Raw genomic sequence first — 57,671 nt, 5'->3', positions numbered from 1 at the left:
AGATCGCTCCGCACTTCATGGACCAGACCCTGAGCCAGCTGCCCCAAGGGGTGATTCTGGTCAGCGGCACGAACGGCAAGACGACCACGACGAAGATGATCGTCGGACTGCTGGCCGCTCAGGGGCTCCGTGTCTTCAGCAACAAGACGGGGTCGAACTTCACCCGTGGGGTGGTCGCCAGCCTGATCGACGAGGTCGACTGGCGAGGCGATCTCGCCGCCGACATCGCCGTGCTCGAACTCGACGAGGCGCATGCTCTGCACTTCATCGACAAGGTGAGGCCACGAGTGTCTGTGCTGCTCAACGTGATGCGCGACCAGCTCGACCGCTTCGGCGAGATCGACACCACGGCGCAGCTGCTGACGAAAGTCGCCCAGGCCACGACTGAGACCGTCGTGCTCAACCGTGACGACCCGCGAGTGCGCGCCATCGCCGATCAAGTCGCGCCTGAGACGAAGGTGCGCTACTTCGGCTATGCGCGACGGCTTGCCGAGCTCTTCCCCGACGACGACAGCCTGCACGAGTCACGTGACGCGCGCACCGGCTCGGCTCTGGCCGTTCCAGCGGCCCCTGCCGATGTGCAGCTCACAGAGGTGACCGGGCAACAGGCCGTCTACACCATCGACGATGAGCGGTACACGGTCGACCTGCAGCTCTCGGGCGTGCACAACGCCTTGAACGGCGCTGCGGCACTCGCCGGCGCACGCGCCGCGGCGAACCCCGCGAACCCGCTGCGCACTGCGGGGCTGATCGCGGCTCTTGGCCAGGTGAAAGCCGCATTCGGCCGAGGCGAGACGTTCGATGTCGGCGGCCGACCGGTTCGTTTCTCCCTGGTCAAGAACCCGTCTGGCTTTCGCTCGTCTCTGCGGTCGCTCGGCGGCGTCGATGAGGCGGTCATGATCGCGATCAACGACGACTACGCCGACGGGCGCGACATGAGCTGGCTGTGGGACGTCGACTTCAGCACGCTGCGCGACCGCGGGGTCAGCATGGTCAGTGGCGTGCGCGCTTGGGACATGGCCCTGCGGCTGCAGTACGATCTGGTCGCGGCCGATCGAGTCGAGCCCGCACTGAGTGCCGGCCTCGAGGGCTTTCTGGCCGAATCCAGCGGTCACCCGGCGCGCATCTTCTGCACATACACGGCCATGCTGCAGCTGCGTCGTGAGATGGCGCGGTACACCACGGTCACTCGGATCGGAGAATGACGAGCATGGCAGAGCCGACCAAGACCCAGACGTCGAAGACCACCGAGGCTGCGGGTGCGACCTGCACGACCGAGCTGCTGCTCTATCGCGAAGAGATCGCGCTGCTGTGGTCGCCGAGAACGGCGGCTCCGTCAGAGTCAGACGCCCCGGATTCCGCCTCGTCGACTTCCGGCGCCGCGACCGCTGACGTCCCGACGTCGGGGCCGGCCGCCGCAACGCTCGTGCACCGCCCCTTCCGCGCCTCGTTCATGGACGAGCCGGTGACCTCCGTGACTCCGGGCTCAGACATCGGGCGTCCGGTCGACATCCTGCAGCTCTACCCAGACGAGATGAACATCTACGGAGACTGGGGCAACACGCTGACGCTGGTGCGGCGGCTGGAATGGATGGGATTCGTGCCGCGAGTGCACGACCTGCATGTCGGCGGCCCGCTGCCGCGTCGCGCCGACATCGTGGTCGGCGGCGGCGGGCAGGACTCCGGCCAGGCCAAGGTCTACCGAGACCTGCTCGAGCGCCAGCAGTGGGTGCAGACGATGGTCGAGATCGGCACGCCCATGCTGCTGGTCTGCGGCATGTATCAGCTCTTCGGGCGCAGCTTCGACACCATCGGCGGCCAGCAGCTCCAAGGCATCGGCGTGCTCGACGTGCACACGAAGGGCGAGAGCGAGCGGCTGGTCGGCAACGTCGTGGTCGAGAGCGAGCAGTTCGGCACCATCATCGGCTTCGAGAACCACAGCGGGCAGACCTTCCTCGGCGACGGCGTGCAGCCGCTCGGCACTGTGCGCAGCGGCCACGGCGCCGGCAACAACGGCAGAGACGGCACCGAGGGGGCTCGCGTCGCCAACGTGGTCGGCACCTACCTGCACGGTTCTGTGCTGCCGAAGAACCCCCGTCTGGCCGACTACCTGATCGGTGCTGCGCTCGCCAACCGCTATGGGATGATGCGGGTGCCCGAAGTCGACGACCCCTTCGTCGACCAGGCTCGCGCGGTCGCGCTGACGCGTCCTCGCTGACACCGCGAGGCTCCTTCGAGGGTGCCCGAACCCCGGTGTGATACGGCGTGTCGTGTCGCACGGAACTACGTGTATACGATGCCCGTATACGATTCGCCACCCCTGTTCGCTCTCGGTACATTGAGGGAAAATGACCGCCGAGGCAAGGAGGCCCCGTGGCGAACAAGGAGTTTGTCGACACACGACGAGGTGAGATCGACTACATCGCAGTTCAGGCGTCGTCTGAGTTTACCCATCTGAAGAAGAAGCACCGCCGCTTCGTCCTTCCGGTGCTGCTGGTGGCGCTGATCTGGTACTTCGGATTCGTGATCGTTGCGATCACACAGCCCAAGCTGATGGCTACGCCGGTGTTCGGGCACGTGAACCTGGGCATCGTTCTGGGGCTGGCACAGTTCGTGACCACGTTCGCGATCACCATGTGGTACGTCTCATTCGCCAACCGCAGGCTCGACCCAGACTCGGAGCATCTGCGCGCCGAGCTCACTGAGGCCGAGCAGCAGGCCAAGCAGACCGCCGCAGCGGGCAAGGGGGAGTAGAACATGACCGACGTGCTGATTCAGAGCAATGCGGTGACCGAGAACAACCCGGTTCTCAACATCATCATCTTCCTGCTGTTCGTGGGCGTCACGATGTTCATCGTGATCCGGGTGAGTCGCAGGGGCAACAAGTCTGCAGACGACTTCTACGCCGGAGGGCGCGGCTTCAGCGGCACCCAGAACGGCACGGCCATCGCCGGCGACTATCTGTCTGCGGCGTCGTTCCTGGGCATCACCGGAGCCATCGCCGTCAGCGGCTATGACGGGTTTCTCTATTCGATCGGATTCTTGGTGGCCTGGCTGGTCGCGCTGCTGCTCGTCGCCGAGCTGATGCGCAACACCGGCAAGTTCACCATGGCTGACGTGCTGTCGTTCCGTCTGAAGCAGCGTCCCGTGCGCATGGCGGCGGCGATCAGCACGCTGGCGGTGACCTTCTTCTATCTGCTGGCGCAGATGGCCGGTGCCGGTGGTCTCGTGTCGCTGCTGCTCGGCATCAGCGACAAGCTCGGTCAGTCGATCGTGATCACCATCGTCGGCGTGCTGATGATCGTCTACGTGCTGATCGGCGGCATGAAGGGAACCACCTGGGTGCAGATCATCAAGGCGATCCTGCTGATCGCGGGTGCCGGTGCGATGACCATCTGGGTGCTGGCGCTCAACGGCTTCAGCCTCGACCTGCTGCTGAGCCGAGCGGTTGACGCGGCGAACGGCAACGAGGCCATTCTCGCACCGGGGCTGAAGTACAAGAACCCGGCCGACTTCATCTCGCTGGGCGCCGCTCTGGTGCTCGGCACCGCGGGCCTGCCTCACGTGCTGATGCGCTTCTACACGGTTCCCACCGCGAAAGAGGCCCGCAAATCTGTGGTCTGGGCGATCTGGCTGATCGGTCTGTTCTACGTCTTCACCCTGGTGCTCGGCTACGGTGCCGGCTATCTGATCGGCCCCGACACCATCAAGGCCGCTCCGGGCGGCGTGAACTCCGCAGCTCCGCTGCTCGCCATGCAGCTCGGCGGGCCCCTGCTGATGGGCTTCATCTCGGCGGTCGCGTTCGCGACGATCCTGGCGGTGGTCGCCGGCCTGGCCATCACCGCGGCAGCCTCGTTCGCTCACGACATCTACTCCAACGTGATCAAGAAGGGGCAGCACGTCTCGCCCGAGGCCGAGGTCAAGATCGGTCGCAACACCGTCGTGGTGATCGGCGTACTGGCCATCGTGGGCGGCATCGGCGCGCAAGGGCAGAACGTGGCGTTCCTCGTGGCACTCGCCTTCGCAGTCGCAGCCAGCGCCAACCTGCCGACGATCGTGTTCTCGCTCTTCTGGAAGGGCTTCACCACCCGCGGTGCGGTCTGGAGCATGTACGGCGGTCTGATCATCACGCTGCTGCTGATCATCTTCTCTCCGGTGATGAGCGGAACGGCGACGTCGATGCTGGGCGACGGTGTCAACTTCGCCTGGTTCCCCCTCGAGAACCCGGGCATCATCTCGATTCCCGCAGGCTTCTTCCTCGGCTGGCTCGGCTCGGTGATCCCGGCCAAAGAGAAAGAAGACCCGAAGCTCGAGGCCGAGATGGACGTCCGATCCCTCACCGGCTTCGGTGCCGAGGGTGCGGTCGACCACTGATCGCATTCGAGTGATCGCCTGAAGCAGAAGGGTGCGGAGCCAGACCGTCCAGACGGAGGCTCCGCACCCTTCTGCGTGCTGTGCGAACTTCAGATGAGCGCAGGCGGCGAAGCCTCAGCGAGCCCACGACTGTGCTCACCGGCCCGGGTCGTCAGGTCAACGCCGGGCCGCAAGGGGCGGTCAGCCGACCATGCGGTGGCGTCGATCGACTCGACGCCACACGAAGAAGCCCGTCAGCGTGAACACACCATAGAAGATGTACATCACGGCGGTCGCATAGTAGCCGGCGCTCAGCAGCAGCGGCACGCCCACGACGTCGACCGCCACCCAGATCAGCCAGAACTCGACCCAGCGACGTGCCATCCCGTAGGTCGCCAGCAGCGAGCCGACGAACGTCCAGGCATCGGCCCACACCGGCTCATACGACCCGAGCAGTCGAAACAGCGGTGTCAGCGCAATCGTGCCCAACACCATCACGCCCGCCAAGACGGCGCGTTGACGGCCTGTCGCCCAGACCGGAGAGACCCCGGACTCGCGGTCGACTGCGGTGCGGTGCCCAGGCTCGGCATCAGCCGCGGCGCGGACGCCCAGCTGAGCAGCCGGCACCGCCTGCCCGACCAGACTGGCCGCCTCGGCGGCACTGGTGCCCTGTCTGCGCTGGCGAGAGCTCTGGCGCCACTGCCGCCAGCCCCAGACTGAGACGGCGATGAACATGATCTGGCGGCCGGCCTGCCCCAGCAGAGTCGCCGCCTCGCCATGCGACAGGATCGCGCCCAGAAACACCGAGAACAGCAGGGCGTTGCCGATGATGCCCACCGGCCACGCCCACACCTTGCGACGCATGCCGCCGAGGGCGCTGGCCAGTCCGAACACGTTGCCGACGACCTCGCGGAGCACCAGGGGCTTGAGGTCGCCCAGGGGAATCGTCGCGTTGTAGAGCCACGAGATGCTGTCGATGAGAGACATTGTCGCCTTTCCGAGCCGAATGCCGAGCGCCATGCTACACCGGGTCGCGCGCCGGTGACCGACTGTTACCGTGGGTTCCATGTTCGCTCACTCCGCTGGCTGCGGCCGCTATGCGCCCAGCCCCAGTGGCGATCTGCACATCGGCAACCTGCGCACCGCCGTGCTCGCCTGGCTCTTCGCCCGCTCGACCGCTCGCCGCTTCGTGCTGCGGGTCGAAGACCTCGACCGTCAGCGCGCGCGTGATCCTCAGTCGCAGATCGACGACCTCCGCAGTCTCGGTCTCGACTGGGACGGGCCGATCTCGGTGCAGTCCGAGCACCTCGACCGGTTCGACGACGCGCTCGCCGACCTGCAGCGGCGCGGCCTGGTCTACGAATGCTTCTGCACCCGCCGTGAGATCGCCGAAGCGGTGCGGGCACCGCATGGCATCCCCGGGCAGTATCCGGGAACCTGCCGCCATCTCAGCGACGCAGAACGCGCGCGTCGCCGCCGAGAACGGCCGCCGGCACTGCGACTGCGCACCGGCACAGCCGCCGAGACCGTGCACGATCTGCTGCATGGCCACTTCACCGGCGCGGTCGACGATCTCGTCCTGCGCCGAGCCGATGGCGCCTATGCCTACAACTTCGCTGTGGTCGTCGACGATGCCTGGTCTGGTGTCGACCAAGTGGTGCGTGGCGACGACCTGTTGGCGTCTGCCCCGAGGCAGGCGGTGCTCGCGAGGATGCTGGGGTGGAGGCCGCCCGAATACGCGCATGTGCCGCTGGTGGTTGGTGCAGCCGGACACCGACTGGCCAAGCGTGACGGAGCCGTCACTCTTCGCCAGCTGGAGGCCGCCGGTCACCCGACGACCGCGGTGCTCGGCTGGATCGCACGCTCGCTCGGGTCGGCCGTCGATGTCGACGACGCCGCAGACAGCCCTGAGCATGCGCCCGAGCCTCCTGTGGGCCTGCTGCGACGCATGCTCGAGACCTTCGACCCGACGGCACTGCCGCTGGAGCCCTGGACGTTCGCCACCCTCGCCGCGCAGTGACCGCGTGGCAAGATGGAGGCGCGACCACCGCATCCGTCGGCGAACAGGAGAGCACGTGTCAGAGCAGAATCATGAGCCCATCGACTTGGAGGCAGCCCTCGGCCTGCCGCGGACGACGATCGACGCGCTGATCGGTGCCGTTCGAGCCCAGCAGCCCAGGGCTCTCAGCGAGCTCGCCGAGCTGGTGGCCTTTCCCTCGGTCGCCGACCCCGCGCAGTTCGACTGGCAGCACTCGCGCGACGCGGCGCAGTGGCTGCTCGCTCACCTGCACGCGGCGGGCATCGACGACGCGCACACAGTCGACACCGTCGACGGCAGCCAGACCATCGTCGGGCATGCTGCCGCTCCTGCCGGTGCGCCGACCGTGCTGCTCTACGGGCACTACGACGTGCAGCCGCCGCTGGACGAAGCGCTCTGGCACACCCCGCCGTTCGTGCTCACCGAACGCGACGACGGCCGCCTCTACGGTCGTGGCGCGGCCGACTGCAAAGGCAACCTGGTCGCTCACCTGGCCGTGTTGCGTGCGCTGCGCGACCAATTCGACGGGCTGCCGATCGGCGTGCGAGTGATCTTCGAAGGGTCTGAGGAACAGGGCGGCGGCGGGTTGGCCGCCTATCTGCGCGAGCACCCCGAAGACTTCGCCGCCGACGTGATGATCATCCTCGATTCGGGCAACGCAGCCACCGGCGAACCGACGCTGACGGTGTCGCTGCGCGGAGTCGCCGACCTGACGCTGACCGTCGACACGTTCCCGGTCGCGCTGCACTCCGGTCAGTTCGGCGGCGCCGCGCCGGATGCACTGCAGGCGCTGATCCACATGCTCGACTCGCTGCGCGACGAGCGCGGCGACCTCACCGTCGAGGGCATCGATGCGACGCAGCACTGGAACGGCGTCGAGTATCCCGAATCGCAGTTTCGCGCCGATGCCGGGCTCGATCCTGACGTCCAGGTGATCGGCTCTGGCAGCGTCGCCGACCAGCTGTGGGCCCGCCCGACGGTGACGGTGCTCGGCATCGACGCGCCCTCGGTCGTCGGCTCCACAGCTGCAGTGCAGGGGCATGCGGCTGCCCGTCTGAATCTGCGGGTGCCGGCGGGCATGTCCGCCTCGGCGGCGCAGGATGCCCTGGTCGCGCACCTCTGCAAGGTCGCGCCGTGGGGTGCGCAGGTGAACGTGACTTCGGGCGGTACCGGTGAGGGCTTCGCCGCCGACACGACGACGCCCGCCTACGGCATGCTCGGGGCCGCCCTGAGCCGAGCCTTCGGCCGAGCGGTGGTCTTCGCGGGCAGCGGCGGTGCGATCCCCCTGACGAATGAGCTCAGCGAACGTTTTCCGGATGCCGAGATCGCGCTCTTCGGCGTCGAAGACCCGGCCGCCGCGATTCACGCGCCGAACGAGAGCGTCGCCCCCAGCGAGATCGAAGGCGTCTCGATCGCCGAGGCGCTCTTCCTCGCCGGTCTCGCCTCGCGGCCTGTCGCCGCCGGATGAACAGACGCTGCAATCTGCGAAGGTCTCATACCTGGTCATCGGTCTGCGCGCACTCGTCGAGCCGACCGATAGACTGACCCAGTGCGCGCCTGCAGCAGGCGTGGGGAAGGACCGCTGTGCCAACTCCGGAGGAATCGCTCTGGCTGAACAACACCGTCACCGTCGCCGCCGGGCAGTTCGGGCCCACGGCCGACAAGCAGGAGAACCTGCGGCAGATCACGATGTACGTGCAGGAAGCCGCCGATCGTGACGCCTCGCTCATCGTCTTTCCCGAGTATTCGTCATACTTCAACGGGCGTCTGGGCGCAGACTACGTCGCGAATGCAGAGCCGTTGGGCGGCCCATTCGTCACTGCGCTGGGCCGTCTCGCGCACGAGCACCAGATGCACATCGTGGCGGGGCTCGTCGCCGAGAGCGAGATCGACGACAAGTTCTCGAACACCGTCGTAGCGGTCGGGCCCGACGGAGAGATCGAGTGCACGTACAGCAAAGTGCATCTCTTCGACGCCTTCGGGCACCGAGAGTCGGACTGGGTCGTGCGCGGCTCACTCGAGGGTCCGGCTCCGGCGTTCGAAGTCGACGGCGTCTCGGTGGGGCTGCAGACCTGTTACGACCTGCGGTTTCCAGAACTCACCCGTCGTATCGTGGATGCGGGGGTCGAACTCGTGGCGATTCCCTCCCAGTGGGTGGGCGGTCCGCTGAAAGAGCACCACTGGAACACGCTGGTGCAGGCCCGCGCCATCGAGAACACCGTCTATGTGCTGGCCGCAGGTCAGTCGATTCCACATGGCATCGGCCGATCTCTGATCGTCGACCCCATGGGGGTCGTGCTCTCGGCCACCGGCGCAGAGAGCGCGTTCCTCAGCACTGAGATCAGCTTGGAGCGCATCGCACAGGTGCGGGCGAACAACCCCGCGCTGCAGATGCGCCGCCTCGACGTCATCGTTCCCGACGAGGGATCAGCCACGCAGTCGCTGTAGCCGCTCAGCGGCATCCTGCAGCACGGCATCCTGCTTGCTGAACGCGAACCGCAGATACGGGCGGTACAGCTCGGCGTGCTCGGGTGCGGCGAAGGCGGTGAGCGGAATCGCGACGACTCCGCAGCGCTCGGGCAGCAGGCGAGCCAGCTCTGTCGCATCTTCGAATCCCAGCGGGCGCCCGTCGGCGACGCAGAAGTACGAGGCGGCGGCGGGACTGCTCTCGAACCCGGCCGTGACGAGCCCGTCATGCAGGATGTCTCTGCCGTGCTGCAGCCCAAGCCGTATCTGCTCGTAGTCGCCGGTCGGCAGTCGCAGACCGGCCGCGACGGCCGGCTGGAACGGCGCGCCGGTGGTGAACGTCAGAAACTGCTTCACCGCCTGCACCGCTTGGCGCAGATGCGCAGGTGCGGTCAGCCAGCCGATCTTCCACCCGGTCACCGAGAACGTCTTTCCTGCGGAGGAGATCGTGATCGAACGCTCGGCGGCACCTGGCACCTGCCCGATGCTGGTGTGCTCGGCGTCGTCGAAGACGAGGTGCTCGTAGACCTCGTCGGTCACGATCAGGGCGTCGAAGCGCTTGGCCAGCTCGACGATGCGGGTCAGCCCCGCGCGGCCGATCACGGTGCCGGTCGGGTTGTGCGGGTTGTTCAGCAGCACGATGCGTGTGCGATCCGAGAAGGCCTGCTCGAGCCGGTCGAGGTCGAGGTCGAAGGTCGGCGGGGTCAGCGGCACGCGCACCTGGCGTGCACCGGACAAGGCGATGAGGGCGGTATACGCGTCGTAGCAGGGGTCGAGGGTGATGACCTCGTCACCCGGCCCGGTCAGCGCGAGCAGGGTCGCCGCGAGCGCCTCGGTGGCACCAGTGGTGATCAGCACCTCGCTGTCTGGGTCGATGTCAAGACCGTAGAAGCGTCGCTGGTGCTCGGCGACGGCGAGGCGAAGTTCGGCGAGGCCTTGGCCCGGCGGGTACTGGTTGACGCCGTCGGCGATCGCCTGCCGAGCCACGTCGAGCACGATCTGCGGCCCGGAGGCGTCGGGGAACCCCTGGCCGAGGTTGACGGAGCCGGTCTCTACCGCCAGGTTGGTCATCTCTGCGAAGATTGTGGGGGTGGGCTGGCCAGAGGCGTTCAGCAGACCGACTGCGGCCGCAACGTGTCGCCATGGCTGTGAACGCTCATCGTGCGGGGCGAGATCCTCATGTGAAGTCATGGCCATAACTCTAGACTCGGTCGGAATGAGATTCTGCTCAGCTTTGCCACAGGTGCTTCATAACATGCAGGTGCACGGTGGATACGTACGAGAGGAACGATTCTTATGACTCCGGAAGAGCAGGACGGCCAGCGCGAGGCCGCCGAGCAGACGTCGCCGAGCATTCGGCCGCAGCAGGCCGAGCCAGCGCACCACGACACCGCGGCGGCACAGCCGGTTCCCCCTCGCCAGCCGTTCTCCGAGCAGCCGACCACGCCGCTGCCCCCGGTCTACGCTGCGCCGCCGGCCTCGGCACCCGTCTTCGGGGCGCGCGCAGACTCCCATGACGCGCAGATGCAGCCGGGCTCAGAGGCCTCTCGCGTCGCCCCGCAGCAGACGCAGCAGGTTCCGACCGAGGCATATGCGACTCCACCCCTTGGCGATCTGGGCGCGTCGGCGGGCGTTCCGGGAACGCCTGGCGTCGGATTCGACGGCGCGGACGGCTCGGGGCCCGCCGGCTACGCGGCATTCGGAGATGCCGGATTCGGCGGCGGCTCTGCCGACGGCACCGGTGATCGATCCGGATCGGCCAAGCGTGGCGGCGGGTCGATCGCGAAAGTGGTCGGCATCGCGGCGCTCGTCTCAGCGCTGGTCGGCGGCGGAGCCGGCGCCGCCATCGGCTGGCAGGTCTCGGGGCACGGCGTCTCCTCCGTCAGCACCAGCTCGGGCAGCTCGAATGTCACGATCAACAATCCGCAGAGCGTGACGCAGATCACTGCAGCCGCCGCGAAGGCGAGCCCCTCGGTGGTCACGATCTCGGCGACCAGCGGCAGCGAGTCTGGCACCGGCTCGGGTGTCGTGCTCGACGACGCGGGCCACATCGTGACGAACACTCACGTGGTCACCCTCGACGGTGCGACGTCGAAGGCTCAGCTCAGCGTCACCCTGAGCGACGGCAGCATCTACGAGGCGTCGGTGGTCGGGCTCGACCCGACCACCGACCTCGCCGTGATCCAGATCAAGAACCCGCCGGCGCTCACCCCGATCACCATCGCCGACTCGGCCAAGCTCAACGTCGGCGACACGGCGGTGGCCATCGGTGCGCCCCAGGGCCTGCAGAACACCGTCACCAGCGGCATCGTCTCGGCCCTGAACCGAGCAATCTCGCTCAGCTCGTCGGCCGCGCAGGACGGAAACGACAGCGAGGACGGCAGCACTGATCAGGGCAATGGCTTCGACTTCTGGAACAACTTCGGCTCGGGCGGCGGCAGCAGCCAGCAACAGCCGCGCTCCCAAAGCGGCAGCTCGTCGACTGCGGACAACTCCATCTACCTGTCTGTGATTCAGACGGACGCTGCGATCAACCCCGGAAACTCGGGCGGCCCGCTGGTGAACGACGCCGGCGAGCTGATCGGGCTCAACGTCGCCATCGCCACCGCGACGAGTTCGTCCGGTCAATCGAGTTCATCGGGCAGCATCGGACTGGGATTCGCCATTCCGGCCAACGTCGTCAAACGTGTGACCAGTGAACTCATGTCGACCGGCAAGGCCGAGCACGGTCAGCTGGGGGCCACGGTCAGCAGCGCCACGGCCCAAGACGGTGCGACGGGTGCATTGGTCAAAGACGTCACCAGCGGTGGCCCAGCCGATCAGGCGGGCCTGCGCGCTGGCGACATCATCACCAAGGTCGACGACGTGCGCATCACCAGCTCGTCGCACCTGATCGGCACTGTGCGTCAGAACGGTCCCGGCACTAAGATCACGGTTGAGTACGTGCGCAGCGGCCAGACGCAGAGCACCGAGATCACGCTTGAGACCTCGGCTCAATGACGGAGTCGGGCCGAGACGAGCCCGGCTCAGACGGAAGGGACCGATCATGACGTCGATCACGGATCACTCTGGAGACGACGATCCGCTGCGTGAACTCGAGCGGGAGTTCGACTCAGGCAGCGTCGCCGTGCTCGAGCGCGAGATGCAGGAGCTCGAAGAAGACGGCGACCATGATCGCTTCGCGCACTACGTGCAGAAAGAGAAGATCATGGAGTCCGCCGTCAACGGCACTCCGGTGCGCGCGCTGTGCGGCAAGATCTGGACGCCTGGGCGAGACCCGAGCAAGTTCCCGGTCTGCCCGGAGTGCAAAGAGATCTACGAGCGCATGCGCGACGAGTGACCGTCTGACGTGTGCTGCGTCAGCGGTCACTCGAAGAGACTGGGGATGGCCGGGTCGCCCTTCGAGAGACGACGGCCGTTGGCCGGCAGCTCCTGCAGCACCTCTTGGTGGTGTTCGCGTGCGGCGCGCGTGCCGTTCACCCCGAGGTACGACGGATTGGCCTCGCCCTTGGTGATCAGGGGCACCAGCAGCGAGCGGTCGTTCGCGTCTCGGGCGGCCGTCTTCTCGACCGCGATGATCTCGGCCGTGGCACGTCCCTGAGCGTTCAGCCGACGCGCGGCATCCTTGCGCCCGCCTTGGTGCGCCTTGCCCGCGCTGGTCTTCTGCACCGGAGTCCAGGAGCCGTCGGCGTTCTGTCGGCTGGTCAGCTTGTAGACCATGCCCGCCGTCGGGTGCCCGGAGCCGGTGAGCACCGACGTGCCCACGCCATAGCTGTCGACCGGGCACGACTGCAGTGCGGCCAGCGCGTATTCGTCCAGATCGTTGGTGACCGTGATCTTCGTCTCAGTGGCGCCGAGGTCGTCGAGCTGCTTGCGAACGGCGGCCACGGTGCTGGCGAGGTCGCCGGAGTCGATGCGCACGCCGCCGAGCTTCGGCCCGGCGACTCGCACGGCGGCTTCGACCCCCCGCGTGATGTCATAGGTGTCGACGAGCAGAGTGGTGCCGACGCCCATCGCCTCGATCTGCGCACGGAACGCATCCTCTTCACTGTCGTGCAGCAGGGTCCACGCGTGGGCGGCGGTGCCCATCGTGGGGATGCCCCAACGCCGGCCCGCCTCGAGGTTCGAGCTGGCGGCGAAGCCGGCGATGAAGGCGGCTCGCGTGCCGGCGACGGCTGCGACCTCGTTCATGCGCCGCGAACCCATCTCGGCGAGGGGGCGTCCGTGTGCAGCGGTGAACATGCGACTGGCGGCGCCGGCGATGGCGGAGTCGTAGTTGTAGACGCTCAGGGCCAGCGTCTCAAGCACGACGCCGTGGGCGAAGTCGGTCTCGAAGGTCAGCAGGGGAGAGTGGCTGAAATAGAGCTCACCCTCGCGGTAGCCGAAGGCGTTGCCGTCGAAACGGTAGTCGGCCAGCCAGTCGATGGTCTCGGGGCGCACGACCTTGTGGTCGCGCAGAAAGCGCAGCTGCTCGTCGGTGAAGCGGAAGTCGCGCACCGCCTCGAGCAGTCGGCCGGTGCCCGCGACCACGCCGTACCGGCGCCCTGCGGGCAGTCGGCGGGCGAACAGCTCGAAGAGACTGGGGATGTCTGCAGTGCCGTCGTGCAGGGCGGCGTCGAGCATGGTGAGCTCATACCGGTCGGTGAGCAGGGCAGTTGACGTCGCCGTGGTGATCGGCGACACGTTCGCGTTGCGCATGAGCCAACTCTACACTCTGCCATACCTGTCCAGACCGGTTCATCCATGTCGGCCGGGCCTGGCCCGCCAGGGCTCGTCGGATCGTGCTCGGCAGCACTCGTCCAACTGCGCATCCAGGCTGCGGGCACGCACGTGAGGCTCACCTGCGCGTGCCATAATGGCGAGCATGTCGACTTCTCTCATCCTCGCCAGTCACAATGCGCACAAGCTCGATGAGTTCCGGCGAATCGTCTCCCAGGCGCTCCCTGGGGCGATCGTAGAGTCATATGACGGCCCTGAACCGATCGAATCGGGAGTGACGTTCGAAGAGAACGCCCTGATCAAGGCTCGGGCCGCCGCCCGTCACGACGGGCGACCGACTTTCGCCGACGACAGCGGCATCGCCGTCGAGGTGCTGGGCGGCTCTCCGGGCATCTTCTCGGCGCGCTGGGGAGGCGCCCAGGCCGGCGACGCCTTCAACCGTCGACTTCTGCTGCAGCAGATCGCGGACGTGCCAGACGGGCATCGTGCCGCCGAGTTCGTCTGCGCCATCGCTCTGGTGATCCCGCCTGAGGGCGGGCGGCCAGCGCGCGAGCACACCGTGGTCGGCCGGTGGCCGGGCACCGTGCTGCGCGAGGAGCGCGGCGACGGCGGCTTCGGGTACGATCCCATTTTCCTGCCCGTCGGCGAGCGCCGGTCGTCAGCCGAACTCAGCGCCGACGAGAAGGACTCGCTCTCGCATCGCGCCCGTGCCTTTCGGGCTCTGGTGCCGATTCTGTGTGACGAGTTCGCCTCCTGAATCGAGCGCTCAGCCGACCGCAGGGGCGTTGGTCGCGAAGAGCTGCTCGCGCACGGCACGGCGCAGCACTTTGCCGAGCATCGAGGTCGGCAGCGAGTCGACGACGACGAACGCCCGCGGCACCTTGTACCGGGCCAGCGTTCGTCGGCAGTGCTCCGCAAGCGTGTCGCGGTCGAGTGCGGCACCGGCGCGCAGCACCAGTGCCGCAGTCACGCGCTCATTGCCGCTCTCAAGCCGTTCGCCGACGACCGCGGCCGCACGAACATCCCGATGAGCGCACAGCACCGCCTCGACCTCTGACGGCGACACGTTGAAACCGCCGGTCACGATGAGCTCTTTGCTGCGGTCGACGATGCTCAGGTAGCCGTCGTCGGCCTGCACCACGATGTCGCCGGTGCGCAGCCACTCGCCGTCGATCAGCGTCTCGGCCGTGAGTTCGGGGCGCCGCCAATAGCCGGCGAAGACCTGCGGGCCGCGCACCATCAGCTCGCCCTCGCAGCCCGGCGCAGCATCCGCACGCGGGTCGTCAATCGCGGCGATGCGGATGTCGGTGCTCGGAAACGGAACCCCCACGGTGCCCGGGCGGCGGCTCGGACCGATCGGGTTGCCGGCGATGATCGGGGAGGCCTCGGTCATGCCGTAGCCCTCGACGAGCAGTCCGCCGCTGAGACGCTCCCAGCGGTCGACCAGATCAGCGTGCAGCGTCATGGCCCCGCTGATCGAGAATCGCACCGAGTGCAGATCGACGCGACCATCTTCGGCCGCAGAGCAGAGACGGTCGTAGATGGGCGGCACGGCCGGCAGAAAAGTGATGGGGCGTCGGCGCTGAGCGGCGATCAGCAGATCGAGGTCGAACTTGGGCTGCAGCGCGAGCGTCGCGCCCATGGCGATGCCGTAGGCGAGGCAGAGGGTGAGCCCGTAGGCGTGGAAGAACGGCAGCACACAGGCGAAGACCTCTTGACCGCGTCGCAGACCAGGCACCCAGGCTTCGCCCATCAGCTCGTTCGACCGCAGATTGCGGTGGGTGAGCATGGCGGCCTTCGGGGTGCCGGTGGTGCCAGACGTGTACTGCAGCGCGGCGAGATCGCCGAGCGCCGGCATCGGCCAGTCGGCGGCGATCGGCGCGGTGCGTTCAGCCAGGTCGTGAAAGCTCAGCACCGGGGCGTCACCTGGGGAGGAGAGTGCCGCGCGCATCGTGCGGGCCCGGCCGACCGGCAGGCGCAGCGCGAGTCTGGAGCGCAGCGGCAGCGCCTCGATGAGGTTGACGGCGATGAGATGCTCGGGGCGACGGTCGGTCGGGAAGCCTGCGATGAGGTCGGCGACCGAGTCCCACACGATCGCCACGCGGGCGCCGTGGTCGGCGAACTGCGCGCCGAGCTCGGCTGCGGTGTACTGCGGGTTGTGCTCGACCACGACGGCGCCGATGCGCAGCACGGCGTAGAAGGCGACGACATGCTGCGGGCAGTTCGGCATCACGAGGGCCACGCGGTCGCCGCGGCTCACCCCGAGGTCGAGCAGTGCCTGCGCAAGGCCGTGCACCTGGGCGCCGAGGTCGGCGTAGGTGAGCGTGCCGCCGAGAAAGTCGGTGGCGACTCGCTGAGCGTGTGCCGTGACGCTGCGCTCGAAGGCATGGGCGAGCGTGTCGTAGTGCTCGGGAATGTCAGCAGGAACGCCCTCGGCGTAGGAATCAGTCCACGGACGAGATGTCATGGTCACGGCTGCCTCCAGATGTGGGTGTCGAAGAAGCGGGGACGGGGCCGTCACCGCTGACGTCGACTTGCTCTCAGAGTATCGGGGCACAACTTGTGAGACTCCTGTCTTCGCACAGAAATGCCTGTCTGAGTTCGGAGATTACCTCCAAAGTCGTCGTGTGAGGAGCCTTCGGCGAATCAGAGCCGGAAGATCGCAACGACCGCGCCGACGAGCAGTGGCAGCGTGAGCAGCCCAAGCATCGTGACGTTGAGCGCCAGACTGTCGCGCAGCACGGCGATGAACTCACGGATCGTGGTGCTGGGGCGATAGTAGCGAGCCGTGTGGCCGCCGACCGCCTGCCCGGGGATGCCCAGACGGCGCAGCAGCATCGCGGCACGAAACGCATGGTAGTCGCTGGTGGTCGCCACGATGGGGCCGCGTACGCCGCGTGCCTGCAGCAGATGTTGGGAGAACCGCAGGTTCTGCTCTGTGGTGCGGGAACGGTCTTCGATCGCGATCTGATCATCAGGCACGCCGAGCGCCCGCAGCCGCTCAGCCATCGCATCCGCCTCGCTGCGGGGCTCGTCAGGCCCCTGCCCGCCCGACGCCACCATCAGCGGGACCCGCCCATCGTGCTTCAGGCAGCGCTCGCGCACCCGGAGGCCGGCACGAATGCGCTGTTCGATCAGGGGAGTGACCTCGCCGTCGCGCAGACCGGCGCCCAAGACGATCACCGCGGCCGCACGCTCGGAACGATGCCACGCCACGGAGGCGTAGACCAGCGAGTAGAGCAGATACGCGGTGAATGCGAAGGCCACGTAGCCGATCGGCGGCAGCAGCAGAGCCGGACTGTTACGAACTGATAAGAAGCCCTCGCCCATTCGCTCGCGCAGACTCCGATTGATTCTGCCCCACCTCAGAAACCGAGCACATCAGTCATGCACGACGCCTGACTCGCGTCTGAGCAGGAGCAATTGCAATGAGCAGGAGCAAAACTAGGTAGGAGGGACTGCACCGAGCAGGAGCGATAATCCAACAGGAGCAAATGCACCGAGGAGGAGCAGGGGGAGGACAATAACTGCTCCTGCTGGGCACAAATGCTCCTGCACGGTCACAGACTTGACGAAGTCCGACCGTATCGTTCCGGTACGGGGCATCGCGCCGGGCGAGATGACTGCTTGTGAGCTCGCCGGGGCTCTTCGCCGCCGGTGTGAACATCGCTGATCTGGTGCGGAAGGCGGGACTTGAACCCGCACGCTCGAAAGCACAGGAACCTAAATCCTGCGTGTCTGCCAGTTTCACCACTCCCGCGTTGCAGCGGGTGTGGTGAAACAGAGGGGCTGGGCCACCACTCCCGCGTTGCAGCGGGTGTGGTGAAACAGAGGGCTGAGCCACCACTCCCGCGTGACGCAACGGCCTCAGGTCGTTGAGATGAGCCGATTCTAGCAAAGCAACACTGTCGTCCTGCTGCGGCCCGAGTGCTGTCAGACGCGGGTGGTGGCTGGTCAGCGTACTATCGGGGCAGGGCAGCCTGCCCCCTGATGGGCCGACAGAGAAGAGGTCATTGATGGTGTCACGCAGAATCTACGCTGATCGAACCGAACAGTCGTTCGAAAGTGCCGAGGAGCGTCGAGCTCAGGGCAAGGCCTATCGCAACGAGATGCCCATCGAAGAACTCGGTGAGTACGTGCGCAGCGATCGTGACCCCGTCGAGATCTTGGAGCAGCAGGACGAAAACCGACTGCCCGATCTGGTACCGCTGCGACGCGAGCGCATGTCGGCATCCCCGTTCACGTTCTATCGCGGCTCAGCGCGTCTCATGGCCCATGACCTCGCACAGCAGGCGAACACTGGTCGGCAGGTCGTGCTCTGCGGTGACGCGCACATCAGCAACTTCGGCTTCTTCGCGTCGCCTGAGCGTCGCCTCGTGTTCGACCTCAACGATTTTGACGAGGCCGCGCCGGGCCCCTGGGAGTGGGACGTGCGGCGCATGGTCGCGAGCGTGGTGCTGGGTGCGCAGGATGCCGGATACAGCGACGACGACGTGCGTCATCTCGCCCAGCAGGCGGCGCATTCATATCGCATCGCCATTCGCGGCCTGTCTCAGGAGTCGGCGCTGGAACGGTACTACCAGTCGGTCGATGAGCAGATGATCGTCGACCGCTTGGACGCCTCGTCGCTGCCCGCCTTCCAGAAGGTGGCTGCGAAGGCCCGGCGCCGCACCTCGGTGCAGGCGGTCGCGAAGATGACCGAACGCGACGAGCAGGGGCGACTGCAGTTTCGTGAAGAGGCGCCGGTGCTCACCCACCTCATCGATGCGCACGCCCGCGACCTGCGCAAGCTCTACCGCGAGTACCTGGGCTCGGCCTCCCCGGACATCCGCATGCTGCTCGAGAAATACCGCCTGATCGACGGTGCACGGCGCGTGGTCGGCGTCGGCAGCGTCGGCACTCGTTGCTATGTCGCGCTGCTGCTTGACGCCGTCGGCCAGCCGCTCGTGCTGCAGATCAAAGAGGCGGTCACGTCGGTCATCACCGAGTTCAACAAGCCGAACGCGTCGACGCCCGACACCTTGCAGCGCCGGGAGCACAACGGCAAGCGCGTCGTCGATCATCAGCGCATTCTGCAGGCGGTCTCCGACCCGTTCCTCGGCTGGGGATCGGCCAATGGGCATGACTACTACATTCGTCAGTTCCGAGACATGAAGGGGTCGATCGACCTGTCGAAGCTGAACGCACGCAGATTCGAGGAGTACGTCACGGCCTGCGGCCTGCTGCTGGCTCGCGCGCATGCCCAGAGTCCGGCGGTGCACTGGATCGCCGGTTACCTGACCAAGGGCGCGAAGTTCGACCGGGCGATGACTCAGTGGTCAATGGCCTATGCACAGCAGGTGAGCGAGGACTTCGCACGGTTCACCGCCTGAGCATTGGCTGAGCAAGCCGCCTGCAGCGAAGGTCAATCACTGCAGGAGCAAGCCGACCCCGGTAGAGTAGTGGCGATATGGCTGACCTCGAAATCTCTGAACGCATTGATGCTCTCCGTTCCACGTATGGCGACATTCGCCAGGTGGTCGATCCCGAGGCGCTGTCCCAGCGCATCGAGGAACTCAACGAACAAGCCGCTGAGCCCGGCCTCTGGGACGACTCCGAGCGCGCGCAGAAGGTGACGAGCCAGCTGTCGCACGCCAAGTCGCAGCTCAACAAAGTCGAGTCGGTCGGGCAGCGCATCGACGACCTCGAAGTGCTCGTCGAACTCGCGAACGAAGAAGACGACGCCGCATCGAAGCACGAGGCCGAGCACGAGCTCGAACAGCTGCAGAAGGCAGTCGACGACCTTGAGGTTCAGACCCTGCTGAACGGCGAGTACGACGAGCGCGGTGCGGTCGTCACGATTCGTGCCGGTGCCGGCGGCGTGGATGCTGCGGACTTCGCCGAGATGCTGCTGCGGCAGTACACGCGCTGGGCCGATCACCACGGACTCAAGCCCACGATCCTCGATACCTCTTATGCCGAAGAGGCCGGCATCAAGTCGGCCACGTTCGAGATTGACGACCCGTATCTCTTCGGCAAGCTGTCGGTCGAGGCGGGCACGCACCGGCTGGTGCGCATGAGCCCGTTCAACTCGGCGGGCAAACGGCAGACCTCGTTCGCCGCCGTCGAGGTGGTGCCGTTGGTCGCGCCCACTGAGCACATTGACATTCCCGACGCCGAAATCCGTGTCGACGTGTTCCGTTCGTCTGGCCCCGGCGGCCAGTCGGTCAACACGACCGACTCCGCAGTGCGCATCACCCACCTGCCCACAGGCATCGTGGTGAGCTGCCAGAACGAGAAGAGTCAGATTCAGAACCGAGCTGCCGCGCTGCGCGTGCTGCAGTCGCGCCTGCTCGAGATTCGACGGCAGGAAGAAGAGGCCACCAAGAAGGGCCTCGCCGGCGACATCAAGGCCAGCTGGGGCGATCAGATGCGCTCGTACGTGCTGGCTCCGTACCAGATGGTCAAAGACCTGCGAACCGGGTATGAGGTGAACAACCCCGATGACGTCTTCGACGGCGACCTCGACGGGTTCATCTCGGCCGGCATCCGCTGGCGCAAGGGAAGTGCACGGCAAGACTCATGATGATCAGTTTCGAGAACGTTTCCAAGCGGTACAAGAAGGCGGATCGTCCGGCGCTCGAAGACATCACCCTCGACATCGACAAAGGTGACTTCGTCTTCATCGTGGGTGCGAGCGGCTCGGGCAAGTCGACGATGATCCGACTCATTCTGAAAGAAGAGAAAGTCAGCGCCGGTGACATTCATGTGCTCGGCTACGATCTGCGCGCCATCTCGTCGCGACGCATTCCGTTCTACCGCCGCAATCTCGGTGTCGTCTTTCAGGACTTTCGGCTGCTGCCCAGCAAGACGGCCTATGAGAACATCTCGTTCGCACTCGAAGTAACCGGCAAGTCGGCCGGATACATTCAGGAGGCCGTGCCAGATGTGCTGCGCCTAGTCGGGCTCGACGACAAGGGCGACGCCATGCCGCACGAGCTCTCCGGCGGCGAGCAGCAGCGTGTGGCGATCGCTCGCGCCGTGGTGACCAAACCGGCGATTCTGCTCGCCGACGAGCCGACCGGTAACCTCGACCCCGACACCAGCGCGGGAATCATGAGTGTGCTCGAGCGCATCAACGCCGGCGGAACGACCGTGCTGATGGCGACGCATGACACGACGATCGTCAACCGAATGCGCCGTCGCGTCATCCAGCTTGAGAACGGTCACCTCGTGCGCGACGAGCGGGACGCGGGCTACCTCGAAGAGAGCCCGGTCGTGGCCGCAGCGCAGGCTTCTGCCGCAGCCCGGGCCGTGCACCATGAGACACCCGCCCCTGCGCAGCGCCAGCAGCAGGCACCGCCGACGTTCACCGCCGCATCGCTGCAGAGCGAGACGATGTCTGACGCTCGCGGCGTGCAGCCGACGGGCGGGGCCGCGGGTGCATCCGCCGACGCGCAGCAGCCGACGACACCGGCGAGCGGCTCGCGGCCCGCTCAGCCGAGCAACCCGGTCGAAGAGGTTCGTCAGTTCACGAACGAGCGCATCGTCATCGAGACCGAACCGGTGCTCGACGGGTCGGCGCCGCCCCAGCAGGCCGAACACCTGCCACCCCGCGTGCAGATGCCGCGGCAGGGTGCGGCGAACGGCCGGTCAGCGACTTCACAGCCGACTCAGCGGGCCAGCCAGGCACCTGCAGTGCCCCGTGCCGCCGAGCCGACGCAGCCCGAGACCGGGCGCCTCGAGCTCGACGCCGAAGAAGACATTCAGGTGATCGCCTATGAATCTCAGCCGCTGACCGAGCGTCTGGGGCTGGTAGGCGGCAGCCAGCCTGCGCCGGCACCCGCCGAGCGCGGGGCGCAGAGCGATGAGAGCGAGGAGCGTCGGTGAACTTCCGTCGAATTCTGGCTGAGACGCGAACCGGACTCAGCCGCAACATGTCGATGGTCGTGTCGATCATCCTCGTCACCTTCATCTCATTGACCTTCGTCGGTGCGGCCGGGGTGCTGCAGCAGCAGATCAACTCGATGAAGACGTTCTGGTACGACAAGGCCCAGGTGGCGATCTACCTGTGCTCTGACACCTCATCGGTCGATCGCTGCCCGCAGGGGGCCGCGACTGACGACCAGAAGCAGGCCATCGAGCAGAAACTCGACTCGCCGCTGTTCTCGGAGTACGTCGACCGGCACTACTTCGAAGACCAGCATCAGGCCTATGAGAACTTCAAACAGCAGTTCTCAGACAATCAGGCGCTGAGCTTCGTCACCGAAGACCAGCTGTGGAGCACATACTGGGTCAACCTGAAAGACCCGACCCAGTCGCAGGTGATCATCGACGCGTTCACGCAAGATCCAGGCGTCGACCAGGTGCAGGACCAGAAAGCCTATCTCGATCAGATCTTCTCGGTGCTGAACGTCGGATCGCTGACCGCGCTCGTGATCGCCGGTCTGATGCTCGTCGCGGCCATTCTGCTGATCACGACCACGATTCGACTGTCGGCGTTCTCGAGACGACGAGAGCTCGGCATCATGCGTCTGGTGGGCGCCTCGAACTTCTTCATTCAGACGCCGTTCGTGCTCGAAGGGGTGATCTCTGCCCTGATCGGGTCGGTGCTCGCCAGCGGGGCACTGGCGGCGATCGTGAAGTTCTTCGTGCAGGGCTACCTGGCCAACGCGATGCCGTACACCGCGTTCGTGTCGCTGCACACCATCTGGCCGGTGTTCCCGATCGTGATCGGCGTCGGCGTGGTGCTCGCCGCACTGGCTTCGGGCTTCGCGATCAGACGCTACCTGCGAGTGTGACCTGATGCCCAGGGAACAAGGCGAGCAACTCATCGCCAGCAACAAGAAGGCACGGCACGACTACACCATTCTCGACACCTACGAGGCGGGGATGGTACTGACAGGCAGCGAGGTGAAGTCGCTTCGTGAGGGGCGCGCGACCCTCGCCGACGGCTACGCGTACATCGATCGCGGCGAGATGTGGATCGACAACGTGCACATCCCGCAGTACCTGAACGGAACTTGGACGAACCATGCGCCGAAGCGCAAGCGCAAGCTGCTGCTGCATCGTCAGGAGATCATCCGCATCGGGCGCGGCCTCGACTCGGCCGGCACGACGCTGGTGCCGCTGAAGCTCTATTTCAAGGACGGCCGGGTCAAGATCGAGATCGCGCTGGCGAAGGGCAAGCGTGAGTACGACAAGCGTCAGACGCTGCGGGAACGCCAGGATCAGATGGATGCCAAGCGCGCGATGGCACGGATCAACCGCCGGAATGACCCGCGCTGAGCTGCGCATTCAGTGTCTTCTGCGTTGGAAGGCCGCCTTGCTGTTAAGAAAAACCCGCGGGCCACTTGAATGTCTGGTTTAGGTGAGGGTAACCTTATCTGTGGTAGTGGTGAAGTCATTGGCCGGATCGCCTCACACCTTTGATCTGGCGAGTGGCCAAGCTCTCGCGATCGGCACGGTTCTTCAGATGTGCTGTCGATCTCACAATTGAATACTGGACGCACGTGAGGCCCCGTGAGAGCGGGGCCTCGCCAGTTAACGAGGGGGTTGCCGGTAGATCGTTGTCGGCTGTGAGCAGTGGCGTCGCGGGTGGTCTCGTCGCGGGTAGATTCGTGGCTGCCGGGCAAGCTGTCGCCTTCGAGTCGTATCCATCCTTGCCCGGTGTCTTTCTGAATCATCGAACCGTGCCATGCTCGCTCATCGAGTCATGCCAAATGCTCTTCCACTGCATCGAGTCATGCCAAGTTCCATGTCTGGATGGGCTGTGGCGTCATTTCTCATGTCTGGATGCGGGCGGGTCGAGAGAAGCTGGCTGTGCTGGAGCCGCTAGGGAATGCAACGGCCGATCTGGCGTTGTAAGATGATGAGTCCATCGTTCGGAAGCGATTTCGCACGGCGGCCAGTTGATAACTGAAGAGGGGCCGATCGGTTTCGACACTGTCTTGATGATTGTGAGAAGCGGGCCGAGAAGGCGTGGATGATCTCGTAAACCAAGTCACGCAACCCAATAGGTGCCAACAACAAACGCACCGATTTCGCTCTCGCTGCCTAAAGCGAGTTCATGAAATCCGTTCAACTGAGTATGCCTTCGCCTCAGACCTGAACGTCATTGAGAGGGCTTGCCGCCGAACCAAGTGAGTGGGTTCGTCGGGACTTTTCAGACTCACTGGGCCTGTCAGCCAGCTGCCTGTCGCAGGGCTGGGGCCAAGCAGAACGTGAGACAGGCTACGCCCGTAGAAGTCGCATGAAACGAGCAGTGGACCCGGGTTCGATTCCCGGCGGCTCCACTACAGCCCATCACCCTGTTCATTCGGGGTGGTGGGCATCTTCGCGCAACCCGCGAGATCCTCGTGTACAAGCGGATCGAGGCACTCTCATCGGTCAATGACGGCAATGCCTACAGCTCGCAAGATCACCTCCGAGAGTATTACCAAGAGTATTACCGTCAGACGCCGTGAGGCTGTTCGTATGACAACACGAGGGTAGTGGTGTCATGCAGATCCGAACCGCACGACTCGACCGAGGTGGCAGAGCATTGCACGCATCCTCGGTACGCTCACGATCATGATGACTGACGTTCCCGACGACTCGAGCAGGCCGCGCAAACGTACGATGGCTGACGGCAGACCCAGCGACAGCAGGTTCACTCGATTCCTGCTGAGGTTCATCGGGCCGCCCGCGGTGTCGCCTCTGACCGCAGACGACGTGCGTGCCCTCGAAGAGGTCAAGCGCACCAATGCCAACCGTGGCAATGCGCATCGGGCCGCCGAAGAGCGAGACGGTGCCTAGCGCGAGACACCGGCCAGATAATCAATCGCAGCTGAGCTTCGAGGCGGGGCTGCCACGGCATCCGTCAGATGCTGCGCCGCTGCTGAATCAGCGGGCAGTCGAACAGGTCGGTCTCTCCGCGCAACCCCACCTGGTTGAGGTAGCGGATGATGATGCCATACGACTGGAACAGGCCGGTCTCGGTGTAGCGCACGTCCTTCGCCGCGCAGTACTCGCGTACGATCACGGCCGCCCGACGCAGGTGGGGTCGTGGCATGGACGGAAAGAGATGGTGCTCGGCCTGGTAGTTCAGTCCGCCCATCAGCGTGTCGACTACGCGACTGCCGCGGATGTTGCGGCTGACCAGCACCTGACGGCGCAGAAAGTCGAGGCGCATGCTCTTCGGCACGATCGGCATGCCTTTGTGATTCGGCGCGAACGATCCGCCGAGATAGAAGCCGAAGATTCCGAGCTGTACCGCCAGAAAAGTCACGGCGATGCCGGGGGAGAGTACGAGGAACACCAGCGTGGTGAACGCCACCAGGCGAATGCTCAGAAACAGGATCTCGGCCCAGCGTCTCGAGACGCGCTGGCGTGAGAAGAGCCGGCCGATGCTGGAGCCGTGCAGTGCGACGCCTTGCAGAAAGAGCAGCGGAATCACCAGCCACCCCTGCTTGCCGATCGCCCAGCTGCCAGTCGAGCTGCGCCGTGCCTCGGCATCGTCCGGCGTGAATGCGATGACCCCCGGTGCGATGTCGGGGTCGGCGGCGACCTTGTTCGGGTTGGAATGGTGGCGGGTGTGCTTGTTCTGCCACCATCCGTAGCTCATGCCGACGAAGAGGTTGCCGACGATCAGGCTGATCCACTCGTTCCAGCGGCCTGACTTGAAGATCTGTCGATGGGCGGCGTCGTGGCCGAGAAACGCGATCTGAGTGAAGATGACGGCGAATGCTGCTGCGGTGAACATCTGCCACCACGTGTCGCCGATCCAGATGAACGCCAAGACGCCGATTGCGAGCACGAGGGGCGTCAGGATCAGCTTGGTCCAGTAGTAGCCGTAGCGTCGCCGCATCAGTCCCTCATCGCGGATGCGCTGGGCGAGCTCGGTGTAGTCGCTGCTGGGCGTGTGCCCGCCGCGTGTGGGGCGTGCACCTTGCGTCGGTCGCGAGATCTGCACCTGCGGTGGTGCCTGGGCTTTGCCCGGTGGGCCTGTCGTGTGGGTGGTTTCAGTCACGGTCTTCTCCAGTCTCTGTCTGAGAACAACAACGGAGTTCCGTCATCTGTATATAGGCACACTCTTCCCTAGTGCAGGCCCATGCACAAGGGCATGCGGTATTGTGACGTCGACGTGCGGTCGAATCTCAATGTGATGCCGCATCAGCGTGTACGGCAACGGTCGAAGCCGCGTCGGGCGAGCGCGTCTGCGCTCCGTCGTTCCCAGCTGCGTCACCTGCGGTCTGTTGCGCGGCGATGAGGATGTCGAGCTTGCGCTCAAGCTCCTGGAACTGCGCCTGCGTGGCCGCCTGACTCGCTTCGTCATCTTGCCGGATGCGTTCGACGATCCAAGAGGCGAGAGTGCCTGTTGCGGTGCTGATGAGCGTGATGCCGCCGATCATGAGGGCGACCGCGACCAGCCTGCCGGTGATCGTCACGGTGGTCTCGTCGCCATAACCCACTGTGGTGATCGTGACGATCGCCCTCCAGAGCGCGTCACCGTATGATTCGATCTGTGATCCGGGCTGCCCACGTTCTGCTTCGAGGATCGCCAGCGAGCCGACGAAGACCAGTAGACAGACTGCCCCGATCACGTAGGTGATGATCTTACCGCGCAGAGCGGTGCCGGCCGTGCGCTGCAGCACTCGGAGCAGTGTGACGAGTCGCAGCAGTCTCAGCGGACGAAGCACCGGAAGTGCGACCACCGCGAGGTCGAAGAGGTGGGTGTAGAACCAGCGCCAGCGGGGGCGGGCCAAGCTCAGCGAAATGATGTAGTCGACCACGAAGACCGCCCATGTCAGGTTCATGGTCCATTCGGCAACGGCCCGCGGGGCTCCAGTGGGCTCGCCGAGCACCTGCCAGGCATAGGCGATGAGAAAGACCAGAGCAGCCGCTGTGAGCGGCCACTCAGTCATCTGCCTCCAATAGGTCAGCGCTGACCTGTGCTCAGGCGGGGCGGCGTCGATCACTGCTTGGCCAGGGTGCCGATGACCGAGTCGTCTGAGTTGAACACCTGAAGCTCATCACCGTGCACCTGGGCGTGGTCGAGACCAGAGAGCCAGGTGTCGACGTCGATGCAGGCCATCATGGTGGCTGCGACCTGAGAGAACTGAACCGTGTGGTCATGCTGGCTCCAGGAGCCGGTGAGCCGATTGCAGCCGTCAGTGCCCGAGAACTGACCGCTCTCTTCCAAAGTCAGCGATGGGCTGCTTGAAGCCGTTGGCCCCCAGCCTCCGACGGGGGAGGCAGACGAACTCGGTGAGGCGCAGCCCACCAGTGCAAGAGACACCGCTGCGCCCGCGGACAGGACGAAGGCCATGTCCGCGGTGCGCCAGAGGTGTCGCGCGACCATCGGTCAGCCGCGAGGTGCGAGTGCCGCCGACTTGAGCTGCTCGAACTCGGCCGGTGTGATTGTTCCGGCGTCGAGCAGCTGCTTCGCCTGTGCGATCTCTGCTGCCGGGTTGGAACCCGCGACTGAGCGTACGTAGTTCTTCGTGGCGTCTTCGACCTGCTGCTGCTCTTTGACCGCGCGCTCGGCCATACCGTTGCCGCGGGCGATCAGATAGACGATCGCTGTGATGAACGGCAGGAAGATCAGGAAGAGGAACCAGATGGCTTTGGCCCAGCCGTTCAGCTTTCGGTCGCGGAACAGATCGGTGATGATGGAGAACAGCGCCATGAGATAGGCCACGAACACGAAGAAGGTGACGAGCCACCAGATGGTGTTCCAAATGGTTGACCAGAAATCAGCGAACATGTGTGTCTCTCCTTGTGTGAATGGCTCACTGGCTGAACGATCCTCAGCAGGTCAGCGAACCTTATCTGTCACCTGTTAGTCTAGCGAGCTGCAGCCTGCACGGCGGGCGCTGAACAGCATCCCCATGATGCTCACGCGGTGGTGCGCGCGTTGCGCAGCCACGTGAGAGCGAATCGCACGCCGATCGGCAGAACAGATATCAGAACGATCGCGATCAGAATGATGTCAACGTGCTGGGCGATCCAGGGGATGCCGCCGAGCAGATGCCCGGCCACCGGCAGCCCGACGCCCCAGACCAGCGCGCCGATGCTGTTCCAGAACAGAAATCGAGTGCGACCGTACCCGGCGACACCGGCGGCGAAGGGCACGAACGTGCGGATGATCGGGATGAACCTCGCGAGCAGAATCGCGGGCCCGCCGAAACGCGCGAAGAACTGGCTGGCCTTCGCGGTGTGCGGGGCGAGTCTGCCCTGCACGAAGCGTGAGATGCGCTCGCTGCGCAGTGAGAGGCGACCGACGGTGTAACCCGTCTGATCGCCGACGAACGCCATCACCGCGATGACGAGGCAGACCAGCCACAATGGCAGCGTTGAGAGCGCCTCGTTCTGCGACTGTGCGGCACCCGTGAGCATGCCGAGCAGAAAGACCAGTGAGTCTCCAGGCAGAAAGAAGCCGATCAGCAGACCCGTCTCGGCGAAGACGATGACGGCGCAGACGACCAGCGCCCACGGGCCGGTCGCGGCGAGGATGACATGGGGATCGAGCCAGGAGAACACCTGCTCACTCTACTCGCCGGATGCTGTGGTCGAGCCCGCTTTCCGGTCTGTCTCTGCCGTCTGCCGAGACAGAGATCGCCTGTCTCCTCTCAGGCGGGCGCTCGACTCGTGACAGGGACAGGCGATCGCGTTGATGACGACCGGGCCACCATCAACGCTCACCGGCGATCAGGCGCGTGGGTCGTCGACGATGCACTTCTTCTGCTCGGCGGTGTAGAGCCAATCCATCTGCACATCGAAGGGGGCGAACCATTCGGTGGCCTCGACGCCAGTGCGCTTGTCTTGGTGCAAGCCGTAGCTCTTCGGCGGCGCGACGTGGAAGGTCACGGTGTAGTCGCCGGGATTCTCCAGAGAGCCTACGAGCCCCGCGGCCTCGGCAGTCTTCGGAATATTGGTGCCGTAGTGCGAGCCGTCGCCGGCGTTCATCTCCATGAACATGCCGCTGACGATTTTCTTGCCTGACTTGTCGGTCACTGTGTAGTCGATGTTCAGATCGGCCGGAGTCTCGTCGACTGACCAGCCGTACCTGGTGCCCTCTTCGTTGACCTTGACGTCGAGTTCGATGTGCGCGATCGAATCGGCGTACGCAGGCATCATGCCCCCGTCGAAGGCCATGTCGCCAGGCTGGAAGTAGTTGGCCTCCATGTGGAAAGGTCCTTGATCGGCATCGCCGACGGGAATCTCGTGGTTCTGGCCGTCGTCTTCAGCGGTGCCGCACACGGATGCTGCCAGCCGGGCGTCTTCGGTGGTGGCGTCACTGGTGTCGGCCGCACTGCTCTCAGCGCTGTTGCTGTTGGCTGCACCGCTGTCGTTCGACGAGCAGCCGGTCAGTGCCAATGCACTGGCTGATGCGACCAGGCAGATGCCCAGGGCGGTGCGGGTCATTCGGTTCATTGTCATTCTTTGCTCCTTTATCTCTGGGTGGCTGAGCGCCACCTCGTCGGGGAAAGCTGTGCGTGCGTGCGTGCGAGCGCAGTCAGTCGGTGGGCTCGGTCGCGAGCAGCATTGCTTCAGCTTCGGCTTCGGCTGATTCGTGCTTCTGCCGGCGCAGATCTCGATTCTGTGCAACGGTCAGCCAGATCGCGGCGACCACGAGGATGAGCTGAGGCAGCAGCGTTTCCGCTCGTGGGTAGAGCCCGAGCACCGGTATCGTCAGCCAGCTGAGTGATGGAATGCTCGTCTGCCCCAGAACGAAACCGGCCTCCCCGAGCTCCACCACGCCGTTGCCGACGAAGACGATTGCGAGCAGGAACAGCAGAGCCGAGGTTGCTTTGAATACGATCCCGATCGGCAGCTTTACTGCGAAGTATCGGAAGACGACGAAGACCCCGAGCAGAAGCGCAGCTGCTGCGGCGATACCGATGCCGACCCAGAACGAGTCAGCCATGCCGCCCTGGAAGGCAGCGGCATAGAACAGCACGAGTTCGGCTCCCTCTCGGCTGACGGCCAGGAAGGCCGCGAACGACAGGAGCCACATGCTGCCCGTGGTGATCGACTGATCGACCTTGCCACGCACATAGCGCTCCCAAGCCTGTTCGTCGGATTTGCTGAGCATCCAGTTTGAGATGTAGAAGAGCACGAGCACCGCCAGGAACATCGTGCCGCCCTCGAGCATTTCCTGCCCGGCACCCGCGTTCTGGAGCACCGCGCCTAACAGCACGGCCAGCAGAATGGAGACGCCGATGCCGGCGAGCACACCCCAGTAGACGTATTTTGTCAGCCGTCTGTTACCTGACCGAACCAGGTACAGTACGATCGCGGCGACGACGAGTAGAGCTTCGAGCCCTTCTCGGAGCAAAATCGTGAAGGCAGTGACGAACGAGTAGACGCGGCGCGCCTCGGGCGTGACCGTCGTCGTCGTACGCTGGTCCAGCAGCTTCTGCGCAGCTGCCTCTTTCTGATCTTCAGGCAGGTCATCTGCGATCACACCATCGAGCTCTAAGGCGTCACGGGCGACGTTCAGCTTGATGCTTTCGATGGTGCTGCGAGCGGAAGTGGCGTCTTTGGCCTTGGCCTGCGACTTGGCCTTGCCGAACAGGCCTTCCAACATGGGCTTGCGATTGCCGCTCAACGACATCGACGGCCCTTCGAGCAGCGGGTCGTAGTACTTGAAGTAGGCATTCTGCACTTCGCGGTAGGCCGAATCGTAGTCGGCGCTGTCAAGGGCGTCGAGGGCATTGTCGAGAGTGTCGGCGACCTTCAGCGCGACGTCTTGGTTGCTGCTCTCTGCAGTGTCGGCGGCAGCGTGTGTGGGGGTCGTGGTGAGGGACACCCCGATGAGTGCCATGAGCGCCAGCGCAAGGCTGACGATGACGCGCATGTTCCCGGCGAGGCGCGCGTCGTGCGACGCGACGACGAGCGGCGCCTGATTCTGCAGAGACTGATTGTGTGCCACGACTTCCCCTAAAGGTCTGATGATGCCTTAGTGAGGTTAGACCCTCCTTATTTATTCGGCAACCCAAACTTATAATGAAGGCTACCCTGATAATGGTGTTGCGAGATCAAGGGGCGCCACGGTCTGCTCACAGCCGTGACTCTGGGGGTTCCCGAACCTCCTGGGCCTGTCGTGCCGGTCGCCGCGTCGAGGTGAGCGCATAATTGCAGCATGGTGAACGTGCGTGACCTGCTTCAGGGCATCTGGCCGGTGGCCGTCGGCGGCATGATCGGCACCGCGGCTCGCGCCTCGATCGAGACCGCCCTGCCGGTGGCATCCGGGTGGCCTTGGCCGACTTTTCTGATCAACATCGGGGGAGCGCTCGTGCTCGGCCTGCTCACCGGCCTGCTCGCCCGTGGCGCGGCCGCGGGATTGCGGCGCCTGCTGCGTCTCGGTGTCGGCACCGGGATCATCGGCGGATTCACCACCTACAGCACGTTTGTGATGGAGGTCGATCTGCGACTCGCGGAAGGCAGCGCCACGCTGGCCATGCTCTACGCCCTCGGCAGCATCCTCATCGGGGTCGCTGCAGCGGTTGTCGGGCTGGTCATGGGGCGAAGGGCAGTGCGGGCATGACGTTCGGACTGCTTGTGCTGACGGCGGTCGCAGGCGGCGTCGGCTCGGGGCTGCGCTATACCGTCGACACGCTGGTGACCGGCTGGCGGCTCAAGTCGTCGCCGAGCGGCATGCCGATGGGCACGATGGTCGTGAACCTGAGCGCCTGTCTGCTGCTGGGGCTGCTGACCGGGTGGGCGGCCACAGCGGCCGCGCCGACGGTGGGTGCGGGCTCGGCCGGGGCGGATGTCGCGGCTGCGGTCACCGTACTCGGCGTCGGCCTGCTGGGCGGCTATTCGACGTTCAGCACCGCCTGCGTCGAGACAGGGCGACTCCTGCTGCAGGGCAAGGTGCGGCTGGCGGTGACCCATGGGCTCGGCATGGTCGTCGGATGCCTCATCGCCGGCATGATCGGCATCGCCGTGGGCGGGATGCTCGGCTAGCGTCGCTGCGGTTCGGAGGCGTCTGATCGACCTGTTCGGCCCGGTCGCCACGTATGCGGAGAAGCACTCGCAGCGGGGGTTCCCGGTGTCGGTGGGCCGGGCTAGTGTGTCTGACATGAACGGGACTCCGAACGACCGCAGCGAGACGTCGCACATGCCGATGGAGCACGGCGGCATGGGGCACAGCGGGATGACGCACAGCGGCACGACGGGCATGGCCCCGATGGCGCACATGCATCACGCCGGGCACGTTCTGCGCTTTCGGCGACTCTTCTGGACCATGCTCGTGCTGTCGATACCGACCGTCCTGCTCAGCTCGATGTTCGCCGACGTCATCGGCTACCGCCTGCCCGAGGTCGGGTGGCTCGCCTGGGTGAGCCCTGTGCTGGGCACCGTCGTCTACGCGTGGGGCGGCAGACCTTTCCTCGTCGGCGCCGTCGATGAGATTCGGTCTCGTCAGCCGGGCATGATGCTGCTGATCGCGCTCGCGATCACCGTCGCCTTTCTCAGCTCGTGGGGTGCGTCGTTGCATCTGCTGAGTCACGAGCTCGACTTCTGGTGGGAGCTCGCCCTGCTCGTGGTCATCATGCTGCTCGGCCACTGGATCGAGATGCGCTCACTCGCCCGCAGCGGGTCTGCGCTCGACTCGCTGGCCGCACTGCTGCCCGACGTGGCCGAGCGCGTGGTCGCGCACGGCGCTGACGGTGCCGAACAGATCGAACAGGTGCCGCCGACAGCGCTGCATGAGGGCGATCTCGTGCTGCTGCGGCCGGGTGGTGCAGTGCTGGCAGACGGCGTGGTCGTCGACGGCGCGGCCAGTCTCGACGAATCGATGATCACCGGCGAGTCCCGTCCAGTGCCCCGATCGTTCGGCGACCACGTCGTCGCCGGCACCGTCGCGACAGACTCCGGCCTGCGCATCCGCGTGACGGCTGTAGGAGACCGCACAGCACTCGCGGGCGTTCAGCGGCTGATCGCCGAGGCGCAGCAGTCCACGTCGCACACGCAGCGTCTGGCAGACCGTGCCGCCGGGTGGCTGTTCTGGTTCACGATCGCCGCTGCCATGATCACGGCGATCGTCTGGGCGATCGCTGGGCGGCCTGATCAGGCCATCGTCCGGGCCATCAGCGTGCTGGTGATCGCGTGTCCGCATGCGTTGGGACTGGCGATCCCGCTGGTGGTCTCGATCGCCACCGAGATCGCGGCGCGCTCTGGTGTGCTGGTCAGCGACCGGCTCGCGCTTGAGCGAATGCGCACGGTCGACACCGTGATCTTCGACAAGACGGGAACGCTGACCCAGGGGCGCCCCGAGGTCACCGCGGTGCTGCCAGCTACGCAGACGATGTCAGATCGCCACGATTCGGGCGCCGCAGAGAACGCGGTGCTGCTGACCGCGGCCTCGGTCGAGCAGAGTTCGGAGCATCCGCTCGCCACCGCGATCGTCGCGGCTGCGCGGCGGCGAGAGCTGACACTGCTGCCGGTCGATGGCTTCGTGTCGGCACCCGCAACCGGCGTCTCGGGCATGGTCAATGGGCATCGCGTTCGTGTCGGCGGCCCCGGGATGCTCGCTGAGCTGGGGCTGGCTGAGCTGGGGTCGGCCGAGAGTGGGGCGGCCGAGACCGGGGCGGCGGAGATCGGGACGGCGGAGCGGCAAGGCGTCGAGGCCTGGCGCGTCCAGGGGGCGACCATTCTGCACGTGGTGGTCGATGACCAAGTGGTGGGTGCCCTTCGACTCGCCGACGCTGTGCGCCCCGAGTCGAAGCAGGCGGTCGCGGCGCTGCACGAGCGCGGCTGTCAGGTGATGATGCTGACCGGCGACGCTCAAGCAGTCGCCGATCACGTCGCCGAAGCCGTGGGCATCGACCGTGTCTATGCGCAGGTGCGCCCTGAAGACAAGGCGGCGCGAGTCCGAGACCTGCAGCGAGAAGGCCGTGTCGTGGCGATGGTCGGCGACGGGGTCAACGATGCGCCTGCACTTGCGCAGGCCGATGTGGGGCTCGCAATCGGTGCCGGAACCGACGTGGCTCGCGGCGCTGCCGGCATCGTCCTGGCGGGCTCAGACCCGCGCACCGTCGTCTCGGTCATGGAGCTCTCACGACAGGCCTACCGCAAGATGCAGCAGAATCTGTGGTGGGCCGTCGGCTACAACCTGATCGCGGTGCCGCTCGCCGCCGGCGTGCTCGCACCGCTCGGCTTCGTGCTGCCGATGACCATCGGCGCCCTGCTGATGTCGGCTTCGACCGTGGCCGTGGCGGTCAACGCCCAACTGCTTCGGGGGATCGATCTGCGCCCGGGACAGCCGCGCGCACAGGCGTCAGGCCCCGACGGCGGTGCCGAAGAGAGCGCCCACGGCATAGGTCACCACCATGGTGAGCAGTCCCATGCCGACGTTGCGCACGACGGCCCGCCCGCGTCGCGCGCCGCCGAGCGTGGCGCTGACGAATCCGGTGAGCAGCAGCGCGACCGCGACGGCGACGATGGTGACACCGATGCGCACCATCTGGTCGAGCGGCAGCAGCATGGCGATGAGCGGAATGAGCGCACCGACGGTGAACGACGCGAAGGATGACCCGGCCGCGGCCCACGGGTTGGTCAGCGCATCGGGGTCGATGCCGAGCTCCGCATCGGCGTGGGCGCGCAGCGCATCGTGCTCGGTCAGGTCTCGTGCGACGAGCTTGGCCACCTCGGGGCTCACTCCGCGGTCGACGTAGATGCCAACCAGCTCGTCGAACTCCTCGCGGGGCATCGTCTTGAGCTCCTGCCGTTCTTTGGCGAGCATCGCCTTCTCGGTGTCGCGCTGAGTGCTCACTGAGACGTACTCGCCGCCGGCCATCGAGAAGGCGCCGGCGACCAGCGCCGCGATGCCGGAAGCGGCGATCGCCACCGTGTTCGTCGTCGCACCCGCGACGCCGATGATGGTGCCGGCGACCGAGACGATCCCGTCGTTGGCCCCGAGCACACCGGCGCGCAGCCAGTTGAGCTTCTCGCCGACCGATTCGACATGCTCCTCGCCCGGGTGGTGGACGTGGGTCGACTTCGCCATGACGGCTCCTCCTGCAGATCAATGCTGAACGTGACGCTGCAGATGGACGCTGCAGGTGATGGGTCTCAGAAGAGTGTACTGACCGAGTCAGGTGCCGAACGACGCACGATGAAGCCTTTCGGCTATCGCCTATCGCCTGATACCGATATTATCGTTCTATGACGATCAAACCTTCTCCGCAGGCGTCGACTCGGGGCACCGACTGCGCTCGGCTGTTCCACGCCGTTGCTGATCCTGCCCGGCTGCGCATCCTGCGCCACCTGATGCTCGGCGAGCACAACGTTCGTCAGCTCGTCGACCACTTGGGGCTGGCCCAGTCGACGGTGAGCGCACATCTCGCCTGCCTCCGCGACTGTGGCCTCGTTCGTGCTCGTGCGGCGGGACGATCATCGTTCTACTCGATCGTCGCCGAGGCCGAGGTGGGTCGACTGCTCGCCGCCGCAGAGTCGCTGATCGCCGCTTCCGGCGTCTCTGGGCAGCATCCGCATGATCACGCACGCATCGAGCGCAGCGCCGATGCGGCGCCGACGGCGCGAGGGGGAAAATGATGCACGACACACACTCGGTTTCAGGCGGGGGAGTCGGCGGACGCTCCCAGCGTCGTCGCCTCGCCGTCGCCTTCGGCGTCACGGCGACGATTCTGGTGGCGCAGGCGATCGGCGCGGTAGTGACCGGCAGCCTCGCGCTGACCACTGACACGGTGCACATGCTGGTCGATTCGTCCGGGCTGCTGCTCGCCCTGGTCACGGCGCATCTGGTGCTGCGGCCGGCGTCGCCGGAGCGCACCTGGGGATTCCGACGGCTCGAGGTCGTCGCGGCGCTGGTGCAGGCGGGCGTGCTGCTGGCTGTCGGGGTCTACGCCCTGGTGTCGGGCGTGCTGCGGCTGTTTCGGCCGCCGGAGGTGCCACCGGTCGAGCTGCTCGTCTTCGGCGTGATCGGGCTGCTGTGCAACGTGCTGTCGATCATGGTGCTGGCCGGTGGTCGCGATGCCAGCTTCAACATGCGCGGTGCCTTTCTCGAGGTGCTCAACGACGCGTTGGGCTCGGTCGGCGTGATCGCTGCGGCTGTGGTCATCTGGGCGACCGGCTGGCAGCAGGCGGATGCGGTGGCCGGGCTGTTCATCGCGGTGCTGATCGTGCCGCGTGCGTTCGCTCTGCTGCGCGACACCATGCGGGTGCTGATGGAGTTCACCCCGAAGGGACTCAATCTCGCCGAGGTGCGGCGGCACCTCCTGACTGTCGACCACGTGCGCGAGGTGCACGATCTGCATGCGTCGACGATTGCGACCGGCCTGCCGGTGCTTTCGGCGCACGTCGTGGTCGACGATGAGTGCTTTCGCGACGGGCATGCGCCGCTGATCCTCGAACAGCTGCGCGACTGCCTGGCGCAGCACTTCGACATCTCGATCGAACACTCGACGCTGCAGATCGAGACCGCAGGAGTGAAGGCGGGCGAGACGCTGCACCACGAGTAGGCGCGGGTTGCTGCGCAGGGTGCTCTGGTGCGGCAATTGCAGAAAACTGACCGGTCAGTCTAAAATTGCGACTGTCACAACGACGTCGACTGCTGGCGCCGTGCGCACCATCTGATCGACACGACGAGATCGAGACGAAGGCGGCAGAGGTGCAGCACACAGATGCGAGCGACGACTCCCGTGCACAACACGGGCAGGGGCTGTCGCACGATGCCGAGAGTGGCCCGCGGAGTGCCGACCGCTCGGGGCGGGCGATGCGATCGGGCCTGAACTCCGACGGCGCAGCCCTCATCGCATATCGTGCGGCCGAACTGCACACCAAGCGCGGGCAGGTCTACGGGCCGCTGACCTTCGAGTCGAGCACCCGCTTCGTGGTGCTGCTCGGCAACCGCGGCGACGGTCGCACCGCGCTGCAGCTCTGCGCCTCCGGGCGCATGCACCCCAGCGCGGGCGAGGTGCTCACCGAAGGCATCGACATCGTGAGAGAGGGGCGCCGCGTGCGCCGGCTGACCGGCATCGTCGCCTTTCAGGGCATCGACGACCTCGAACCGAGGGCGAGCGTCGGCGACCTGCTGCGCGAACGCACCCGCTGGGCGTCGCCGTGGTGGAGGTACGTGCCACGCTTCACCGAGGAGCGCACTGCTGCCGCGCTTCGCGCTGTCTTCGGAGACATCGCGCTGCCCGACCACTGGCAGCTGGCCGGCGGCCTCACCGAGACACAGGAGTTTCTTCTCAAAGTGGCCCTCGCCCTGATCGAGCACCCAGAGGTGCTGGTGATCGACGATCTCGACCAAGTGCATGACACCGAGGCGCGGGCTCAGATCATTCGCCGACTCGAGACGCTCAACCGCGGCGGAATCGGTGTGCTGATGGTGTCGTCCGACGAACGGGACTTCGAACTGACGCCGCCGCTGCAGGTCGACCACGAGCTGGTGCGCATCGCCGACATCACCAGTGATCGCGGGCCCCGCGGGCTGCGCGAACGCATCGAGCACCGCGTCGCCGAGCGGCGGGCGTCGGATGCTGTGGCCGGCGCACAGATCGCCGCGGCCACGAGTGCGGCCGGCATCGATTCTCTCAGCACGTCTGCGGCACAGCCAGATCAGGAGCCTCACGCATGAACATGTTCGCCACGCTGAGCACCGAGCTCAAAAGGTTCTGGCGCGGCAGCCTCACCAAGGTCGCCGTGCTCGTCATCGTGCTGTTCCCGCTGATCTACGGCGCCCTCTACCTCTGGGCCTACTGGTCGCCGACCACCAACATGGGGTCGATGCCCGTCGCTCTCGTGAACGAGGATGAGCCGGCAACGACGGGTCAGGGCGACAAGATCGACGTCGGTGACCAGCTCGTCGAGCATCTGCAGGAGGACGGCAGCCTCGGCTGGCGTGTCGTCGATGCGAAGACCGCCGCAGACGGCGTCTCCGACGGCGAGTACTACTTCTCACTGGTGATCCCCCGTGACTTCTCCAGCACGATCGCAGCGGCCGGCACCGACGCGGCTGCGCCGGCGAAACTTCAGGTGACCTACAACGACGCCAACAACTATCTGGCCACCACGCTGGGCAAGTCGGCGATGACGAAGGTGCGCGACACGCTTGCGCAGCAGACCACCGAGCAGACCGCGAACGCGCTTCTGGTCGGCATCAACACGCTCTCTGACGGCATCCATCAGGCGGCTGACGGCTCGGCCCAGCTGGCCGATGGGTCGACGCAGCTGGTCGACGGCTCCGGGCAGCTGGTGGTCGGCATGAACGCGCTCGCCTCGGGTGCGGTGACGCTCAACACGGGGGCCAGCAAACTCGCCTCTGGCGCTGCCACGCTGGCCACTGGCACACAGCAGGCCAAAACCGGCTCGGCCCAGCTGGCGGCCGGCGCGCAGACGCTCGCACAGGGGGCGCAGCAGACTGACGCCGGCGCGCAGACACTCGCTCAGGGGCTGCAGACGGCGAACGACAACTACGCGCAGATCGACGACGGCGTCGGCCAGCTCGCTGGCAAGATCGACTCCATCGCCGCCGAAGCGGACACGGCCGATGTGAGCGTGCGCGGCGTACTGGTCGCCGCACTCGCCGCCCAGGGCATCGTCGTGCCGGAGGATGCCTCCTGGCAGCAGATCCAGAGTGCGGTCGAGAGCAGCCAACTGCCGTACAAGGACGACATGTCTGCGGCGATCACCAAGCTGCAGGCCGCGCAGAGCCAGGCGGCGACCGACCACGCAGAGGTCGATCGGCTCCGCGCGGGCTCGAGCGCATTCCGCACGGCGCTGGGCACCCAGCTCGTGCCCGGCGCCCAGCGGCTCGCCGCAGGCACGCAGCAGGTCGACACCGGGGCGCAGACCCTGGCTCAGAAAACCGGTGAGCTCGCTGCAGGTGCCAGCCAGCTGAGCGACGGCGCCCAGCAGCTCTCGAGCGGCGCAGCCGCACTCGCAGGCGGCACCAGCGATCTGGTGAGCGGCACCGACAGCGCGAGCAGCGGTGCCAGCCAGCTGAGCGATGGCACGCAGCAGCTGAACGACGGCGCTCAAGAGCTCTCTGGCAAGCTGTCAGACGGCGCCGCTGAGGCGCCCAGTTTCTCGGACGAATCGCGTGCGTCCAATGCGCAGGCGACGGCAGATCCGGTGCAGGTCGACGCCAACGAGCACAACCTCGCCTCGGCGCTGGGGCAGGGGTTCGCCCCGATGTTCACCATGCTCGCCCTCTTCGTCGGCGGCGTGATCAACTGGCTGGTGCTGCGTCCGTTCCCGAAACGCCCGATGGCCAGTAACGCCAGCGGCTTCCGCACGGTCATGGCCGGATTCGCTCCGGCGATCATCATGGGCATCGCGCAGGCGGTCATTCTCTTCGTCGTGTTGCAGCAGGCCTTGGGACTTGACGCTCAGCGGCCAGTGTGGCTGGCACTGTTCATGGTGCTCGTCTCGCTCAGCTTCCTCGCTCTGCAGCAGATGCTCATCATCGTCTTCGGCAGCGCTCCTGGCCGTGTCGTGAGCATCATTCTGCTGATGCTGCAGCTGACCTCGGCCGGCGGAACCTACCCGATCGAGACCACCCCGGCCTTCTTCCAGGCGCTGCATCCGTACATGCCCGGAACATATGCCATTGAAGGCATGCGACAGCTGATCGTCGGTGGCATCGACGGCCGCATGGTGGGCTGCGTCGCCTTCCTGCTGGGCATGCTGATCGTCGCACTGGCGATCAGCTCCATCACCGCGGCGAGACAGAAGGTCTGGAATATGACCAGGCTGCACCCGGAGATCGAGGTCTGATGCATCAGTCGAAGACCAGAGAGGCCATTCTGCGCGCGGCCGTCGAGCTCGCGGCGAGCCAGGGCATCAGCGGCACTTCGATGGATGCCATCGCCGAGGCCGCCGGAGTCGCCAAGGGCAGTCTGTACTACAACTTCGCGTCAAAGGACGCGATCTTCGAAGAGCTGGTTCACAGTGGGCTCCACGACCTGGCAGAGTACCTGCAGCGCTCCCGCGCGCAGCGTCGCGGAGGCGCCGCGCTGGCGGCCATGATCTACGAGATGTTCGGCATCCTGCAGCGGCGGCCGCAGCTGGCGAAGATCCTGGCCGCGGAGCTGTTCCGCACCGATCGCTCGTGGGCCGACAGTCTGACGCTGCTGCAGCGCGGCATCGTCGAACAGTTCCACGAGTGCCTGGTCGAGGCGTGGGGCGATGAGGCGTCGGCGGATGCCCCGCTCACGTCGATCTCGGCATCCGGCGTCTTCGGCATGGTGCTGTTCGCCGGCATCGGCTGGCTGCGGTTCTCGCCGGATCGAACGGTTGAAGAGGCGACCCGCGCCACGCTGCGCACGCTCGCCGTTCCCGGCGTCGACCGGTGGCATCCGGATGCCAGCAGCGGTGCTCCGAGTGGACGGAACAGCGACCGCGCCGCTGATGTCGCACCTCGACCGTAGAATCGAGGAGATGTCACTCACGCCAGAACACCCCAGCTCCGACCGCTCTTCAAAGCGCCGCCCGCAGCCGACGGGAGACCAGCGGCGCGGCGCGGCAGCTGCCGTTGCATCGGACGAACCCCTCGTGCGCGGGCTCAACCCGCAGCAGCGCGAGGCGGTGCTCTACCAGGGGCAGTCGCTGCTGATCGTCGCCGGCGCTGGGTCGGGCAAGACCCGCGTGCTCACGCACCGCATCGCCCACCTCATCGCCACCCATCGTGCCTGGCCCAGCCAGATCCTGGCGATCACCTTCACCAACAAGGCGGCCAACGAGATGCGCGAGCGCGTCGGCCAGCTGCTCGGCGGGGCGGCCGACGGCATGTGGATCAGCACGTTCCACTCGGCGTGCGTGCGCATACTGCGACGCGAGATCTCTGAGCTGGGCTACAACTCGAGCTTCACCATCTATGACACGCACGACTCGCGCGTGCTCCTCAAGCGCCTGATCAAAGAGCGGCATGCCGACACCGATGGGCTGACCCCGGCCGCCGCTCAGCATCGCATCTCGCAGCTGAAGAACGAGCTGCGCGACGCCGATGACCTCTCGCGAGACTCGGGTGGCCGCAGCCCGCTCGACGAAGCGCTGATCGACATCTACCGCGCGTACGACCATGCACTGCTGCGCGCGAACGCGCTCGACTTCGACGACATCCTCGTGCAGACCGTGCACCTCTTCGAGGCGTTCCCCGAGGTGCGGCGACGCTATCAGCACAAGTTCCGCCATGTGCTCGTCGACGAATACCAAGACACCAACAAGGCGCAGTACGAGCTCATCCGTCTGCTGACGACCTCGGCCGACGGCACGGGCCCGGCGACCGCTCCCGAGCGGGCCGAGCCGCGCATCCTCAGCGTCGACGCACCGACCCTGACCGTGGTGGGCGACTCCGATCAGTCGATCTACGCGTTCCGCGGGGCCGACATGCGCAACATCGTCGACTTCGAGAAAGACTTTCCCGGCACGCACGTGGTGCTGCTCGAGCAGAACTACCGGTCGACCCAGCGCATCCTCAGCGCGGCCAACGCCGTCATCGGCAACAACTTCGATCGTGCCGAGAAGAACCTCTGGAGCGCGCTCGGCGACGGCGAGAAGATCACCGCCTACGCGGGCTACACCGCGCACGACGAAGCGCAGTTCGTGGCCGACCGCATCGACGACCTGCACCAAGACGGGCTCGACTACCGAGACGTCGCCGTCTTCTACCGCACCAATGCGCAGACCCGAGCGCTCGAAGAGATCTTCGTGCGCGCCGGCATCCCGTATCGCCTCATCGGCGGCACGAAGTTCTACGACCGCGCCGAGGTGAAAGACGCGCTCGCCTATCTGGTGGCGATCGCGAACCCCGTCGACGACCTCTCGGTGCGACGCATCCTGAACGTGCCGAAGCGCGGCATCGGGCCGACGACCGAGCAGCGGCTGGTCATGTTCGCCGAGCAGCAGCGCCTCGACCTGCCCGCGGCGCTCACGCGTGCCGCCGAGATCGGGCTCGGCCCCAAGGTGACGCAGGCGATGACCTCGCTCGGCGGGGCCATCGTCGACGCCCGCACCGCGCTGGCCGAAGACCGTCTCGACGAGGTGGTCGGGCGGTTCTTCGAGCACATCGGCATCATCGAGGTGCTGCGCAGCTCGCTCGACGCTCAGGATCAGGCCCGTGCCGAGAACCTCGAAGAGTTCCTCTCGCAGCTGACCGACTACGTCGACAAGCACCCCGACGCCAGCATGGTCGACTTTCTCACCGAGGTGCAGCTGACGGCGGCGGCCGACGACCTCGACGACGAGTCGGGCACCGTCTCGCTGATGACGCTGCACACGGCGAAGGGGCTGGAATACCCGGCCGTGTTCATCACCGGTCTCGAAGAGGGGCTGCTCCCGCACCAGATGTCGATCGACGAGATCGGCGGGCTGGCCGAAGAACGCCGCCTGTTCTACGTGGGCATCACGCGCGCCCGCCGCCGGCTCTTCCTCAGCCTCGCGATCAACCGCACCGTGTTCGGGCAGACCCGCGACCAGCTGCCCAGCCGCTTTCTCGACGAGATTCCGGGCGAGCTCATCGAGTGGCGGCAGCATCCCGACGAGATCGGCGCGAACCGTCGCGGCATCAGCTGGGGCGGCAGCCAACGGGCCGGTGACGACGACTTCGAGGCCGACGGGGGGTGGGGAGCCTCGGCCCGCAGTCACGGCTCCCGATCGAAGCGCAGCGGTGCCGCCCACGCCTGGGCCAACGAGATCGGCGTGGGCTCGACGCCCAAGACCGAGCTGCACCTGGCCGCCGGCGATCGCATCAGGCACAAGAGCTTCGGCGAGGGCACGGTCGAAGAGCTCACCGGAAAGGGTGCGAAGCAGGTGGCCGCAGTGCGATTCGACTCGGGGCAGCGCAAGAAGCTGGTGGTCGCCCTCGCGCCGATCGAGGCGCTGTGAGACGCTGCATGCCGAGCGAGACGGGTAACCTGTTCTGGTGCTGAGACGTCGACTTCGCGAGATCGCCCCGGTGAGCGTCGAGCCGCTCACCCTGCTGCTGGTCACGTTTCTGCCGCTGGCGGTCGTCACCACGGCCATGTGGATCTTCGACGACGGCCTGCGCACGTCGTGGGGCGGCGCCTGGTCGTTGGCCGCGCGGGTGTGGCTGCTCGGCTTCGGCGTGCCCAGCGAAGTGACCGGCGGCGCACTCGCGGCCTCCGGCACGGTCGACTCGTACCTGTTCACACTGATGCCGTCGGGCGTGCTCGTCGGCGCAGTCTGGGTGAGCTGGCACAGCGGCTGTCGCACCGCCCAGATGGGGCCGCTGCCCGCTGTCTGGGGCGGCTACGCGCTCGTTCTGGCCGTCGCCGTGGTGCTGCTGGCGACGACGGCCTCGAATGCTTCTGCGCGCGTCTCGCTGCTGCCTGCCCTGCTGCTGCCATGGCTGATCAATCTGATCGTGTTCGGCGTCGCCACACTGGTGCACGCGCCTGAGTCGCGGCAGGGCGCGGGCGCCCGGCTGCTGCTGAGGCGTGTGCGCGCGTGGACGCGCGTCGACGAAGTCGTCGCGGGTTCGTTCGTCTGGGCGGCGCTGCGCGGCGCGGCCGTCACGATGGTCGCTCTGGTCGGCGCAGCGGCGATCGGCCTGACCGTCTCAGTGCTGGGCAACTGGATGAGCATCGTGGCCGTCTACGAGTCGCTGCACGGCGGCTGGACGGGGGTGATCGTCATGAGCCTGATCCAGCTGCTCTACCTGCCCAACCTCGTGGTCTGGTCGATCGGCTGGATCGGCGGCGCCGGCATCGCCATCGGCACGGGGTCGTTGGCGTCACCGTTCGGCACGCTGGTCGCTCCGATGCCCGCGGTCCCGGTGCTCGGCGCGATTCCCTCCGGCGGCTCCTGGCAGATCATGCTGCTGATCCTGCCGATCCTCGCCGGGTTCGCCGGGGCCTGGTTCGCGCTGCGACCTCTGGCCGCCGAACTGGTCGGCGGCTGGCATGGGTGGCTGGTCGCGGCGGCCAGCGCCCTGGGCCAGGCCGTCGTGATCTGGCTGGTGCTGACCGTGCTGGCGACGCTGGCCTCCGGGGCCCTCGGGCCGGGACGACTGCAAGACGTCGGGGTGCCGATCTGGCGCATGATCATTCCGGCCGGGTTCGTCGCACTCGGGGCGGTCGTGGCCGCGACGGTTCTGGTGCTGGGCCGACCCGCACTCGCCGAGGCTGCAAACCGGTAGGCTGGTCAGGTGCTCAGACTCGTCGTGCTCATCTCGGGAGCGGGAACCAATCTTCGTGCGCTCATCGCAGCGCAGCGTCAGCCAGACAGCGGCTTCGAGATCGTGGCCGTCGGCGCCGACCGCGCTGCCGCTGGGCTTGATCACGCGGCCGAGGCGGGCATCCCCACATTTCGCGTCGACTATCGCGACCATGCCGATCGCGACGCTTGGGGGCGGGCGCTCGCGGCCGCAGCGGACGCCTGGCAGCCAGACCTCGTCGTGCTCTCTGGCCTGATGCGCATCCTGCCGGCCGACCTCGTCAGCCATTGGTCGCATCGCATCGTGAACACGCACCCGGCGCTGCTGCCGAGTTTTCCCGGTGCCCACGCTGTGCGTGATGCGCTGGCGGCTGGTGCACACGAGACGGGTGCGACTGTGCACCTCGTCGACAGCGGAGTCGACACCGGCCCGGTCCTGTCTCAGCAGCGTGTGCCGATCGGCGCCGACGACGACGAGGCCACCCTGCACGACCGGATCAAGGTGGTCGAACGGCAGCTGCTCGCTGAGACGCTCACCCGCATCGCCCGGGGAGACATCGACTGCGATGCGGTCGCCCGGGCAGCGCGAACCTCGACCTCACGAACTTCGAACCCACGATTGAAGGAGACAATCTGATGACTGCTGGACACAGCGCAGGCGAATACCGCGAGCGCGACGTCGTGCCGATCAGGCGCGCGCTGATCTCGGTGTCGGACAAGACCGATCTCGACCGTCTCGGACGCGCTCTGGCCGAGGCCGGCGTCGAGGTGGTCTCGACTGGATCGACCGCCAAAGCGGTCGCAGCCACCGGTGCCACGGTCACCGAAGTCAGCGAGCTGACCGGGTTTCCCGAGTCGCTCGACGGCCGTGTCAAGACCCTGCACCCCAAGGTGCACGCGGGCATCCTCGCCGACCTGCGCCTGAGCGACCACGAGCGGCAGCTCGACGAGCTCGGCATCGAGCCGTTCGACCTCGTCGTGGTGAATCTGTACCCGTTCGTGCAGACTGTCGCCTCGGGCGCACAGGGCGACGACGTGGTCGAGCAGATCGACATCGGCGGGCCCACGCTGGTGCGCGCCGCGGCCAAGAACCACGCCAACGTGGCGATCGTGGTCGACCCCGCCGACTACTCGGCGATCATCGCTTCGCTGCAGGGCGGCACCTCGCTGGCTCAGCGCCGCAATCTTGCGGCGAAGGCCTTCGCACACACCGCCGAGTACGATCGTGCCGTCGCCGACTGGTTCCAGGGCCACCTGGTCAGCCACCCCGAGGCCGAGGGGCGCGTCTGGCCAGAGAGCGTCGGCGTGGCCGGCGAGCTCGGCCACGTGCTGCGCTACGGTGAGAACCCGCATCAGCAGGCCGCACTCTACCGCGAGCCGCTGGGGCACGGCATCGCGCAGGCTGAGCAGCTGCACGGCAAAGAGATGAGCTACAACAACTATGTCGACGCCGATGCCGCGCTGCGCGCCGCGTTCGACTTCGAGGCTCCGGCGGTCGCGATCATCAAACACGCGAACCCCTGCGGCATCGCCGTGGGCGAGACGATCGAAGAGGCGCACCAGAAGGCACACGCCTGCGATCCGCTCTCGGCCTACGGCGGCGTGATCGCTGCCAACCGCACCATCACGCTGGCCATGGCCGAAACGGTCAAGGGCATCTTCACCGAGGTCGTGGTGGCTCCCGACTTCGAGCCTGCGGCGCTTGAGCTGCTCGAGACGAAGAAGAACATCCGCCTGCTGCGTCTGCCGGCCGACTTCTCGCGTGACGAGACGATCTTCAAGCAGATCTCAGGTGGTCTGCTGGTCAGCGACGCCGACAACTTTCCCGGTCATGTGGACAGCTCGAAGTGGCAGCTGGTCACCGGAGACGAGGTCGACGAGGCTACGCGTCGCGACCTCGAATTTGCGTGGGCTGCGGTTCGTTCGGTCAAGTCGAACGCCATTCTGCTGGCGCACGACGAGGCTTCGGTCGGTGTCGGCATGGGGCAGGTCAACCGCGTCGACTCGGCGCACCTCGCCGTGAACCGCGCCGGTGACCGGGCTCAGGGGTCGGTCGCCGCATCAGACGCCTTCTTCCCGTTCGCCGACGGCCTCGAGGTGCTGCTCGCGGCCGGTGTGCGCGCCGTCGTCGAGCCTGGTGGCTCGATTCGCGACGACGAGGTCATCGCAGCGGCGAAGCAGGCGGGCGTTCCGCTCTACTTCACCGGCGAGCGCCACTTCTTCCACTGATCATCGTCGTCATCTGACCCCACCCCTGTGACCGAGCCCCGCCCCGACCGCAAGCCCACCCGGGCTTCGGCCGAGCGGGGCTCGTCCGTGTCTGCGCCGACGCCCGTGTCGGGCGGTGCCGTGCGCTCGAACACGCCGGGCGCCGGCGTCTCGACGCTGCTGCGGCTGCTGCCCACCCTGCGGCCGGTGATCTGGCGCTACCTCGGCGGGCTGCTGGTCGGCTTCGCCGCCACCGGACTCGGCTTGGCCATTCCACAGGTGATCCGTGCACTCGTCGACGGGCCGATCAGCTCTGGCCGAGACTCGGGCAGTTCCCGCGGCGTCTGGGTCGCCGCAGGCATCGTGCTCGCACTCGGGGTGCTGCAGGCCGCCATGTGGTACTCCCGGCGCATGCTGCTGATGGGCCCGATGGTCGGCGTCGAGCACCGCCTGCGCACGTCGCTCTTCGACCGCCTGCTCGACCTGTCGGTCTCGTTCCACGATCACTGGGAGTCTGGACAGCTGCTCTCCCGGGCGAGCACCGATCTCAGCCGCATCAGACGCTGGCTGTCGTTCGGATCGATTCTGCTCGTGGTCAACGTCACCACGGTCGTCGTCGGCATCGTGATTCTCGTTGTGCTGAGCCCGCCGCTCGGCGGCATCTTCGCCGTGTTCGCGATGCCGACCGCCTGGCTGTCTCTGCGCTTTCAGCTGCGCTACCGCGTGCTGACCAGACGCGGCCTCGACCAGGCCGGTGCGCTCGCCACCGAGGTCGAAGAGAGCGTGCAGGGCGTTCGTGTCATCACGGCATTCGGGCGCTCCGACACGTTCACCGATCAGTTCATGCGCGCGGCGCGGCGGCAGCGCGACACCGAGATCGACAAGGCACGGTCGCTTTCGGGCATCCGCATGTGGCTGTCGCTGCTGCCGCAGCTCGCGTTCGTGGTCTGTCTCGCCGCCGGTCTCTCTCTGGTGCGTGACGGCGCACTCACCCTCGGCGACATCGTGGCGTTCTTCGGCACCGCTGCCTTTCTGCTCTGGCCCGTGCGATCTCTCGGCTTCGCCTTCGCCGCCGTCATGGACGCCACCGCTGCCACCGCGCGGGTGTTCGAAGTGCTCGACACTGCGGCAGAGGTCACCGACCCGGTCGACCCGGTCGAAGACGACCCCGATCCGAGTCTCATCGGCGAACTCGTCTTCGACGACGTCCATTTCTGCTACGGCGAACACGAGGTGCTCGACGGCGTCGATCTTCGCGTCGCCCCGGGCGAGACAGTGGCTCTGGTCGGAGCCACTGGATCGGGCAAGACGGTCATGGTCGAGCTGGTGGCCCGGTTCATGGACGTCACGAGCGGTGCCGTGCGCGTCGGCGGCGTCGACGTGCGCGACATGACCCGACACCGGCTGCGCGGGCAGCTCGGCATGACGTTCGAGGCGCCGCAGCTGTTCTCGGGCACGGTGCGCGAGAACGTGCTCATGGGGCGGCCGGATGCCGGCGACGAGCAGCGGGACGCGGCGATCGCGGTGGCCCAGGCGGAGTTCGTCCATGACCTGCCCGAGGGCGTCGACACCGTCATCGGCGAAGAGGGGCAGAGCCTCAGCGGCGGCCAGCGTCAGCGGCTGGCACTGGCACGCGCCATCGCGGCCGCGCCGCGCATCCTCGTGCTCGACGACCCGCTCTCGGCTCTCGACGTCAACACCGAAGCCCTGGTTGAGGCGGGCCTGCGCCGTGTGCTGCAGGGCGTCACCGCCCTGATCGTGGCGCACCGACCGTCGACCGTGGCTCTCGCCGACCGTGTCGCGGTGCTGCGTGACGGGCGCATCGTCGCCACCGGTCGGCACGACGAACTGCTGCGCAGCGAACCGTATTACCGTCAGCTGATGTCACTGGAGGCGAGCTCATGAGCACTGCCGGCGATCAGGACGCACCGCTCGGCGTCTCACTCGAGCACCGCACGGCGGTCGACGCGCAGCAGTCGCGGCGCCTGCGTCGGCGTTCGCTGCGTCTGCTGGCCGAACTGGTGCGCCCGGTGCGAGGCAGAGCCATGCTGCTCTCGCTCTGCGTCGTCGTGGCGCAGGCCGCCGGCTCCCTCGGACCTCTGCTGATCGCGACTGCGCTCGACCATGCGCTGCCCGCGGCCATCGACGGCAGCCTCACCGAACTGGTGCTCGTGATTCTCGGGTATCTGGTCGCGGCGATCGTCGAAGCCGGACTGATGCGCATCTTCATCGTGCAGACCTCGTCGCTCACGCAGGGAGTGCTGCTCTCGCTGCGACGACGCCTGTTCATCCACACGCAGCAGCTCGGCGTGAGCTTTCACGAGGGCTACACCTCTGGGCGTGTCATCAGCCGACAGACGAACGACATCGACAGCATCCGCACGGCGCTCGACTCAGGGCTGAACGACCTCGTCACCGCCGTGATGCGCATGCTCTTCATCGGGGTGGCGATCTTCGTGCTCGATCCGGCCAGCGGCGTTGTCGCCGTCGCAGCACTGATTCCGGCAGTGCTGCTCACGCGCTGGTTCCAGGGCGTCTCGACCAAGCTGTATCGCGAGTCGAGCGAGCGCTCGGCGCGACTCATCGTGCGCTTCGTCGAGGTGCTGCACGGCATCCGCGCCGTGCTGTCGTTCGGCACCGAACGCCGTGACGCGGCACGCTACACCCGGCTGAGCGAGCAGTATGCCGAGGCGAACCGTCGCCAGGTCATCACCATGGGCGTCTTCTTCACGCTGCTCGCGCTGATCTCGAACGTCGCGATCGCCGCGCTGGTGGCGGTCAACGGGATGCGCCTGATGGACGGCACGATCGGCGTCGGCGTGCTGATCGGTGCGGTGCTCTACCTCACCCAGTTCTTCCAGCCGATGGAGGAGATCGGCATGTTCGCCAACACCTTCCAGTCGGCCGCCGCCGCCCTCGAGAAGGTCTCAGGCGTGCTCGAAGAGCAGCCGACGGTGCGTCCCGCCGTCGGTCGCGTCGACGGCGACCGGGCCCAGGGGCGCATCGACTTCGACGATGTGACGTTCTCATACTCGGGCGTCGGAGCGGAGCACACCCAGCGCGAACCCGTGCTGGCCGGGCTCGATCTGCACATCCCTGCGGGTCAGACCGTCGCCCTCGTCGGCGCGACAGGTGCCGGCAAGTCGACCATCGTCAAGCTGCTCGCCCGGTTCTACGACCCCGGCACCGGCGCCGTGCGCCTCGACGGGCGCGACCTGCGCGAGATCCCTGACGCCCAGCTGCGCCGTGACGTGGTCATGGTGACGCAGGAGGCCTTTCTGTTCAGCGGCACGATCGCCTCGAACATCGCCCTGGGGAGGCCTGGTGCGAGCCGCGAGCAGATCGAGTCCGCGGCGGATGCTGTGGGCGCCGGTCCTTTCATCCGTGCGCTGCCGGCCGGGTACGACACCCCGATCAGTCATCGCGGAATCCGACTGTCGGCGGGGCAGCAGCAGCTCGTCTCGTTCGCTCGTGCGCTGATCGCCGATCCGCGGGTGCTGGTGCTCGACGAGGCGACCAGCTCGCTCGACATCCCGGGCGAGCGCGACATCCAGCTGGCGCTGCGCAGGCTGCTGACCGATCGCACGGCGGTGATCATCGCGCACCGGCTCTCGACCGTTCGCGACGCAGACCGGGTGATCGTGCTCGATCGCGGTCGCATCCTGGAAGACGACGCCCCCGACCGACTGATCGCCGCTGGCGGCGCCTATGCCGATCTCAATCGCCGCTGGCAGGAGTCGTTGCAGTAGCGTCGGGCTCGTCACCCGGCGCCTCGTCGCGCCCGAGCACACGGTACGAGACGATGAGCGCGACGGCCAGCGCAGCCGCCGCGACCAGTGCGACACCGGGCCACCACATCCACCGCAGGGCCAGACCCGCGAACCAGCCGAGCAGACTTGACCCGGCGTAGTAGAAGAGGTTGTACAGCGATCCGGCCTGCGCACGACCCCTCACCGCGATAGCGCCCACCCAACCCGAGGCGATCGCGTGCGCGGCGAAGAACCCGGCGGTGAAGAGCAGGAGACCAGCGAGGATCGCCCAGATGCTCGAGAGCAGCGTGATCAGAGCGCCGGCGAGCATCATCGCCGTGGAGGCGGCGAGCACACGGTGCCGTCCCCAGCGGTCGACGAACGAACCCGCCATCGACGACGAGAGGGTGCCGATCAGGTAGGCCAGGAAGAGCAGGCTGACGACCGTCTGCGGCAGACCGTAGGGCGGCTGGGTGAGGCGGAAGCCCAGATAGTTGTAGACGGCCACGAACGAGCCCATCAGCAGAAAGCCGTTGAGAAAGAGCACCAGGGTGCGCGGGTTGCGCAGGTGACGTCTCACCTGCACGAAGACCCGCGCGTCGGGCAGCAGGTTCGCCGGGCGGTGGCGCAGCGGCACGAAGCCGCGAGAGCGGGGGATGACCGACACGAACACGACTGCGGCGGTGATGCACACGACGACGACGGCGAGCACGCCGAGCTTCCAGCTGCCGGTGAGCTCGGTGACCGGGCCAGAGATGATGCGGCCTGAGAGCCCGCCGATCGAAGTGCCGGCGACGTAGATGGCGCTGGCCTTCGCGGCGGCGCGCCGTGAGACCTCTTCGTTCAGATAGGCGATCGCGATCGCGGGCACTCCGCCCAACGCGCAGCCTTCGAGCAGTCGAAACACCACGATCGGGCCGATCGAGTCGAAGGCGATCGCGCTCAGGGCCAGCACGGATGCGGCGCTGATCGAGCAGACCATAGCGGGCACTCGGCCGATGCGGTCGGCGATCGAAGACCACGGGATGACGCTGATCGCGATGCCAAGAGTGACCGCTGAGACGGTCAGGGCCGTGCTCGCCTCGTCGGTGCCGAGCGCGTGACTCACCTCGGGCAGGATGGCCTGGAACGAATAGAGCTGGGCGAAGGTCGCGATGCCGGCGCAGAAGAGGCCGAGCAGGATGCGGCGGTAGTCGCGAGAACCGGGCTCGTGTCCCGACCACGGCTGGTCGTCAGGAGATGGCTGCACACGTGGGCGATCGAACACGGGTGGTGTCGCCTCCTTCAACGGTCTGAAGCCGCCGGCACGCAGAGCCGACGCGGTCACCAGCGTAGACCATGCACCTGCTAGCATTCCGATCGGGGGAGTCATCGTGTGATCCCTCGATTGCGTCGATGAAAGGATCTCTCACATGTCCACTCTGCCTCCTCCGCCTCCTGGCGCGAACCAGCCCGGCAGCACTCCTCCTGGCCCGCCGGCGCCTCCGGCAGGATTCGGCGCACAGCCTCAGCAGCAGTTCGGTGGGCAGGCCGCTCAGCAGCAGTTCGGCGGGCAGCAGTTTCCGCAGCAGCCGGGCTACGGTCAGCAGATGCCGCAGCAGCGCCAGGGCGGCTCGGTGATGGGCGATCTCTTCAATCTCAACTTCGGCAACTCGGCTGCCGGGCGCAAGGCTCGCGGCGGCTACCTGATCGTGCTGATCTCGGTGCTGGCGGCCGCGGCGAACACCATCGTGCTGGGCATCATCTACTCGATTCAGCTGTTCAAGGCGAGCTCGTCGATGGCTGCGTCGTTCACCGGGGCGAACACGACCGGCGGCATGCTCTTCGGCGTCTACCTGCTGCTTGCCAGCATCATCGGCAGCCTGCTGACCGCAGCCGGTCTGCTGGTGGTCGCTCGCACGATCTTCAGCAACTACGTGCGTCTGCACGAGCGCGGCTGAGCCTGCACGCCGCAGCGTCGCACGGGGCGCGCGGCCGTCACCGAAAGGGCACCCGGCAGAAGCTGCCGCGGTGCCCTTTCGTCGTCTGTGGCCGAGCCCCCGCTCAGACGACGGCGCGCGGGAAGAGCGCCGTCACTGGAAGATGATGGTGCGCTGGCCGTCGCGCAGGATGCGACGCTCGGCGAACCAGGTCACCGCCTGTCGCAGCGTGCGGCTCTCGACGTCCTGACCGATCGCGCGCAGCTGAGCAGGCGACTTCGAATGATCGACGCGCACCACGTTCTGCTCGATGATGGGGCCCTCGTCGAGGTCTGCGGTCACGAAGTGCGCTGTGGCGCCGATCAGCTTCACCCCGCGCTGGTGGGCCTGCAGATACGGGTTCGCGCCCTTGAACCCGGGCAGGAACGAATGATGGATGTTGATTGCACGTCCGGCGAGAAAGTCGCAGAGCTCTGGTGAGAGGATCTGCATGTAGCGGGCGAGAACGACCAGCTCGATGTCGTTCTCTTCGACGTACCGCATGATGCGCTGTTCGAAGGCGTGCTTGTCTTCGGCGCTCTTGATCGGCAGCGAGGTGAACGGCACCCCGTAGAATCCGGCCAGATCGGCAAGGTCTGGATGGTTGCCGAACACGCGTGGAATCTCGATGTTGGCCTGGCCTGAGTTCTGCCGAAAGAGCAGATCCTGCAGGCAGTGCGCGGCCTTCGACACCAGGACGAGCGTCTTGGTGGGGCGGTCTGACTCGCGCAGGGTCAGATCCAGGTGGTACTGCTCGACGACCGGAGCCAGCGAGGCGCGCAGCTGCTGCTCGTTCGCCGGCGTGCTGATGCGCAGACGCATGAAGAAACGCCCGGTGTCGGTGCTGTGGAACTGCTGCGACTCCTCGATGTTGCCTTGGGCGTCGACGATGCCGCCCGTGACGGCATGGACCAGTCCCGGCTGATCGTCACACGTGATGGTGATGATCCAGTCGTTGTTCGGGGTGGTGTCAATGTGCTGGGTCACGATGAAAGATCTCCGCTCGATGCTCGACGACAGAGATCAATCGTAGTCGACGCCTGCAGGGTCGAGATCCCTGTATAGAATGGACCCTGTCGCGACTGGCGTTTTCGCAGTCTGACTGCTGGACACGAATCAGGCAGGTGATCTGTCAGATGAGCGCACTGCTGCAGACCGCGGAATGAGATGGACACCATCGGGGAGCGGCACACGGATTGGGCCGCACGCCTGGGCCTCGACAGTCTGCTTGACACGCAACCGCAGTTTGCAACCATGACAAGGAGATCCGCGTGACCGGAACAAACCCCACGCTCAACACCCCGATCGAGCAGCTCGACCCTGAGATCGCACAGGTGCTCGAGAACGAGCTCAACCGTCAGCGCCACACCCTCGAGATGATCGCCTCTGAGAACTTCGTGCCGCGCGCCGTTCTCGAAGCCCAGGGGTCGGTGCTCACCAACAAGTATGCCGAAGGATACCCCGGGCGCCGGTACTACGGCGGCTGCGAGTTCGTCGATGTGGCCGAGACGCTCGCCCAGCAGCGCGCGCTCGCCGTCTTCGGCGGCGACCACGTCAACGTGCAGCCGCATTCAGGCGCACAGGCCAACGCCGCAGTGCTGCACGCGCTCGCCAAGCCGGGCGACACCATCCTCGGCCTCGAACTGGCCCATGGCGGGCACCTCAGCCACGGCATGAAGATCAACTTCTCGGGCAAGTTCTACAATGCTCGCGCCTATGGCGTCGACCCCGAGACCTTCCGCATCGACATGGACAAAGTCCGTGAGATCGCGCTGGCCGAGAAGCCCAGCGTGATCATCGCCGGCTGGTCTGCGTACCCACGTATCGTCGACTTCCAGGCGTTCCGCGAGATCGCCGACGAGGTTGGCGCACGTCTCTGGGTCGACATGGCTCATTTCGCCGGTCTCGTTGCCGCAGGGCTGCATCCGAACCCGGTGCCGATCGCCGACGTGACCTCGACCACTGTGCACAAGACCCTCGGCGGCCCGCGCTCGGGCACGATCTTCTCGAAGCAGGAGTTCGCCAAGAAGATCGACTCGGCCGTGTTCCCCGGCCAGCAGGGCGGGCCGCTCATGCACGTGGTCGCCGCCAAGGCCGTGGCCTTCAAGATCGCTGCGACCGACGAGTTCAAGGCTCGCCAGGAGCGCACCCTCGAAGGCGCCAAGATCATCGCCGAGCGTCTCACCGCACCTGACGCCAAGGCGAACGGCGTCGACGTGCTCACCGGCGGCACCGACGTGCACCTGGTGCTCGCCGATCTGCGCACCTCGCAGCTCGACGGCCAGCAGGCTGAAGACATCCTGCATGAGGTCGGCATCACGGTCAACCGCAACGCGGTACCGTTCGACCCGCGCCCACCGCGCGTCACCAGTGGTCTGCGCATCGGCACACCGGCACTCGCCACCCGTGGCTTCGGCGCCACCGAGTTCACCGAGGTCGCCGACGTCATCGCCGAGGCGCTGAAGCCGACTCCTGACGTCGAGGCGCTGAAGGCACGCGTCGCGAAGCTCGCCGATGACTTCCCGCTGTACCCCGGCCTCGAGCAGTGGTGAGCGCATGACCGCGATCAAGATCGACGGTAAAGCCACGGCCGAGGCCATCAAGGCAGAGCTGGCCGAGCGCGTCGCCGTCCTTCGCGAGCAGGGCATCACCCCGGGTCTCGGCACGCTGCTGGTCGGAGAGGATGCCGGCTCGCAGATCTACGTAGCCGGAAAGCACCGTGACTGCGCCGAGGTGGGCATCGCATCCGTCAGAGAAGATCTGCCGGCCACGGCGACTGCCGCAGAGGTGCACGAAGCGATCAGGCGACTGAACGACTCGGACGACGTCACCGGGTACATCGTGCAGCTGCCGCTGCCGAAGGGGCTCGATGAGCTGGCCGCGCTGGAGCTGATCGATCCGGCGAAAGACGCCGATGGGCTGCACCCGACGAACCTCGGGCGCCTCGTGCTCAACGTCGGCGGCGAGATCTCGACGCCGCTGCCGTGCACCCCGGCGGGCATTCTCGAGCTGCTGCGTCGCTACGAGGTGCCGCTCGAAGGTCGCAAGGTGGCCATCATCGGCCGCGGCGTGACCGTCGGGCGCCCCCTGGGGCTGCTGCTCGGGCGGCGCGGTGTCGACGCCACTGTGACGACGCTGCACTCGCGCACGCCGAACCTGGCCGACGAGGTGCGTCAGGCGGATGTCGTGGTCGCGGCGCTCGGTCGACAGCATTTCGTGCAGCCCGATTGGGTCAAGCCCGGTGCCGCCGTGATCGACGTGGGCGTCAGCCGCGTGGTCGACCCTGAGACCGGCAAGGGACGGCCGGTCGGCGATGTGCACCCGGACGTCGCCGAGGTGGCCGGCTGGCTCACCCCGAACCCCGGGGGAGTCGGCCCGATGACCCGTGCCGAGCTACTGGTCAACGTGGTGCGTCTGGCAGAACAGCGCCTCGCGGGGTAGCTGACCCCGACGGTGCGCTGAGCGGGATCCCGAACGAGCAGAACCAGGAACGACCGCAGACCTCTCTGAGAATGGGAGTCTGCGGTCGTTCTCTGTCTGTGCGCTCCCGGGTTCGTGCTGGGAGGTCCTACTCGTGCGACCCGTCCCTTCGCCGGGCACCTGCGACGCACGCCGAACTTGGGGTCAGAACCGCTCAGGCCAGCAGCTGCTGCTCGGCGAGCTCCCGATAGAGCGGACTCGTCGTGAGCAGCTGCTCGTGCGTGCCGGTGGCGACGGCCTCGCCATGCTCCATGACCACGATCTGATCGGAGTCGATCACGGTCGACAATCGGTGCGCGATCACCACGAGCGTGCGCCCGGCAGCCACGTGTGCGATGGCCTGCTTCAGCAGCTCTTCGTTCAGGCCGTCCAGGCTCGAAGTCAGCTCGTCGAGCAGCAGAATCGGCGGCCCGGCCAGCAGCACGCGAGCCAGCGCCAAGCGCTGACGCTCACCGCCGGAAAGCAGTGAACCTCCCTCTCCGACAGACGCGTCGAGCCCCGCCTCGTCACGGGAGACCAGATGCCCGAGATTCACCTCGCGCAGCACCGCAAGGCACTCGTCATCCGTGGCCTCGGGCGCCGCCAGCCGCAGATTGTCGCCCAGCGAGCCCGCCAGCACCGGGGAATCCTGCTCGACGTAGCCGAACTGTGCGCGCAGCTGGTCGCGATCCCAGTCGCGCACGTCGACGCCGTTGACCTTCACTGCTCCGCCCTGCACGTCATAGAAGCGCTCGAGGAGCCCGAGCGTCGTCGACTTGCCGGCGCCCGACGGGCCCACCAGGGCAGTCTTCGTGCCGGCAGGCACGGTGAGCGAAAGCCCGTGCAGCACATCATCGGCACTCGACGGATAGCGAAAGCTCACCTGGTCGAGAGCGATTGCGGCATCAGCCGGCAGCGCAGGCGAGCCGGAGCGCACACGGTCGTCGGCATCCTCATCAGGCAGATCGAGCACCTCTTGAATGCGGGCGAGTGCGCCGAGCGCGCTCTGCACCGACGTGAACGCACCAGCCGCGCTCACCAATGGCATCACCATCATGAACAGGAAGATCACGAAGCTGACCAGCTGCGCGATCGTGATCACGCCTGCTGCGACGCGCAGGCCGCCGACCCCGAGCACGACCAGCACGGCTGACTGCAGAGCCACCTGAACGGTCGGTCCGACCATCGACGACAGCCGTGCGATGCGCAGGCCGCGGTCGTAGGCCTGGTGCGCATCAGCGAGGATGCCGTCGGTCTCGCGAGCCGTCGCTCCGTTCGCGCGGATGGTGCGCACGGCCCGCACCGACCGCTCGACGGCGGCGGTGAGGGCGCCGACGCTCTTCTGCGCCTCACGGGTGGCCGACTGCACCTGCCGCGCGACGGCAGAGACCGCGACGATCGCCACGGCGAGCACCAGCACGGTGAGGCCGAAGAGCAGCGGGTCGAGCACGAGCATGCCGACGACCGCGCCGATGAGAATGAAGACGCCGCCGACGGCGTCGACCAGACCTTGGGTGAGCACGGCACGCAGAAGGGTGGTGTCAGAGCTGACGCGGCTCACGAGGTCGCCGGTGCGACGCTGGTCGAGCTCGCTGATCGGCAGCCGCAGAATCTTGTGCGCCAGTCGCTGCCGGCTCGAGAGCACGACGCCCTCGCCGGTGCGACTCAGCACGTAGTACTGCACGCCGGTGATGATGCCCGACACGATCAGCACCGCCACGACGAGCCAGACGAGTGCGCCGAGCACCTCACCGTTCTGCACGCGTGTGATCAGCACATTGAGCAGCAGTGGCTGGCACAGCGTGAGCAGAGCGCCCACGATCGAGAGCACCGCTGCGACGATGAGGATGCCCTTGCGCTCGACGAGATACGGCCAGAGCTGCGAGAAGTGCGCTCGCGGCTCGTTCGACCGTGCGCGTGAGAACGGCCCGCGACGCTTGGGCGGCCTCTGGCGGTCGGCCTGGTCGGCCTGGTCGGCCTGGTCGGACTGGTCGGACTGGTCAGCTCTGTCAGTCAGGTCGGCCCGGTCGGTCGGGTCGGCCGACTTCGCCGTGTGCGGGCGGCCCGACTGCGGATGCTGCGCTGCGGCAGACGTCGCACCCTGCTGGCCCGAGACGGCGGGGTCAGACTGCTGCGGATGCGCTGAGGCGTTGGCGGACATGGTGCTCCTTCGACTGGTCAATGCTATAGCCAGTCGCCGTCATCGGGGCCCGCGGGCCTGAACCCGGTGCCTGAGAACTTGGGCGCCGGGTCTTGGACGGGGTGAGCTATGGGCGGCGGGTCTTGAGTGCCGGCTCATGCACACCGGGTCGTGCACGGCAGGTCCCGGATGGCAGGTTCCGGAGGGTAGGGGCGGGAGGGTAATGCCTGGATGGTAGGGCTTGGATGGCAAGGCCCGGACGGGTAGGAGCTGGACGGGTAGGGGCTGGCGGGCGAGTCATACACGCCAGACGCCGAGACTGCGCAAACGAGCAGATTCTGCGTGGCGGTTTCAGGTGGTGAGTGCAACGGTTGTTAGTAGTGGTTCTATTCTCTGGGCCGGGGTGTCCCAGTCAAGTGTTTTGCGTGGTCTGGTGTTGAGGAGGTCCTGCATTTCGGTGATCTGTTGAT

48 protein-coding genes, 1 tRNA gene, 1 other RNA gene, 1 pseudogene and 1 riboswitch (1 of these 52 running past the window's edge) are annotated in these 57,671 nt (G+C 66.5%); of the genes and pseudogenes, 34 read left to right on the top strand and 17 right to left on the bottom strand.

What is annotated here, in order from left to right:
- From LRX77_RS09125 to LRX77_RS09110, 4 genes are all read left to right on the top strand, one after another.
- A protein-coding gene (locus LRX77_RS09125) for a Mur ligase family protein (protein ID WP_231832592.1) crosses the window boundary here: on the top strand, nucleotides 1-1,205 show its 3' portion. 97 nt of this gene lie to the left of the window's left edge; the window shows 1,205 of its 1,302 coding nt (coding positions 98-1,302); the start codon falls outside the window, past its left edge; its stop codon occupies nucleotides 1,203-1,205.
- A gap of 5 nt (nucleotides 1,206-1,210) precedes the next feature.
- On the top strand, nucleotides 1,211-2,218 hold the full coding sequence (locus LRX77_RS09120) for a type 1 glutamine amidotransferase (protein ID WP_231832591.1): 1,008 nt from the start codon (nucleotides 1,211-1,213) through the stop codon (nucleotides 2,216-2,218).
- A gap of 155 nt (nucleotides 2,219-2,373) precedes the next feature.
- Complete coding sequence (locus LRX77_RS09115) at nucleotides 2,374-2,754, top strand: DUF485 domain-containing protein (protein ID WP_231832590.1); 381 nt, start codon at nucleotides 2,374-2,376, stop codon at nucleotides 2,752-2,754.
- Nucleotides 2,755-2,757: 3 nt separating this feature from the next.
- Nucleotides 2,758-4,374 carry a solute symporter family protein gene (locus LRX77_RS09110; protein ID WP_231832589.1) on the top strand — a complete coding sequence of 539 codons (1,617 nt, stop codon included), beginning with the start codon at nucleotides 2,758-2,760 and terminating at the stop codon, nucleotides 4,372-4,374.
- 180 nt (nucleotides 4,375-4,554) lie between these two features.
- Here LRX77_RS09110 and pnuC read toward each other — a convergent pair whose 3' ends face one another.
- Complete coding sequence (gene pnuC, locus LRX77_RS09105; RefSeq protein WP_231832670.1) at nucleotides 4,555-5,331, bottom strand: nicotinamide riboside transporter PnuC; 777 nt, start codon at nucleotides 5,329-5,331, stop codon at nucleotides 4,555-4,557.
- 88 nt (nucleotides 5,332-5,419) lie between these two features.
- On the opposite strand from pnuC, the gene gluQRS reads away from it, so the two are divergent.
- The 3 genes from gluQRS to LRX77_RS09090 all read left to right on the top strand — a co-directional run bounded on the left by gluQRS (nucleotide 5,420) and on the right by LRX77_RS09090 (nucleotide 8,839).
- A complete protein-coding gene (gene gluQRS / locus LRX77_RS09100) occupies nucleotides 5,420-6,373 on the top strand; it encodes a tRNA glutamyl-Q(34) synthetase GluQRS (protein ID WP_231832588.1) in 954 nt (317 codons plus the stop codon).
- 55 nt (nucleotides 6,374-6,428) lie between these two features.
- Nucleotides 6,429-7,859, top strand: a complete 1,431-nt coding sequence (locus LRX77_RS09095) for a M20/M25/M40 family metallo-hydrolase (protein WP_231832587.1) — start codon at nucleotides 6,429-6,431, stop codon at nucleotides 7,857-7,859.
- A gap of 116 nt (nucleotides 7,860-7,975) precedes the next feature.
- On the top strand, nucleotides 7,976-8,839 hold the full coding sequence (locus LRX77_RS09090; RefSeq protein ID WP_231832586.1) for a carbon-nitrogen hydrolase family protein: 864 nt from the start codon (nucleotides 7,976-7,978) through the stop codon (nucleotides 8,837-8,839).
- Here the strand turns inward: LRX77_RS09090 and LRX77_RS09085 are convergent.
- A complete protein-coding gene (locus LRX77_RS09085; protein ID WP_231832585.1) occupies nucleotides 8,819-10,048 on the bottom strand; it encodes an aminotransferase class I/II-fold pyridoxal phosphate-dependent enzyme in 1,230 nt (409 codons plus the stop codon). The two genes, LRX77_RS09090 and LRX77_RS09085, sit on opposite strands and share 21 nt — an antisense overlap.
- A gap of 105 nt (nucleotides 10,049-10,153) precedes the next feature.
- Between LRX77_RS09085 and LRX77_RS09080 the strand changes: the two genes are divergently transcribed.
- Both LRX77_RS09080 and LRX77_RS09075 read left to right on the top strand, forming a co-directional pair.
- The gene (locus LRX77_RS09080) at nucleotides 10,154-11,857 is read left to right on the top strand and encodes a S1C family serine protease (RefSeq protein ID WP_231832584.1); all 1,704 of its coding nucleotides are present in this window, start codon (nucleotides 10,154-10,156) and stop codon (nucleotides 11,855-11,857) included.
- 46 nt (nucleotides 11,858-11,903) lie between these two features.
- A complete protein-coding gene (locus tag LRX77_RS09075; RefSeq protein WP_158037296.1) occupies nucleotides 11,904-12,197 on the top strand; it encodes a DUF3039 domain-containing protein in 294 nt (97 codons plus the stop codon).
- Nucleotides 12,198-12,223: 26 nt separating this feature from the next.
- Here LRX77_RS09075 and LRX77_RS09070 read toward each other — a convergent pair whose 3' ends face one another.
- Entirely contained in the window at nucleotides 12,224-13,555 is a 1,332-nt protein-coding gene (locus LRX77_RS09070) for a nicotinate phosphoribosyltransferase (protein ID WP_231832583.1), read from the bottom strand.
- A gap of 166 nt (nucleotides 13,556-13,721) precedes the next feature.
- On the opposite strand from LRX77_RS09070, the gene rdgB reads away from it, so the two are divergent.
- Nucleotides 13,722-14,333: an RdgB/HAM1 family non-canonical purine NTP pyrophosphatase gene (gene rdgB / locus LRX77_RS09065; RefSeq protein WP_231832582.1), complete on the top strand. Its 612-nt coding sequence runs from the start codon at nucleotides 13,722-13,724 to the stop codon at nucleotides 14,331-14,333.
- A gap of 9 nt (nucleotides 14,334-14,342) precedes the next feature.
- On the opposite strand, the gene LRX77_RS09060 is transcribed toward rdgB, so the two are convergent.
- The 3 genes from LRX77_RS09060 to LRX77_RS09050 form a co-directional block, all read right to left on the bottom strand.
- Nucleotides 14,343-16,043, bottom strand: coding sequence for a long-chain-fatty-acid--CoA ligase (locus tag LRX77_RS09060; protein ID WP_231832669.1), 1,701 nt, complete (start codon nucleotides 16,041-16,043; stop codon nucleotides 14,343-14,345).
- A 179-nt stretch (nucleotides 16,044-16,222) separates the two neighbouring features.
- Nucleotides 16,223-16,906 (bottom strand): YdcF family protein, encoded by a 684-nt coding sequence (locus LRX77_RS09055; protein ID WP_231832581.1) that lies wholly within the window; start codon nucleotides 16,904-16,906, stop codon nucleotides 16,223-16,225.
- Between the two features lie 345 nt (nucleotides 16,907-17,251).
- A tRNA-Leu gene (locus tag LRX77_RS09050) sits at nucleotides 17,252-17,336 on the bottom strand.
- Between the two features lie 256 nt (nucleotides 17,337-17,592).
- Between LRX77_RS09050 and LRX77_RS09045 the strand changes: the two genes are divergently transcribed.
- From LRX77_RS09045 to LRX77_RS09015, 7 genes are all read left to right on the top strand, one after another.
- On the top strand, nucleotides 17,593-18,948 hold the full coding sequence (locus LRX77_RS09045) for a DUF2252 domain-containing protein (protein WP_231832580.1): 1,356 nt from the start codon (nucleotides 17,593-17,595) through the stop codon (nucleotides 18,946-18,948).
- 77 nt (nucleotides 18,949-19,025) lie between these two features.
- The gene (gene prfB, locus LRX77_RS09040; protein WP_231832579.1) at nucleotides 19,026-20,141 is read left to right on the top strand and encodes a peptide chain release factor 2; all 1,116 of its coding nucleotides are present in this window, start codon (nucleotides 19,026-19,028) and stop codon (nucleotides 20,139-20,141) included.
- A complete protein-coding gene (gene ftsE / locus LRX77_RS09035) occupies nucleotides 20,138-21,445 on the top strand; it encodes a cell division ATP-binding protein FtsE (protein ID WP_442961628.1) in 1,308 nt (435 codons plus the stop codon). Before prfB ends, ftsE begins: the two co-directional genes overlap by 4 nt.
- Entirely contained in the window at nucleotides 21,442-22,356 is a 915-nt protein-coding gene (gene ftsX, locus LRX77_RS09030) for a permease-like cell division protein FtsX (protein WP_331716154.1), read from the top strand. Before ftsE ends, ftsX begins: the two co-directional genes overlap by 4 nt.
- 4 nt (nucleotides 22,357-22,360) lie before the next feature.
- A complete protein-coding gene (gene smpB, locus LRX77_RS09025; RefSeq protein ID WP_231832578.1) occupies nucleotides 22,361-22,843 on the top strand; it encodes an SsrA-binding protein SmpB in 483 nt (160 codons plus the stop codon).
- Between the two features lie 637 nt (nucleotides 22,844-23,480).
- Nucleotides 23,481-23,853: a transfer-messenger RNA gene (ssrA, locus tag LRX77_RS09020) on the top strand.
- A 274-nt stretch (nucleotides 23,854-24,127) separates the two neighbouring features.
- Nucleotides 24,128-24,352, top strand: a complete 225-nt coding sequence (locus LRX77_RS09015) for a hypothetical protein (protein WP_231832577.1) — start codon at nucleotides 24,128-24,130, stop codon at nucleotides 24,350-24,352.
- Between the two features lie 64 nt (nucleotides 24,353-24,416).
- Here LRX77_RS09015 and LRX77_RS09010 read toward each other — a convergent pair whose 3' ends face one another.
- From LRX77_RS09010 to LRX77_RS08980, 7 genes are all read right to left on the bottom strand, one after another.
- On the bottom strand, nucleotides 24,417-25,502 hold the full coding sequence (locus tag LRX77_RS09010; protein WP_231832666.1) for a fatty acid desaturase family protein: 1,086 nt from the start codon (nucleotides 25,500-25,502) through the stop codon (nucleotides 24,417-24,419).
- Between the two features lie 190 nt (nucleotides 25,503-25,692).
- Nucleotides 25,693-26,460, bottom strand: coding sequence for a potassium channel family protein (locus LRX77_RS09005; protein WP_231832576.1), 768 nt, complete (start codon nucleotides 26,458-26,460; stop codon nucleotides 25,693-25,695).
- 50 nt (nucleotides 26,461-26,510) lie between these two features.
- The gene (locus tag LRX77_RS09000) at nucleotides 26,511-26,864 is read right to left on the bottom strand and encodes an META domain-containing protein (RefSeq protein WP_231832575.1); all 354 of its coding nucleotides are present in this window, start codon (nucleotides 26,862-26,864) and stop codon (nucleotides 26,511-26,513) included.
- Nucleotides 26,865-26,900: 36 nt separating this feature from the next.
- Complete coding sequence (locus tag LRX77_RS08995; protein WP_231832574.1) at nucleotides 26,901-27,302, bottom strand: SHOCT domain-containing protein; 402 nt, start codon at nucleotides 27,300-27,302, stop codon at nucleotides 26,901-26,903.
- 131 nt (nucleotides 27,303-27,433) lie between these two features.
- The gene (locus tag LRX77_RS08990) at nucleotides 27,434-28,078 is read right to left on the bottom strand and encodes a DedA family protein (RefSeq protein ID WP_231832573.1); all 645 of its coding nucleotides are present in this window, start codon (nucleotides 28,076-28,078) and stop codon (nucleotides 27,434-27,436) included.
- A 168-nt stretch (nucleotides 28,079-28,246) separates the two neighbouring features.
- Nucleotides 28,247-28,978 carry an iron transporter gene (locus LRX77_RS08985; RefSeq protein ID WP_231832572.1) on the bottom strand — a complete coding sequence of 244 codons (732 nt, stop codon included), beginning with the start codon at nucleotides 28,976-28,978 and terminating at the stop codon, nucleotides 28,247-28,249.
- A gap of 76 nt (nucleotides 28,979-29,054) precedes the next feature.
- Nucleotides 29,055-30,473 carry an FTR1 family iron permease gene (locus LRX77_RS08980; RefSeq protein WP_231832571.1) on the bottom strand — a complete coding sequence of 473 codons (1,419 nt, stop codon included), beginning with the start codon at nucleotides 30,471-30,473 and terminating at the stop codon, nucleotides 29,055-29,057.
- Between the two features lie 210 nt (nucleotides 30,474-30,683).
- On the opposite strand from LRX77_RS08980, the gene LRX77_RS08975 reads away from it, so the two are divergent.
- The 3 genes and pseudogenes from LRX77_RS08975 to LRX77_RS08965 all read left to right on the top strand — a co-directional run.
- A complete protein-coding gene (locus LRX77_RS08975) occupies nucleotides 30,684-31,088 on the top strand; it encodes a fluoride efflux transporter FluC (protein WP_231832570.1) in 405 nt (134 codons plus the stop codon).
- A complete protein-coding gene (locus LRX77_RS08970) occupies nucleotides 31,085-31,510 on the top strand; it encodes a fluoride efflux transporter FluC (protein ID WP_231832569.1) in 426 nt (141 codons plus the stop codon). The genes LRX77_RS08975 and LRX77_RS08970 overlap by 4 nt, the downstream gene beginning before the upstream one ends.
- 115 nt (nucleotides 31,511-31,625) lie before the next feature.
- Nucleotides 31,626-33,803, top strand: a pseudogene (locus LRX77_RS08965) (heavy metal translocating P-type ATPase); the annotation flags it as partial.
- Nucleotides 33,804-33,824: 21 nt separating this feature from the next.
- Here the strand turns inward: LRX77_RS08965 and LRX77_RS08960 are convergent.
- On the bottom strand, nucleotides 33,825-34,553 hold the full coding sequence (locus LRX77_RS08960) for a VIT1/CCC1 transporter family protein (RefSeq protein WP_231832568.1): 729 nt from the start codon (nucleotides 34,551-34,553) through the stop codon (nucleotides 33,825-33,827).
- 158 nt (nucleotides 34,554-34,711) lie between these two features.
- Between LRX77_RS08960 and LRX77_RS08955 the strand changes: the two genes are divergently transcribed.
- The 11 genes from LRX77_RS08955 to LRX77_RS08905 all read left to right on the top strand — a co-directional run bounded on the left by LRX77_RS08955 (nucleotide 34,712) and on the right by LRX77_RS08905 (nucleotide 49,644).
- A complete protein-coding gene (locus LRX77_RS08955; protein WP_231832567.1) occupies nucleotides 34,712-35,101 on the top strand; it encodes an ArsR/SmtB family transcription factor in 390 nt (129 codons plus the stop codon).
- Nucleotides 35,098-36,027, top strand: a complete 930-nt coding sequence (locus tag LRX77_RS08950) for a cation diffusion facilitator family transporter (protein ID WP_231832566.1) — start codon at nucleotides 35,098-35,100, stop codon at nucleotides 36,025-36,027. Before LRX77_RS08955 ends, LRX77_RS08950 begins: the two co-directional genes overlap by 4 nt.
- 149 nt (nucleotides 36,028-36,176) lie before the next feature.
- The gene (locus LRX77_RS08945; protein ID WP_231832565.1) at nucleotides 36,177-37,148 is read left to right on the top strand and encodes an ATP-binding cassette domain-containing protein; all 972 of its coding nucleotides are present in this window, start codon (nucleotides 36,177-36,179) and stop codon (nucleotides 37,146-37,148) included.
- Entirely contained in the window at nucleotides 37,145-39,289 is a 2,145-nt protein-coding gene (locus LRX77_RS08940) for a YhgE/Pip family protein (RefSeq protein WP_231832564.1), read from the top strand. Before LRX77_RS08945 ends, LRX77_RS08940 begins: the two co-directional genes overlap by 4 nt.
- Nucleotides 39,289-39,942 (top strand): TetR/AcrR family transcriptional regulator, encoded by a 654-nt coding sequence (locus tag LRX77_RS08935; protein WP_231832563.1) that lies wholly within the window; start codon nucleotides 39,289-39,291, stop codon nucleotides 39,940-39,942. Before LRX77_RS08940 ends, LRX77_RS08935 begins: the two co-directional genes overlap by 1 nt.
- A gap of 10 nt (nucleotides 39,943-39,952) precedes the next feature.
- Nucleotides 39,953-42,397, top strand: a complete 2,445-nt coding sequence (locus tag LRX77_RS08930; protein ID WP_231832562.1) for an ATP-dependent helicase — start codon at nucleotides 39,953-39,955, stop codon at nucleotides 42,395-42,397.
- 37 nt (nucleotides 42,398-42,434) lie between these two features.
- Entirely contained in the window at nucleotides 42,435-43,670 is a 1,236-nt protein-coding gene (locus LRX77_RS08925) for a cell division protein PerM (RefSeq protein WP_231832561.1), read from the top strand.
- Between the two features lie 9 nt (nucleotides 43,671-43,679).
- Nucleotides 43,680-44,324, top strand: a complete 645-nt coding sequence (purN, locus tag LRX77_RS08920; protein ID WP_231832560.1) for a phosphoribosylglycinamide formyltransferase — start codon at nucleotides 43,680-43,682, stop codon at nucleotides 44,322-44,324.
- Complete coding sequence (purH, locus tag LRX77_RS08915; protein WP_231832559.1) at nucleotides 44,324-45,916, top strand: bifunctional phosphoribosylaminoimidazolecarboxamide formyltransferase/IMP cyclohydrolase; 1,593 nt, start codon at nucleotides 44,324-44,326, stop codon at nucleotides 45,914-45,916. Before purN ends, purH begins: the two co-directional genes overlap by 1 nt.
- Nucleotides 45,917-45,943: 27 nt before the next feature.
- A complete protein-coding gene (locus tag LRX77_RS08910; protein ID WP_231832558.1) occupies nucleotides 45,944-47,800 on the top strand; it encodes an ABC transporter ATP-binding protein in 1,857 nt (618 codons plus the stop codon).
- Nucleotides 47,797-49,644 carry an ABC transporter ATP-binding protein gene (locus LRX77_RS08905; protein WP_231832557.1) on the top strand — a complete coding sequence of 616 codons (1,848 nt, stop codon included), beginning with the start codon at nucleotides 47,797-47,799 and terminating at the stop codon, nucleotides 49,642-49,644. Before LRX77_RS08910 ends, LRX77_RS08905 begins: the two co-directional genes overlap by 4 nt.
- Here LRX77_RS08905 and LRX77_RS08900 read toward each other — a convergent pair.
- Nucleotides 49,613-50,911, bottom strand: coding sequence for an MFS transporter (locus LRX77_RS08900; protein WP_231832556.1), 1,299 nt, complete (start codon nucleotides 50,909-50,911; stop codon nucleotides 49,613-49,615). The genes LRX77_RS08905 and LRX77_RS08900 overlap by 32 nt on opposite strands.
- A gap of 145 nt (nucleotides 50,912-51,056) precedes the next feature.
- On the opposite strand from LRX77_RS08900, the gene LRX77_RS08895 reads away from it, so the two are divergent.
- Nucleotides 51,057-51,584, top strand: a complete 528-nt coding sequence (locus LRX77_RS08895; protein WP_231832555.1) for a hypothetical protein — start codon at nucleotides 51,057-51,059, stop codon at nucleotides 51,582-51,584.
- A gap of 132 nt (nucleotides 51,585-51,716) precedes the next feature.
- Here the strand turns inward: LRX77_RS08895 and purU are convergent, their stop codons facing one another.
- Complete coding sequence (gene purU, locus LRX77_RS08890) at nucleotides 51,717-52,589, bottom strand: formyltetrahydrofolate deformylase (RefSeq protein WP_231832554.1); 873 nt, start codon at nucleotides 52,587-52,589, stop codon at nucleotides 51,717-51,719.
- Between the two features lie 81 nt (nucleotides 52,590-52,670).
- Nucleotides 52,671-52,824, top strand: a riboswitch (ZMP/ZTP riboswitch).
- Between the two features lie 49 nt (nucleotides 52,825-52,873).
- Here purU and glyA point away from each other — a divergent pair.
- Nucleotides 52,874-54,154: a serine hydroxymethyltransferase gene (glyA, locus tag LRX77_RS08885; RefSeq protein ID WP_231832553.1), complete on the top strand. Its 1,281-nt coding sequence runs from the start codon at nucleotides 52,874-52,876 to the stop codon at nucleotides 54,152-54,154.
- A gap of 4 nt (nucleotides 54,155-54,158) precedes the next feature.
- Nucleotides 54,159-55,043, top strand: a complete 885-nt coding sequence (locus LRX77_RS08880) for a bifunctional methylenetetrahydrofolate dehydrogenase/methenyltetrahydrofolate cyclohydrolase (protein ID WP_231832552.1) — start codon at nucleotides 54,159-54,161, stop codon at nucleotides 55,041-55,043.
- Nucleotides 55,044-55,236: 193 nt separating this feature from the next.
- Here the strand turns inward: LRX77_RS08880 and LRX77_RS08875 are convergent, their stop codons facing one another.
- Complete coding sequence (locus LRX77_RS08875; RefSeq protein WP_231832551.1) at nucleotides 55,237-57,222, bottom strand: ABC transporter ATP-binding protein; 1,986 nt, start codon at nucleotides 57,220-57,222, stop codon at nucleotides 55,237-55,239.
- Between the last annotated feature and the right edge of the window lie 449 nt (nucleotides 57,223-57,671).

Origin of the sequence: Pseudoclavibacter sp. 13-3, from assembly GCF_021168475.1 — a bacterium.
GTDB lineage: Bacteria > Actinomycetota > Actinomycetes > Actinomycetales > Microbacteriaceae > Pseudoclavibacter_A.
The sequence above is the reverse complement of the archived record's forward strand: the minus strand, read 5'-3'. Positions and strand labels throughout refer to the sequence as shown.

Coding starts and splice junctions, on each gene's coding strand:
- LRX77_RS08950 (WP_231832566.1), top strand. CDS start 35,098: ATGATGCACGACACACACTCGGTTTCAGGCGGGGGAGTCGGCGGACGC.
- LRX77_RS09045 (WP_231832580.1), top strand. CDS start 17,593: ATGGTGTCACGCAGAATCTACGCTGATCGAACCGAACAGTCGTTCGAA.
- LRX77_RS08985 (WP_231832572.1), bottom strand. CDS start 28,978: ATGACAATGAACCGAATGACCCGCACCGCCCTGGGCATCTGCCTGGTC.
- LRX77_RS08960 (WP_231832568.1), bottom strand. CDS start 34,553: ATGGCGAAGTCGACCCACGTCCACCACCCGGGCGAGGAGCATGTCGAA.
- LRX77_RS08875 (WP_231832551.1), bottom strand. CDS start 57,222: ATGTCCGCCAACGCCTCAGCGCATCCGCAGCAGTCTGACCCCGCCGTC.
- LRX77_RS09120 (WP_231832591.1), top strand. CDS start 1,211: ATGGCAGAGCCGACCAAGACCCAGACGTCGAAGACCACCGAGGCTGCG.
- LRX77_RS08930 (WP_231832562.1), top strand. CDS start 39,953: ATGTCACTCACGCCAGAACACCCCAGCTCCGACCGCTCTTCAAAGCGC.
- LRX77_RS08955 (WP_231832567.1), top strand. CDS start 34,712: ATGACGATCAAACCTTCTCCGCAGGCGTCGACTCGGGGCACCGACTGC.
- LRX77_RS08940 (WP_231832564.1), top strand. CDS start 37,145: ATGAACATGTTCGCCACGCTGAGCACCGAGCTCAAAAGGTTCTGGCGC.
- LRX77_RS08995 (WP_231832574.1), bottom strand. CDS start 27,302: ATGTTCGCTGATTTCTGGTCAACCATTTGGAACACCATCTGGTGGCTC.
- LRX77_RS08975 (WP_231832570.1), top strand. CDS start 30,684: ATGGTGAACGTGCGTGACCTGCTTCAGGGCATCTGGCCGGTGGCCGTC.
- ftsE (WP_442961628.1), top strand. CDS start 20,138: ATGATGATCAGTTTCGAGAACGTTTCCAAGCGGTACAAGAAGGCGGAT.
- LRX77_RS09005 (WP_231832576.1), bottom strand. CDS start 26,460: ATGACTGAGTGGCCGCTCACAGCGGCTGCTCTGGTCTTTCTCATCGCC.
- purH (WP_231832559.1), top strand. CDS start 44,324: ATGACTGCTGGACACAGCGCAGGCGAATACCGCGAGCGCGACGTCGTG.
- LRX77_RS08935 (WP_231832563.1), top strand. CDS start 39,289: ATGCATCAGTCGAAGACCAGAGAGGCCATTCTGCGCGCGGCCGTCGAG.
- LRX77_RS09070 (WP_231832583.1), bottom strand. CDS start 13,555: ATGCGCAACGCGAACGTGTCGCCGATCACCACGGCGACGTCAACTGCC.
- LRX77_RS08970 (WP_231832569.1), top strand. CDS start 31,085: ATGACGTTCGGACTGCTTGTGCTGACGGCGGTCGCAGGCGGCGTCGGC.
- prfB (WP_231832579.1), top strand. CDS start 19,026: ATGGCTGACCTCGAAATCTCTGAACGCATTGATGCTCTCCGTTCCACG.
- LRX77_RS09060 (WP_231832669.1), bottom strand. CDS start 16,043: ATGACATCTCGTCCGTGGACTGATTCCTACGCCGAGGGCGTTCCTGCT.
- LRX77_RS09075 (WP_158037296.1), top strand. CDS start 11,904: ATGACGTCGATCACGGATCACTCTGGAGACGACGATCCGCTGCGTGAA.
- LRX77_RS08880 (WP_231832552.1), top strand. CDS start 54,159: ATGACCGCGATCAAGATCGACGGTAAAGCCACGGCCGAGGCCATCAAG.
- smpB (WP_231832578.1), top strand. CDS start 22,361: ATGCCCAGGGAACAAGGCGAGCAACTCATCGCCAGCAACAAGAAGGCA.
- rdgB (WP_231832582.1), top strand. CDS start 13,722: ATGTCGACTTCTCTCATCCTCGCCAGTCACAATGCGCACAAGCTCGAT.
- LRX77_RS09000 (WP_231832575.1), bottom strand. CDS start 26,864: ATGGCCTTCGTCCTGTCCGCGGGCGCAGCGGTGTCTCTTGCACTGGTG.
- LRX77_RS08905 (WP_231832557.1), top strand. CDS start 47,797: ATGAGCACTGCCGGCGATCAGGACGCACCGCTCGGCGTCTCACTCGAG.
- LRX77_RS09055 (WP_231832581.1), bottom strand. CDS start 16,906: ATGGGCGAGGGCTTCTTATCAGTTCGTAACAGTCCGGCTCTGCTGCTG.
- LRX77_RS09110 (WP_231832589.1), top strand. CDS start 2,758: ATGACCGACGTGCTGATTCAGAGCAATGCGGTGACCGAGAACAACCCG.
- gluQRS (WP_231832588.1), top strand. CDS start 5,420: ATGTTCGCTCACTCCGCTGGCTGCGGCCGCTATGCGCCCAGCCCCAGT.
- LRX77_RS09080 (WP_231832584.1), top strand. CDS start 10,154: ATGACTCCGGAAGAGCAGGACGGCCAGCGCGAGGCCGCCGAGCAGACG.
- LRX77_RS09085 (WP_231832585.1), bottom strand. CDS start 10,048: ATGACTTCACATGAGGATCTCGCCCCGCACGATGAGCGTTCACAGCCA.
- LRX77_RS08895 (WP_231832555.1), top strand. CDS start 51,057: ATGTCCACTCTGCCTCCTCCGCCTCCTGGCGCGAACCAGCCCGGCAGC.
- LRX77_RS09015 (WP_231832577.1), top strand. CDS start 24,128: ATGATGACTGACGTTCCCGACGACTCGAGCAGGCCGCGCAAACGTACG.